Origin of the sequence: Gemmata obscuriglobus, assembly GCF_008065095.1 — a bacterium.
In the GTDB taxonomy this organism is placed as follows: Bacteria; Planctomycetota; Planctomycetia; order Gemmatales; family Gemmataceae; genus Gemmata; species Gemmata obscuriglobus.
In genome coordinates this window covers 1,606,903-1,664,573 of record NZ_CP042911.1, presented here as the reverse complement: position 1 = coordinate 1,664,573, position 57,671 = coordinate 1,606,903, and the positions used below count along the sequence as shown (strand labels likewise).

Sequence of the window (57,671 nt, the reverse complement as noted above, 5' to 3'; positions counted from 1 at the left end):
GTCGAGTACCGGTGCCATCGGCTCCGGTGCCCCCGGTGCGGGGTTACCACCGTTGCCCCGGTGACCGCGGACGCGGTCACCGGGTACGGTCCCCGTGCCCAAGCGGTGGCCGCCATGCTCACCGGGTCGTGCCGCCTGGGCAAGCGGGCGGTGAGCCGCCTGTTCGACGACCTGTTCGGGTTGCCCATCTGCCCGGTCCCGGTCAGCCCGCTCATCGCCACGGAGCGCGACGCGGTCCGGTTAGAGCCTGTTATGAACCTGGGTGAGCCCGCCGCTCGTTTTCCCGGCGTTTTTGCGTTTTCGCAGGGCTGGGACATCGAAGAAGGGGCGCGGCCGTCTGGCACGCACGTGCCGTCACGCTGAAATCAAAGCGTTTTCACACGCTCCAGGTTCATAACAGGCTCTAGGGTTCGCCACCTGGGCGCGGGCCGCGCGGTTGCTGTTCGGCGCGGACGTGGCGGCCGCGTGGCCGAGCCCGCCGCCGGCCCGCCGGCTGGCCTACGAAATGGCGATTGCCTATGGGTACTTGGCCCGGCTGTTCGAGTCGTGGCCGCCCGGCCCGGACGAGCCGTGGCTAGGCCTGGTTCGTGGCCCCGTTCGGTTACCGGACGGCACCGAGCGCCCCGGGACGCGGCGCCTGGTCGGGGCGGTGCTGGCCGTCGCGTGCGTGCTGGTCGCCCAGCGCTCGGGCGTTTGGGTCGCAGCCAAAAGAGAGATCGGCCCCGCCTACCGGGCCACTGTCGGGGGACGTGCGGCGGATGTGGTGGACGTGGTCTACAACCGGTGCCGCATTGCGTGGGGGTACGCGGTCCCGACCGGCCGAGCGGAGCAGCTCGAGCTCCAGCAGATCTGCACCGGTGCGCTGAGCTTCTTGACGTCGTTCGAGGCGACCTATCGCGAGTTCCTACACAGTGAACGGAACGCTCCGGATGCCGCACGGGCGCACTTCGCGGCGGAGCGGCTGACATCCCTGGCCGCCGCGCCCGGGGCCGTGTTCTCGGGCGTTCCGCCCGAGGCCGGCAACCCACCTCTCGGTCAAGGCGGGCGGGAGTTCGGTCAAGGCGAGCGGGAGTAAGGTACCGTGCGGTGTCGTGCACCCCGCTTGAGGGTTCGAAATCTAGCATTCCTCGGCGGCGCGTTTGCCACGCACCTCAAGGGTGGTGACCACCGGCACATTGGGGCCGAGCGCGAGGGCGTGCATCTCATCGGTTTGGCACACCTCCCGCACCTTGTGGTCGCCGAGTAACCGGACCAACTCGGCCAGGTTCCGCCCCTGCACGGTGACCCGGTGGCGGGTGAACTCGAGCACGCATCCCAGGTTCGGGTTGTCCGTATCCAGGCAGTACAGGTGGCTGTACGCGAGCGTCTTAGCACGCCCGTCCTTGCGGGCGAAAGTGACCGCGATCTGCGCCCGATGACCCACCCGTCCGCAAGCGAACGGCCGTGGCTCGTCGTCCTCGACCGGCGCAGCTCCCGGCGCCACCTCGGCCAGGATCCGCCGCACGTCCTTGACCCGCTCGCCGAACTTTGCCTCGCTCATTGCTCCGTCCTCCCTCAGCCGCCACGTCCGGTGCGCTCGTCGCGCGCATGAGCCAGCTCGGCCTCGAACTGTCGCGCGCGTGCCAGACTAGCAAGCCGCTGCAAGAATGTCACTCGTCGGTTGAGCTGTTTCGGCCCGCGGAAGGCTATCAGATCGGTTGCCGACACCCGGCACTCGGCCCGCTGCACCGCCTCCCGCAGGGCATTCTTGTCGTCCGTGTAGATCGTGGCCAACCTCCGCGCCCGACTGACCGAGACGTAGAACTGCTCTCGGGTCGAAGCCACAAACGTGTCGGCCGGCTGTGCGATCAGCACTCGGTCCACGGTCCGCCCCTGGGACGCGTGGCTGGTGCTCGCGTACCCGTGTGCCAGATGCCCGAACCCGGCCGGCAGGATCTTGCCCGTGTCGAGTTGCAGATCACCCGTGGCCGTGAAACCGGTCACCGTGAACGTGGTCCCGTTGGACAGCCGCGACCCGTCGGACGCCTTGCCCCCGGCGGTGAGCCGGATCACGTCTCCGACGGCCACCTTCAGCTCCGCCCGGCGATACGCCTGGAACCGTCCCGCGAGCGACACCGGTACGGCTTCGGGCTCTGTGACCGCGAGCCGTGAGCCGGCCACATGCCCTTTTGCGCCCCGGACGAACTGGAGCACTTCGCCGCCGCGGTACGCGTGCCGGTCGGCCCGCTCCGCTTCCGTCAGGTTGAGCGGCACCAACCGATTGAAGGCTCGCTCTTCGCCGAGTTGCCCCGCCGCCTTCCGTCGCTCGCGAATGGCCGCCGTCACTGCCTCTCCTTCTTTGTGCGTGGGCGCGACCACCAGGGCCGTCTGTCCGCCGCCGGTCGCGACCATATAGTCGGTTGCGATCGTCGCGTTGCGATCCTCCCCGGCCTCCCGCACCCACCCGAGCACATCCAGGGCGGCGAATCCGTCTTCCGTGCGCCCCGCGGCCAGGTGTTCGACCGCCTGTTTGTACGCCGCCTTCTGCCGACGGATGTCCTTGACCTCCGCGACCGGGAGCCCGGCGTGCGACTCGAGGAGCGACAGGGCCGGCCCCCGGGCCACGCTCCGGTGCTGCCGCGTGTCGCCCATCAGCACCACCCGCGCGTCCTGCTCCCGCGCCACCTCAAACACCTGCGCCAGATCGTGCACCCCCAGGAGCCCGGCCTCGTCGACCCAGATTACGCCCCCGCGCATCCGGGCCTGGGCCTTTTCATCGGTCAGGAACGCGGCCACCGTGTCGGATTCGGCAAAGTGCTCGCGCAGCACGTCCCGGGCGGCCAGCGCCGTCGGGGCCAGGACCGCTACCGGCAGTCCGGCGGCGCGGATCTCCTCGACCGCCTCCTGGATGAGTGTGGTCTTACCGGCGCCGGCCACCCCGCGCGCGAGCACCACCCGGTCGGACGAGCCGAGCACGTGCCGCACTGCCCCTTGCTGCTCCGCGCTCAGCCAATCCCGTCGCAGCCTGTGGTTGGCGGCGATCGGCACGCAGGTGCCGCGCCCGTCGCGGGCGAAGGAGAGCAGCTTCTGCTCCTCGGCCAGTACCGCCCGGCTGGTCGTTACCCGCTGCCCGTCGAGGGTCGTCGTCAGCGCCCCCTGGCGCTCGGCCTCCGCCCGTAGACCCTCGGGGCGCACCACCCCGATGCCGTACCGCAGCGCCTCGGCCAGGAGCCGCTTCTCCGGCACCACCGCGTCCCGCTCGAAGTGGTGCGCCATCGAATACCGCACGGCGTCTTCCACAGACACAGCGCGGCTCGGGGCCAGGCCCCCCTCGGCGGCTTTGCGGACCCCGTCCAGTTCCGCCTGCTCTTTGCCGTCGAGCCGCCCGCGCCAGTAGCTGCGCAACGATTCGATCCCGTCGTCGACCTTGTTGAGTCGTGAGGTCGCCCCGAGCGTGGCCCGTTGCGCCGGATCGGTCATCCCCAGCTTCTCGGCCAGCGCGTCGATCTCGGTCCGACGGCGCGAGAACTTCTTTTCGAGGGTCGGCGAGATCCCGGCGATCGACCAGTCCTTACCGCGCCGCTCGATCCCGTAGCCGAGGTCCCCGAGCCCCGCCGCCAGCCGCGCGTGGAACGCCTCCTGCCAGTACGGCGCGTCGCGCTTCAGGTCCCGGTGCTGGGTCGCCTTCCACCGGCCCTCGTCCCGATCCCAGGTGGCGTTGAACACGGTCACGTGGGCGTGCAACTGCGGGTCCGGTTTCAGATCCTCTTTGCTCGGGCGCGAGGTGCGGTGTACGAACATCGCCCAGGCCATGTTGCCGGTGGTCCGGTCCTCGGCCGCGCCACCTTTGCGCACCCGGGTTTGGGTCTCCGGTTCGATCTCGTTCATGGTGTCCTGCACGGCTCCCCGGAACACGTCCAGGATCCGCTCGTCACCGCCTAGCTCATACAAGAGGCTGACCGCCTTGGGGACGTCGAAACTCCAGTCGTAGAGCACCGTCCGCTCGGACTTGGTGCGCGCCGTCAGCTGCCGCCCGGACCGCGGGTCGTGGTTGTCGCACAGGGCGTGGAAATCCTCGCGCTGCACCTCACCCGATAAGCCGAGCAGGGCGGCCCCGCGCCCGCCCCAGGCGCCGGGCAACTCGGCCCCGTCGACGTAATAGTCGGACTGGGCGTAGTAGCCCTTGGCGGCGTTGGCGTGGGACTGCTGGACGATGCGGAGCATGCGGGATTGTACGGCGGTTGCGTGCTCCCGATGCACGAGCCGTGCCAAGTGTTTCCCGGCCCGGTTTCCCGGTGCGTTTTACGGTCGTCCGCGCGCGATGCATGCCGTGTCTCAATCACCATTCCGACCCGCGCCGGCATCCACTGACTCCGCGTCATGACCTGGTAGTAGCGAGTCGCGAACGGCCGCGAGCGCGATGGCCGGCGCTCGTTACCGTAATACATGCCACAGTTTGTCAAGTGGCCGGGACCAATACAGGGTTCACAGTCAGGACTTGCCCTTGCTGACGGGCACTGATAGCGTGCGGGACGATTCCCTTGGAAAACCACGTATGGCCAAAAAGAAACCTGCCCCCAAATCTCGCACGCCGGCGAAGCCGAAGACGGGGCTTCTGCCCGGCAGCGCGGGCGCACCGTATCACGGGCTGCTCTCTGAACTGTCCGCACTTCTCGCTCACGCTCGTGCCGCAACGGCCCGGGCGGTCAACGGGGTGATGACCGCGACCTATTACGAACTGGGCCGCCGCATCGTTGAGTTCGAGCAAGGCGGAAAGGAGCGGGCCGGGTACGGGGAGGAAATCATCACGCGGCTTTCGGCGGACCTGACCCAGCAATTCGGGCGTGGGTTCTCGCGGTCCAACCTGTTCCAAATCCGCGGCTTTTACCTCGGCTGGCACATAGTCCAGACGCCGTCTGGACTTTTCCAAATCCGTGCGACCCACGATACGGGCGGAGAATTCGGACACCGACCGGCGCCGACGGGAGCACTGGTCACGACCGAAACCTTTCCGCTGCCGTGGTCCCATTACGTCCGGCTGATGACCGTTGCCGGCACCGCGGCCCGGCAGTTCTACGAAGAAGAAGCGATCAAGGGCGGGTGGTCGGTGCGCCAACTCGACCGCCAGATCTCGACCCAGTTCTATGAGCGTCTGGCGGGATCGAAACACAAAAGCGAATTGCTCGCCAAGGCCCACGTCCCGCAGGCACCAGATGCGATCGACCCGTCGCTCCTGGTGCGCGATCCGTACCTGTTAGAGTTTTTGAATCTGGCGGACGAGTACGGGGAAAGCGAACTCGAAGAAGCGATCATCCGCAACCTCGAAGGGTTCCTCGTCGAGCTCGGCCGCGGGTTCACCTTCGTCGCGCGCCAGCGGAAGATCCGCATCGACGCGCAGTGGTACAAAATCGACCTGCTCCTGTTCCACCGGCGGCTCCGGTGCCTTGTCGTCATTGACTTAAAAATCGGTGCATTCAGCCACGCCGACGCGGGGCAGATGAACATGTACCTGAACTACGCGCGCGAGCACTTAACGGAGCCCGGTGAGAACGAGCCCGTCGGCCTGATCCTGTGCAGCGAGAAGAGTGACACGGTCGTGCGGTACGCGATGGGTGGCATCAACGCCCAGGTGTTCGCGTCCGAATACCTCACGGTCCTGCCGCCGGAAGACGAATTGCGGGCGACCATCGAACGCACCCGGCAAGCGCTATCCATACGGCCGAGGAAGAGCGACTGATCTCGCTTTCGTTACGCGCCCCCGGTCACCCAGCGCGCGATGGGTGAGTATACCCGCAAGCGCCGAGATCCGGTCCCAGGAGCCCGCAGGGCACATTTGCACGGGTGCTGGATCGGTCCGTTAATAGCGCACACGCGACATCGGGCCGGCGCGCTCTGTCCCTGGCAGCACACACGCATGAGCCGTTCTGGCGCACAACCTCATTCCTTCGGAGCCTTGTAGCACATTCGGCGACTCCCATCGTCTCGTCTCGGGTGCTGCGGATGACTCCCCCTCCACTTCGTAGCGGACTCGCACCACGGGGCCTTCAGACGGGCACCATGAACCGGCTCCGGCGGGCCCCTCAAGGGGAAAATCGGCTCCCCCTGAAGGTCGCCCCCAATTTTCCCCTTGAGCGGACGTGAGAGACTCCCGGCGGACCTGTTCCGAAGGGGTGCCGTCAGGCCCCGGATGGTCCGGGACCGCCACACGAACAAGGAGAAGGTTTATGTCCGACACCACCCACATCGATCACCCGAAGAAGGCCCCCACTTACATCGCACACACCGTCCGTGACGCCGGCGACGGCAAGAGCTACTGGAACCGCGTTGGGGTGGCCTGGACCAACAGGAGCGGCAAGGGCCTCGTGGTCCAGCTGGAAGCGGTCCCGCTCGACGGGCGGATCGTCCTCGTCCCCCCGACCAAGGAGTAACCCGCAACCGATCGGAGCGGGCCCGCCCGCTCCGGTCCCGGTCACCGTCTCAGGGGACTTCCGTCCCCTCTCCGCTCCAACCCCGCCTTCGGCCCGGCGGCTGCGCGCCGGCAATCGTCCCCGGCCGTCGGCCTCCTCGCGGGCGCTGCGCTCCAAGATTCCCGGCGCTGCGGGGGTGTTCCGCTCCCACCCCTGAATCTCGCCGATGGGCAGAAGGTATGGCGTTGTGCCATACACTTCAGAACCATGAAAGGAATCAGCCATGACCGCCACGCACGTCCCCCACCACCGGCTCATCCCCGAGGCCATCCGGCTCGGGCTCCGGGTGCGAGTGCTGCACCGCGCGCTCGACGCGGACCCGACGCTGGAAGGCCCGAACGGCGCGGGCAACGAGCTCGACCGGGTCGAGCTCCTCCGCCTGGGGATGCAGCTCTACGGTATCGTGGAAGTCCTTCAGCTTCTGGGGCAGACCCCGAACGCCTACATGAACGCCGAGGCCATGGACGTGCTCCGCGCGGTCGTCCAGGAGGCCGCCGCGCTCGAGCGGGAGCCCTGGGCCGCGGCCATTCTGGAGCGGGCGGCCGGCACGCCACCGTCTTTAGGCGATGTCAATGTTTGACATTGTGGGCGATTTGCGCTACGGTCGGCCCATGTCTTTAAACGTGTCCCTGCCCCCACACCTCGAGGCGTTCGTCCAGCAAACGGTGCGCGACGGCCGGTTCCAGTCGGCGAGCGAAGTGGTGCGTGCCGCCCTGCGCCTGCTCGAGGAGCGAGAGCAGGCGCGCGAGGCCTGCTTGGAGTGGCTGCGCGGCGAGATCCGCCGGGGGCTCGACAGCGGCCCCGCCGAGCCGTTCGAGGCGTCGTTCTGGTCGGACCTGCGAGACGACCTCCAGGCGCGCGGCGACGGTTCGGCGCGTGACTGATCGGGTCACCCGCACCCCGCAGGCGCGGACCGATCTGATCGAACTGGCCGAGTATTACTGGGCCGAGGCGGGGCTTGCGACAGCGCTGCGCTTCGTCGAGGGCACCGAGGCCGCGCTCCGGGCTCTCTGCGAACACCCGCGCATGGGTGCGGTGCTCGACCTGCCGGTCGGCACCGAGGCCGGCGTCCGCCGCTGGCACATCACCGGGTTTACGCGCCTGGTGATGCTCTACCGTCCGACCGTCGACGGCGTTCAACTCATCCGCGTCCTCGACACCGCTCGCGACATCGAAGATCTGTTTCACTCCGACCCGCACTGATGCACGCCCGGATCCTTCTCTTGCGCGCTGTGGGTAACGCGAGCGCGCGCGCACTCCGAGCATGCGCTGAAGCGAGGGAGCGTTATCCACAGCCGGCCCCGGGCCGGGACCGTTCTGCCAACTGGGTCGTTGAGGCGCGCGGCCGAAAGGCCGCGCGCCCCGGGTGCGGTCACAGTCAGTTGACCGACTGATACAGCGGCGGAGCGGGATGGCTCTGTTTGACAAGCATTTCCGGTCGCGCTAGAACAAGCGAGCCACTCACCGCCCGGAGGCTTCGTGTCACACCTCACTCCTCGCCCGTTCCTCTCATGACCGCCCGCGATGTGCGCGACGTGATCCTGGCCCGGCTGCCCGCCATCGGCTCGCCCGGCGAGCGCCCGTTTACCGATCCCGACATCGACCGCGAGCGCGCCTGGGAGCTGATCGCCCGCGAATACATCGAGACCCTCCAGCAGTTCGACCGTACCACCCTGGAGCGGGCCTTCGGGAGGGTGCGGGACACCAACACGACCGGGTTCTGGCCGAGCCCGGGCCGGTTACGCCAAGCGGCGCTCGCCCTCGCCCCGAGCATCCCCGACCCCGACGCCGGCCGGCGGCGCGAGGCGGATGCGCAGGCGGAAGCCTATGTATCGCGGTTCGTGCGAACCAGCAAGCTGTACCGGGAAGCGAAGCGGGACGGGTGGGCCGGGTCCCTGCTCGACTACGTCCAGTCCGCGGCCGCGCTCCAGGCCCAGGTGCTCGCCGGCACACGCGGGGTGAGCTGGGACCGGGTGCTGCTCGACCCGGACTCGAGCGCCGAACCGCGGGAGCAGATCGACGCCCTCATCCGCGGGTGGCGCGACGGCGGACTCGCCGAGGTGAAGGTGGCCGTCCCCAAGGCCCGCATCGCGGTGTGGCGGGCGGCCGCAACGGAGCGGCCGGCGCCGGCCGGCGACACGCCCTGGCAGGAGGTGGTCGCGCGCCTGACCGCGTCCGCCAAGCGCCCCGGCGGTCCGGGCTGAGACCGCGCCGCCACGCTCGCTTCCTTCGTTCGCTCCCCGCCCTGTGCCCCTGCGGGGTCTATTTGTGCCTGCTTGCAGTGCCGCGAAGGGGCATCCAGGATGCCCCTTCGCTTCCTTGTTTGGGCCTTCACACTTCTTCCCTATGCGTGCATAGGGACCGAATTTCACCGGGGAAACCAAGAATTTAGCTAGAGGGATGACTGAGTCGAGTTCGGACAACTGACCGGGCGAGATGTCGCTCGCCTGGTGACGACATCGCCCGTTCTTGTGGTGCCATCGACACCAATACTCCCAGCAATTTAGGGGAAGAGCGTCATAGCACGTTACGGCCGGAACACCTGAACAAGTAGTGAAGCCACTTCGGTGTGTCGGACCGCAGCGCGCAACGTCTGCTTCTTCGGGTTCGGCGGTGCTCCCTCTGGTTTGGTCCGATTCGTGTAGTCGGTTCCCAAAGTCTTCGGTGAAGGCCACCCCGCGCGTCACATTTGCAGTAGGATTTGGGAACGACCATTCACTATGTGGCGGAGTGCCGGGCCTGACCCACCCGTTGCCCGATCCGCTGTCCCCGACGAGACCAGAGCCCATGGCGACCACGGCGATTCCCGCGAATGCAGCAGTTCCCACGGGTTCGCCGTCCCTGCTGCGCGACCTCTGGTACCGTCGACTCGACACCCTCATCTCCGGGATCGCCAACAAGGACACCTACTACGTCCAGATCGCGAACGCCGCGGAGCACATCAGCGCCGAGTACCACGGACGGTTTTTGATCGAGCTTCTCCAGAACGCGAATGACCAAGCCGTTCGGCAGGGCCTGAAGGACACGGCCGTCACGATCCACTGGACCGAGCGCCTGCTGGCGATCGGCAACAGCGGCCAGCCGTTCGACGAAGCGAAGGTGGACGCCATCACCTCGATCTTCAAGAGCGACAAGCAGGCGGATAAGTGCCTCGGCAACAAGGGGATCGGTTTCAAGGCCGTCTTCCAGGTCGCCGACTCGGCCGAGATCTACAGTGCCGCGCCGGGCGGGAGCCTGTGGGACGGCTGCCCAACCGCCTTCCGGATCGTGCGCAAGCCGTTCGAGGACGAGACGTTCTTGGCGGACATGCGCGACATCGCGGACGAATTGCTCCTGGAGCAGCCGGGGCGCCTTCGCAAGATCGAACCGAACGGTTCCACAGCAGCGGCCACCGAGGTGGTCCTTCGTGAAGCGCGCCGGGCGGCGGGATTCACGTTCCCGCTTCCCTGTAGCGACGGCCATTTCCACCACCGCGTCAAGGCACTCAACCTCACCGAGGACGTCCTGCGCACGACCCAGACGCTCGTCGTGCTGCCCCTCGACGGAACGCGTCACGCGGATGTCGAGAGCGCCATCGACGAGATGCAGGATGGGAAACACGCCGCGGGTGGTGGTCCAACCGGCACGGCCTTTTTGTTCCTGCCGGGTATCGCCACGATTACGATCGTGGACCACGTCCGGGACTGTCGCGTGGAGCTGAAGAAGGAGGAGACTGCCCCACTGGAAGAACTCTCGCCGGGCGTTACGCTCCGTCGTCTGCGCACCACGCGCTTGCGTAGTGCCCTTTCGCTGGCGAGCGCTGAGCCACCGGGGCCGGGGCAGGACTGGTGGGTCGCCGAGCGGTTCCTGGGCGAGGGTGACGACAAAGACGCAGCCAACGAGCGGGACGCGATCCGAGAAGCGATTGAGGCGTTGCGGCTTCCGGAAGAGAACTGGCAGCGAATCGAGAAAATTCCCGTCGCGGTGGCGCTCCCCCAACCCGTGTTAGCGGAGAAGCAAGCCGCTGCGACGCTCGGCCCGTCGGGCCTCTTCTGCATCGGGCTCCCGACGCGAGTGAGCACCGGCCTCCCGCTGTGGGTGAGCTCGCACTTTCACGGGAAGATTGACCGCACGGCGATCGACTTCGACAGCCGGTACAACGATCTGCTCTTCGATGCCGCCGTGGAGTTGGCGGGCGAGCTGCTGGAACGGTTCAAGCGCGAGCCGGAGCGGACGACCCGGCGCCTCGTGACACTGGCGATGGAACGGACGCGCGGCGCCCTGGCGGACGCGTTCTACGCCCCCGACGGGTTCGCACGTGGCGAGGTCGTACTCGCCAACACGGATGCCTTCCTCAAGGCCAGCGACTTGCGCTTACCCAAGGCGGCAGACCTCGCACTCTTCCGGCAACTGACCACCGGAATCAAGAACGTGGAGTCGTTCGGCTTTCGGCTACCCGATCCGATCCTTCTCGAGCACGCGCGCAAGGTGCTCGACGTCCTGAACCCTCAGAGCGAGGTGCCGGACAGCTCCTACCTCAAGAAGAGCGTCGAGCACCGCTCATTGCTCGAGCACGCTGCGAGCGTGCATCGTCAAGACGGCCCGGCGTTCTGGGAACCGTTCTTCACCTTCGTCCTCGACCGCTTCGGCACACAGCAGGACGCGCTCGCGGAGCAAGTCATCCTTCCCACCGGCAAGACAGACCTGTCGAGCGCGAAGGCGCGTGTGTTCTTTCCTCCAGTGCGTCCGGCGCGCGCCGCCGGAGCGACCGAGAAGACGCAGGCGGTCGAAGACGCTGGCGACGAGCTTGCGACAATCGAAGACGGCGTGGCCGCCATGCTCAGATTCTTCGACGACTCCGCGGTCACGATACGGGTCGGGGCGACACGAGACTACACCCCACTCGCTCAGCGGCTGGCCCCGGACAGCGGCCGTGGACTCGTCCGCCAGCCGCGGCAGGACATCCTGATCAACGACGCCCTGATTCCCGCTCTACACGAAGCGCGGGGCGATCACGACCGGATGCTGGCTCTGCTGCGTCAAGCGCTCATCTGGCTGGCCACGATGTCGCAGAAGTTGCGACAGCGCGTCACGACGGACAGCCTCCTCGTTCCGGTCAGCGGTACCGGGGACGCTTGGGCGTGGACGGAGCCGACGAACGCCTACTTCGGCAAGGGGTGGTCGCACGACCCGAACATCGCCCTGCTCGCCCGCGCCTACGGCAGCCGTTCGAACACGTTGCTCATCCCGTGGGATCGCTTCGAGAAGCGCGTCGGCCAGCGTTTCAAGGATGCGGATCGAAGGTGGTGGCTCGACCGCATGAAGGACATCGGCGTTGCCGACTGCCCGCGCATCCGCAGGACCACGAAGCCCATGCTCATCGCAGAGGCGAAGAGCTACAACTACCTCACCCCGTACCTATGGTTGGACCGCCCGCTGTCGTGCCCCGATGCGCTGTGGAAGCAGTACCTCCGCACGGTCTGCCAGCGAATGTCACAGACGAAAACGGGCCAGACCTTCTACCTCAATGAGGTTGCGTGGATCGACGGGCTCGAGGACGACGCCGTTCGGCCGCTGGTCGTCGAGGCGATGCTCCGGAAGCCGGGTCTCTACGCGAGCAGCGCCGGCGCGAAGTTGTCGCGTCACAGCGGTGAGGACAGCTCGGACGTCCCAGCGCTCTGGGTACACGCGCTCTGCGCCGAGAAGTGGGACACCATCCCGACGGGTTCCGGCCTCCGCTCCCCGCAGCGCGCATGGTTTCTCCCGCTCGAGTCGCGGGACGCGAAGGCGGAGCGTTTCGCGTTTCTGACGTGCGTGAAGCCCGAGTTCGGCGACGCGCGAGGGCTGCTGCGGGCGCTCGGGATTGTCTCACTTGAAGAGGCCTCGATCGCGCGGCTGGCCATGGCACTGCATGAGGTCGCGGAGCACATCCCGAAGGCCGGCAGCGACGAGCGGCGGCACATCGAGGCGCTCGCCTCCGACCTGTACGAAGCGATCGACAGACGGCTCAAGGGCACCGAGCAGGCCGGTGCGGTGAAGGCGTTGCTCGGCGCACCGGTGCCGCTCCTCCGGGGTGACGAACTCACCTCCGCGAAGCTCAACGAGACGGATCGGGTGCTGATCGACGACGACTCGATCCGGCGCCGCCACGTCGCGGGTTTCCGGGAGGCGTGGGTTCTCCCGAGGCGCTTCCAGCACACGTATCGCGAACTCGTGAACGCCCTGCGCACGCTCTTGGGGTCAACGCGGGTGGCCCGTGTCAGCGAGCTTCCGATCGACGTGCCCTTCAACCCGCTCGCGCATGGCGTTCCCCTCGTCGACTACCTGCGAGATACCGTTCCGGAGCGGCTGGTGGCGGAGGATCTCGCGCTGCTGATTCTCAAGGGCGCGACCCAGGCGACCTTACCGACCGACGAGGCGTTCCGCGCCGCCTGGCGTCTGTTCTCGCGGACGAGCCTCATCCGCGGCAGGTTCGAGGGCACGATGTCCGAACGCGCCTGCTTCGATGCGCAGCGTGCCGGCGGCCCCGCCCTCCTCGTGGATTCCACGCTGGCACCGCACGAGGTCGTCAGCGAGACTTGGCAGTTGCTCGGAACGTCGTATCGCCCTCTCTGGACCGCCTACGCACAGGAACTCCGCGCGGGTGCCTGTGACCAATTCTTCCAGGACTATGGGACCACTGCGACCGAGCGCATGGAGGTGAAAGTCGCCATCGGCCTGGGCTTCGAGCGCCGTCTGCGGCACTTCCAACCGATCTGCCTCGCGCTCTGGGACCGCGATCACCCGGACGGAACGCTCGACGACTTCCGGCGGGAGTGGTCCCAGCATGCCCGCTCGCCCGAGACCGCCAGCGCGTGGCTCGCTTGGCCCGACTTGCACGTGCGCCTGGAAACGGCATCACGCGTGGACGAACCGCAAGGATCGCTGTCGCTCCTGAAGGGTCTGGGGCTCTCGGTCGCGGTCTGGCAGAGCGCTCGCACGAAGCTCGGCGAGCCGCGGTGGCGCTTCGCCCCCTCCGAGCGCCACTACACATCCGCCCGCGATGCCGTCGCGGGTCACTTGATGGCCTGGTTCGCCTACCTCGTCGTCCCGCGATCTTCCGGCCCGACAGTGCCCGCAGCACTCGCGGACGACGTGGCGGGCTGGGTGGGAGACGTTCGTCGGCTCGCGGTGCCTACGGAGGTCGCCGAGGAGACCCTCAACCCCGAAGCGATTGTCGGCCGCGTCGCCCGTGATGCCCTCGCGCTCGCCGCGCCCCGCCCCACCGTCGCGGGTGCCGCGCAGCTCGTCGATCCGCTGCGCAAGCTCTCCGAGTCGCCACCGTCGGAACTCTCCGCTCTCAAGCTGAAGGATGAACCGGACAAGTCAGCGGGCATCTACGAGCGGGACGACGAGATCGTTCGAGCGCAGCAGGCGGGAGACGCGGTGAACATCGTCCTCAAGGTGGCGGGCGAGCTCGCGCCGAAGTTCGAAGAAACGATCGACCCCGCGGCAATCACGGGGCACGCACTGGTGACGCTGCTGAGCCAGGGCTTCTGGGGGAACCGCGTGGCCGTCATCGCCGCCGTTCGGGACGCCCTCGAGGCCGCGGCCCCGCGCACGGCCGCACGAATGAAGGAGCGGTCTGCATTCCGGGAAGTCGAGGACTGGCGATCACTCTGGAAGAAATTTGAGGAGCTGGGAGACATCCCGGCACCGCCCGCCCCGGCACCGCCGAAACCCACCTTCAACGTCCTCAGCGCCGGCTGGACGCGCGAGGACTTCGAAACCTCCGCCGCCAAGGGGCCGGCCGGGACGGTCGCACAGAACCTGGAAGCGGCAGTCAACCCCGCTCTCAATCTCGCAGCCATCCGCTCGGTGTCCCGCGGCGCAGTGCAACGTCCCACGAAGCGGGGCCGACCCGGCGCGGGCAGTGGAGGAGGCGCCCGGACGCGCGTGTCAGAGGACTACCTCGCAGTCCTCGGGGCCGTCGGCGAATACTTCGTCTACCAGCAGTTGAAGGCGCTGTGTCCGGACTTTGACCTGACGAATTGGCTGTCGAAAGGCAGGGAGCGCTTCGGGTTCAGCGCTGGGAACGATACCTTAGGCTATGACTTCTCCTATGACGACGTCACCGGCGCTCTCGCAGGTTCTCGTATCATGCCACGCTGCCTCATCGAGGTGAAGTCGTCCGCGCATGACGGCGGCAGCGTGTTCGAGATGACGACGAACGAGTGGGAGGTGGCCCAGGGGTGCCACGGTGACCCGAAGTCCGGAACCTACGTCATCATCCGTGTCGCCAATCTGACCTCGAAGCCATGCGTGACCGACGTCCTCGTCGATCCCGTACAGTTGCACCTCGATGGCGTTCTCGATTACACGAGCCGGGATCTCCTCATCATCCTCGGTGCGCCGAAATGACCGCAGGCATAGTGAGGGCGGTGTGGCACTGCGTCCGCATCGTGCTCTCTCCGAGACCTCCCCCACACATCGAATGTTGCGTGCGTCGGTCACCTCGACCGTGGGCGCTAACGAAGGAAAGTGGGAGTTCATGAATTCTGGCGTTCTGGAAATCACGCTTGCCACCGTTCCGGCGTTCCCGAACGGTAGAATTAGCAAATTCCGGCGTTCGTGTGTTCTGCCTTTCTGGAACGGAGCACTTCTGGAACGCCCGAATGGCATCATTCGTACCTTCATGAAAATAGTACTTTCGCGAACGCGCGAAATGTGGAATGGTCGGCCTTATGAAGACGATCGTGATTGCCAACCAAAAAGGTGGATCGGGGAAGTCTACCCTCACCACCCACTTGGCCGTCGCCGCCGAGACCTGCGGCGACGGCCCCGTCGTGCTGTCTGACACGGACCCCCAGGCGAGCACCGCCGACTGGTTCAACGAGCGCCGCAAAGGCGGTCTCGAGACCCCGCGCTACGCTCCGCTGAACTTGGCCGCTCTGCGCACCACCGTCGACCAGTTGACCGCCGCTGGCGCATCCTACCTGTTCGTCGACACCGCCCCCTCCGTCGGCACCGTCAATGCAGAGCTGTTTGCCGTCGCCGATTTGATCCTGATCCCACTCAATCCCACCCCAGCCGATATGCGGGCACTGGTCAAAGGACTACCGATGATTAAGCGCTCGGGCCGCCCGTTCCAATTCGTCCTCGCCCGGGTTCGACCCAACTTGCGCAACAATGAAGGGGTGGCAATAGCGCTGGAGACCCTGGGCCTGGTGATTCCCGCCCGGATGCATGAACGAGTCGTCTACGCCGAGAGCTTCGCCCACGGCAAAACTGCGTTCGAGATCGAGCCCGAAGGGAAAGCGGTCACCGAACTGGCCGGCATCTGGCGCGCCGTGAAAGAGCGCACGCACGAAAGCGAAAAAGTCCGCACGGGAGGGCAGGCGGCATGAACAAGCGCCCGATGATTAACTACGATCAGCTCACCTCCCTCACGGCCGATGTGGCAGCCCCAATGCCCGAAGCCGTGCAGCGTGCCCCGGCGGTTCCAGTGCCCATTGAGCCTGCTCTCAAGCCCCCCGTGGCCAAGCCGAAGCCGTCAACCGAGAGCAAGCGGATGGCTGAGCGAGTGGCGACTGCGGACCTGACGTCGCTCTCGTTTAAGGTGCCCCCTTCTTTCCGTCGCCGCTTCCGTCAACGCGCCGCCACCGCCGACCTACGGCTCAACGAATTACTGTTTGAAGCCCTCGACGCTTGGGAAAAGGCACGCAAACTGGATAAGTAGAATTCGGGCGTTCCGGAATTCCTGCGTTCGTGAAAAGTGGAGCTCGCCTGCGGGACAGACGGGGAGTAATTGTCGCTTGCGTCCGCCGCGGGTCGCGCTATCATCCGGCCCATGTCCAAGCGCCACCACCCCAAGGGGGACCACCAGCCCGACCTGTTCGCCGGCACGTTCGCCGACATCCCGATCCGCGACCAGCGTGACACCATGGAGCGGCCGTTCTTCAGCCTGTCCAAGAAGCCCCGGCTGGCGCCCATCGAGTACCAGGTCGGGGACGTGTGGGTCGAGGTCACGGCCAACCCCAAGTTCGGGATGGCGTCGATCTGGGATGCGGACATCCTGATCTGGGCGTCTACCCAGGTGACCGAGGCCCTGGACCGAGGACACGCACCGTCCCGGGTCATCCACTTCCATCCGTACAACCTGCTCAAGAGCGTCCGCCGGTCGGTCGGCGGGGACCATTATCGGCGGCTCCGCGAGGCCCTGAACCGGCTGACACACACCGCGGTGAGTACAAACATCCGGGTGCAGGGGAAGAAGAAATCGGCCTCGTTCCACTGGCTCGAATCGTGGACCGAGGAGGTCAACGAGGCCACCGGGGAGACCGCGCACATGACCATGACCCTACCCGACTGGCTGTACACCGGGATCGTGGCCAAGGGCGGAGTGCTGACCATCCACGAGGATTACTTCCTGCTCACCGGGGGGATCGAGCGGTGGCTGTACCGGGTGGCCCGCAAGCACGCCGGCACGCAGCCGGCCGGGTGGACGTTCACCATGCGCCAGCTGTACGCCAAGTCCGGCTCGGCGGCCCGGTTCTCGGACTTCGCCCTGGACGTGCGCAAGGTGGTCGAGGCCGATAGCCTGCCCGAGTACGCACTGGCGGTACACCGCACCGCCGAAGATGAGGTAGTGACGTTCCTCCCGCGCTGCCACCTGCCGCCCGCGGACCCACGATTCCAACCCCCGCGGGCGCGCCACCGGCACGCCAAGGCAACAATCGCCGAGCCGGCCCTCACACTCGCGCAGGCAGTCACGGCCGAATAGGCGTACGCTTCCCGCTCGTACCCGCCCACGTCCCGGTCCGCGAGTGCTCCCGCACGTCCGGACCGGGCGGCCGTTGCCGAGTTATCCATAGAACCATCCCCGGGCACGGCCGATCGGGCGCAAGAGGCACGGCCGAACAGGCGCAAGTGGGCACGGCCGATCAGACGCAGCACCCACGGCCGATCAGGCGCACGGAGGCCCGATTTCTTGCGACCGTTCAAGGCGTTGTGGGTCGGCTAACTTACTTAACTATAAATCTAACGATTTATACTGTAACTTGTTGTAACGTGCCGGGCCTGTGGATAACGCGCGCGGCCAGAAACCTGCTCGGGGCCCTGGGCCCCAAAACCGTTGTGAATCAGTGCCCTGTCACCGGTGGCACGGAAAGCAGCACGATCGAAAGGCCCGGATGACGGAAAAGAAACGGGAATCCCGTGTCGGTGAGCGCGGAGGCACGGCCGATCAGGCGCACGCACCGTGGCGGGGCACGTCACGGGAACGAAATTCATGGGCGTTGGCTCGTTCGCTGTCTCGACCGTGGACCTCTAATCGAATCGAATGAGGTTCGCAGAACCTCCGAGGCCGACGCAGGCGGACAACGTCGTGCGTGAAAAAGGGCATTGAGGGAAGGAGGGCGAGCGGACACCATCGTACTGGCCCGGAAACCGGGTTGCGAGACGCGGTACGGGTCGAGGAGCAGCTGCCCCAGCCGGGAGGGGCGAATCGGCGTGAAAAGGGCATTTACGTACGATTCCACGGGTGCGATCGAATGGAGGGAGGCGATTCGACCCCGTTCCCGGTAAGAGCCCGGGAGTAGACCACCCGAAATCACTCACGTGGTGTCGGGTTGATCCCGATCGAGTTACGCCTCCAACTCGGTGACGAGCAACACCATCGTCGTGCCCAGCGTCCGCGCGAGGCCCTCTGGCATGGCAACCTCCGTCTTCAAACGGGAAACGGCCCCCGGCCTCTGCTTTGTAGCAGGACCGGCGGCCGTAATCGGTTCGCCAAGTTGGGTTGGCGGTCGCCAGCTTACCGCGATTCGTGAGACCAGCTTAACGCGCCCCGCGCCGTGGGCGTGCCGTTCAAAGCCGAGGCGGGCGAGTCAGCAACCTCGCGGAGAGCAGAAGAACCCCACTCCGCTGCCCCCTCTGACCTCAAGCGTAGCGCGAGAAAACCATCCCACGCACGCGCCTCTGGCCTCTCGGGCTCCGCATCGCGGGGATGGATGGAACCCAGCGATACTACATCCCGACGGCCGACGGCGCGCAAGGCAGGGAGGGCATGTCGAACGCGACCGACGGCGACGGGAAGGAAAGGCAGGGCAGGGAATGGCCGCAGGCCAAGCAAGGCTGCACAGCCGGCCGCCTCCAGTAATTCACGAGAGATGATGAGCCAGTGCGTTACTGTGCTGACTGCACTGCAGGTTGAGCCCACGGGCAGGCGATGCCGAGCCGGGCTAGTTTCGCTTCCAGCTCTCCGCGTTCACGACTCTGCTTCAATGGCGATCCGTTCTCGTCCAGCAAGCCGGCTTCGATCCCGAGGCGGACCGCTCCGGCCACATTATTGCCGGCAAGCGCCTGAATCACCTCGATTTCCAGCCGTGACAGGGCCACAGAGTTGAGTCGGTAATCGACGAACGCTTCCCACGCCACCGGGCACCAGCGGCTTACGATCTCGTTCCCGATCACCGTGGCGTAGGATCGAATTTCAAGCTGGGCGTGCGCGTCCATCCGCAGGCGAAGGAAGTTGAAGAGGTTGTGGAGGTCCACCTTCCAATAGGCCTCGGTGTAGGTGGACAGAGGGAGGTCTTTGCGGGCCTGCTCTCTGGCTACCCCAGCCGACAGCCGCTTCTCGTACACTGAGCGGCTGTGCTTCAGGAGCCGCTCCTCTTCTGCCGTTAGTTCTTCGCCGATTGCAGTGTCGAGTACTCCCGCGCTACCCTGACGGTTTGCGGAGGATTGGCTACGCCATCCATCGGGGGCAGTGACCTGTGCGGCATCGATCGCTTCGGAGTATCGCGTGGAGTACTCGTTGACGTTGGCCGTGCGGTGTCGAATCCATTGCCGCCAGCAGTCCATCGGAACACGGACGTGAAGCTTCAGCTCGCACATCTCGAACGGCGTGGTGTGCCAGTTTCGCAGGAGGTACCGGATCAGGCCGCGATCCTCAGAAACCTTCTTCGTTCCCTTTCCGTAGGAAACGCGGGCCGCCTGCACAATCGAGTCATCCGACCCCATGTAATCGACGACGCGGACGAACCCGTTGTCCAGCACCTTGAACTGCTGGCCGAGGATCGCGTCGAGGGCCGGAACGACGGGGCGTTCGATCTGTTCCATTGCTGTCTCCCGGGTTCTAGCCAGTGGCTTTTATACGGGCGAACAGTACCCTTTGCCAGGTCCGCTGTCAACGAACCCCAACCGCCCTGCGGGCCGACTTCCGCGAGCCTTTTGTTCTACTTCCACGGCCTAGTGAGCGGTGCCTTGCCTGCTTGTTGCCAGGAGGCAACTGAAGCATCGAACTTAGAATCATTTGGGCGACGACTTTTGCCAGAAGGGGCGGTACCGCGTCAGCGACCTGTTGTTGCTGGAACCCGATGCTTCCCGTGAACTGGTAGGCGTCGGGGAAAGACTGAATGCGCGCTGCCTCGCGCACCGAGAGCCCCCGGTGCTGAGAGGGGTGGATAAGCATGTTCTTGCGGAAGTTGCCGATCACCTTCGAAGGCTGGTTGGCTACCAGCCGGTAGTAAATACCGGTATGACACCGAGAAGCATCGCTGTAGTTCTTCAGAAGGCGGTTCGGGATCGACTCCCAGTTCTGGCCAGGCCGAATGACTTCGTACCGCTTCAGCACCAGTGGTGAATTTTTTGTGACCAGGTTGCCTTGAACAGACACGGAACCTCGCCGCATCCGCAACTGGTAGTCGGATAGTTTGGAGCGGCTAGGGTAGGGCAGAATGTCGATCGCAGCCCCAGCGCTCAATCGAGGCAGGTCGCCGATCGCCTCTTGAACAGTCACAGGTTTGGCCAAGCCCTCGCCGAAGATTGGCTGCGGGGTTATGATGGGCAACTGAAGGCGGTTCCCGACGATAAACAACCTTCGCCGCACTTGTGGTACCCCGAACGCGGATGCCTCAAGCTGGAGGCAACTCGCCGTATACCCCAACTGATCCGCCTGCTCTGCGATCCGATCGAGCAACGCGCCACCCGCCAAAGTTTTCAAGCCGGCAACGTTTTCGATGACGAACCACTGCGGCTGCAACGCTGCAAGGAAACGAAAATACTCCAAATAATAGTGATTGTTAGGGTTTTCCAGCGTTCGCGTTCGCTTGTTTGATTCTGAGAATCCTTGGCACGGTGGACCACCAATCAACACACAAAGCTCGCCGGACTTAATGCCCGCCGACGTCATGCAAGTGGCCGGGTCTAGCTCTCGAATATCCCTATCAAACAGTTTCACGTCGGTGCGATTTGCGCGGTATGTGCGAGCTGCATTTGCATCTCGCTCCACCGCAAACACGATTGTGGCTCCGCCTTGTTCGAAGCCAAGGCTAAGTCCGCCGGCTCCGGCAAACAGGTCAGCCGCTGTGAAATGCGACCGCACGCCCTCGATAGTCTGATCTTCCATGATTTGGCTCAGAGCTGGCCACGTACAGTCTCACCGATCCCAGAGGAGTAGTCAATGTTGTACTCCTGAGAGGGTGCGTAAGCTAACGCCACCTGGGGGAAGGCTTGGTGTAGCTGGAATAGCGCGACGGCAGACAGCTTTGGCCCCAGCGAGCTGAGAACTACGTTGCTGTCGTCAATGCAGCCCTCGAGCTTGGCTCGGATAGCAGCAAGTCCCCTGTCTGCCGAGTAGGCATCGACATCGAACCGCTCCACGCTCCCGTCCGGGCAAATCAAAGGTGCATGCACGTCCGTGTTTTTCGACTGGTTGCCATATTGGCTGCCCGTCTGAATGCCCAGAAATGCTGTCTTCGGCTCGTAGAAGCGGATAAGTTGCTCTGTGCGGCGGACATCATACCCCGTAAGGACGATCAACGTCGTTGGGCAGCCGAGGCGGGCTTCACCGGACAGTTTGTAAACCAGCCGCGGTCGATCAGGATCTCGGCTGAGCCAGTCCTTGTTGTAAGAGTTGGGCTTGTGGTATACGTAATTGACTTCGCACCCAACCTCCTTCAGAAATGAGAAGGTCAGCCAGATGATGTCCCGCGGCATCGTAGTGATATCTACGGTCGCCCGGCTCGCGGCGACCGTTTGGCTCGCAAGGTCGGCCTGCAGTGATCGCCAGGTGTCGGCTGGCGATCCGAACGAGACCTCTCGGGTCTTCACCTGTACATGCAGCCCCTCGCAAAGCTCCTCAAATCCATCTCGATTCTCTTGCGAATTCGCCGCGTTCTCCCGCGCGTAGTACATGATCGCCTTGCGGGGTGCGTCTTGGCTGAAGACCTCCCGCGCGCCTAGTAGGAAACGCTCCTCCCAGCTCGCCATCGTGACGAAAAGTTCGGTGTTACTCATCGAAAAGCCCCCGCTGTTCAGGCGCGGCGTCCGGCTTTTTAACCGGGATGTCCGTGCCGTTGCTCGCTGCCAGCAGGTCTTTGGCCTTGAGCGATGCGCGGGCGTGTTGTCCGTGCAGGTCCAAGCCGATGCTCGGCCATAGCATCCGGTTCGGAACGTAGTAGGCCTCACGCAAGCCGCCCGCCTTGGCTGGCCCGAACCGCATGTAAAGTAGCTGTGCCTTGCGGGCAATCATCAACAGGGGTGAGAGTTCGGACTCAATTGCCTCCGTCATTCCCGTGATGCTGAAGGAGTTGGCTTGCGGTTCCGACTCGTGGTTGAGTAGCCGAACGCGGAAATACATCGCCAGCTTTTCGAAGAGCGTTACGATCTGCCGCGCCTGCTTCGAAGAGCATCCGTCAATGGATCTGTCGAGACCTTCCTTCAGCCTTGCCCACATCGCTTCGCTTTGTCGCAGGATGATGTCGCATTGATCGTCCGGGGGAATCTCCGTCGGCGCCGCTCCGGCCGCCCCGTCGTGCCGCCGCGATTGCACGGCGTCGTACATCAGGTAGCACGGTTCCAGCAGGTTACGGATCACACCCGTGGAAAGGTACACGAGCGTGTCGAAGCCCGAATAGGTGGGACGATTCGCTTTGGGCGACCGGGTTCGGAAGTACTCGGCACGGCCGAACTTGTAGACGTAGTCCTGCACCCGCGACGGCAACCAGTCCGGGTGCTCCTTTGCCACCCGCACCTTCACCTGATCGTGGCACTTCCGCATATCGGCATCGAACTGTGGGCTTACGGGAAAGAACTCCGCCGCACCTTTCTCAATCCCGCAACGTTTGAGCCGGCGATCGATGATGCTCGCCGACATCTTCCCGAAGTCGGAGGACGCGGTCTGGAACGGCTGCTCCATGTCGATCGTTGTGAAGTCGTGCCCTTCGAGGACCGCGCCTCCCGACGTCGTCTTGAAGTCCGGCTTGCCGACCTTCGCGGTTGCCACCTTAAAGCTGAAAGCCGAATGGTCGCGGTAGGCGATCCACGAGTTCAGTGACCTCGCCTGATGCTCGTTCAGGTCGTGAGCATCGTCCATCATGAGCATGAGGTGCGAGTCTTTAAGCACCGGAATCTTGCGAATGCAGCCCAGCAAGGGCATCACGCCGGAGGCAAAAGACAGACAATTGTCATAGAACAAGTCAGACTTCGGCTGATTGATGTGGCGCTGGGTGGCAACGATGTCCTTCTGGGCCCATTCCCTGATCCCTTCGTACAGGTTTACAGTGTCACGGAGCTTGATACCGAGTATGTACTCGATATCCGACCGCAGATCCTTCTGCTTGACACCGTCGAGGGTATCGGGGACTTCGTTCAAAGTATCCGCGATGTTGTAAATTACCGTCAGCACCAGGAAGTGCTCGGAGATTGCGGCGGCCTGGATCTCATTGAGTAGTTGGTACTCCTTTCGGTGAACAAGGGGCGTGTTGCAGGGGATGTACACCCCGATCATCTCCAGCGACTTTGCGTCCCTGCCTCCGGCCGCCAAGCGGACGCGAAGCGAGTTGTAAAGCAAGGTCATCGTCTTGCCCGATCCGCGCTCTCCCACCAGGAAGATGTTCCGCTTGGACTGAATCACGCGAGAGAAGTTGAAATCCTCGACGTAGAACGCCGCGATCATGCTCGGCGACAGGTTGTTCGCAGCCTCGTACTGGAAAGGGTTTGACGTGCTCATGCGACACCCCCATTCCTTTGCTGGATCGAGCCTCGCAGTTGTTCGATTATGGTTGCCGGCTCGTACAGCGGGTTGATCTGCGGCACGCTACGGGCATTCACCCCCGGCACAACTTTGTCGTCAACGTAGAGCGCCGGGAGTCTCGTCCCACACTCGTCGTCTCCGATCCAGAAACGGTACGTGGCCGAGGAGGCTTTGAACGGGCTGAGAGCAGGGCAGTAAAACTTTGTATAACTTCGCTCCTGGTCTAGCTTTAGGAGTCGTTTGTATGAGAATTCTATAAGCTCTTTGATATCCGCAAGAGCCGACTCAATGTCTCCGGCGTTCGGATCCACCGCAAAGTGGTAGTCCAAGGCGAAGAGACCTCGCTCGCGGTCGATGCTGACGTGGACGCACGTCGCGTAGCGGTGGTAGATGCGGCTACTCTCATCGTAGCCGTGCGTCTCCAGCACCAATCGGGAGGTTCGTTGCGGCCCTTCGGCAAGCTCGTCCGCCATCCGTAAGATAGCCGCGATTTCCTGAAGCCGAACGATGCTCCCCTGAAAATAGTAACGATTATCAAGATCTTTGAGCGTGTCCTTGCTCCCGTCCGATGCCTCGCCAGTGTGGGCCTTCGCCGCCATCAGGACCATCACCCTCTCGCTCTTGTCCTCGTTTGCTCCCGCCCTTGCCCTCGTGTAAATCTGCTTGATCTTGTCCTGATGCTCCTTGCGGCCGTACATGTTCCCGACGTCGTGGAAGAGGGTGATCATCCCGAGGCAGTACATCTCCTCGGGCGAGAAGCCACCGTACTCTTTTCCGAGAAGTGTCCCGATGTTCTCCAAGACGTTCACGATGTGCCGCGGCCCGTGGTCGCTCAAGTGCCGTTCTTCGCGTTTGATCTCTTCGTAGACGTTCTCAACGAGGAACTTTTTTGACGACGCGAAGTTCCCCGCGAGCACGTCGCCGCGCGCGTTGATTTTTTTCAGGGCTGTCTTGAGCTGTTTTTCGAAGGGCGTATCCGGCCACATCTTCGCAACCTCATGGCTCTTGCCGGTCTCGTGCTGCCGCTTGGACACATTGCCCGCGTGACCGATTCGGAGCCGAGTACGCCCCTTCTGGCACCGTTGGGCTGCGGGTGCCGACCGCTGCTGCCGATCTCGCTCGGACGCTTATACCCGGAGCTTGACCGCAGAGCCAGACAGCCTGCCGAGAGGGGATTCCCGCCTGCTTCTCGGTCGGTGACCGAGGGTAATCTATCGCTTGAGAGCGTCTACGTCCGTAGGCCGAGGGCGGCACACCGATCCAAGGCGCCAGCGCCGTCAATCCCGCAAAACAAGGACGGTTTAGTACGGAATTTGGTACGGCGACCATCACTCGGACCGCGGTGCAAATAAAAAAAACCCCGGTTTCCCAGGGGTTTTCTAGTATGCCCGACAGGAGTTGAACCTGTAACCTTCGGCTCCGGAGGCCGACGCTCTATCCAGTTGAGCTACGGGCACATTGCTTTAGAAAATATAGCTCGTTCGCGGTCTGCGGCAAGGGCGCAACTGCGACCATCAGTCAGGACCACGGCTTTCCGTCAGGGCCGTTTAGCTCATTGGTCTTGGGAATTGGGCGAAAACGGTGTCCAGGAATCGCTTGCGTGATTCTTGCGTACTTTGCCCCGCCAAGTATCGTCAGGTCTGGACAGGGTACGCACAACCGTCCAGGTGAATGCCCTGCCACAAAAATGACGTAAGCCCTTGTTTTTCCAAGGGCTTACGCGTCTTTCGTTCAGGGTGACTGACGGGACTTGAACCCGCGACATCCAGATCCACAATCTGGCGCTCTAACCAACTGAGCTACAGCCACCATCAAGAGCCAACAACTTCGATCCACTCATTTACACCATTGATTTTAGCAGCGCACGCGATTGGGTCAACCGTCCTTTGCATTTCTCGCGAAAGCAAGAAGTGTGACCCGGCATGGAGGTTGCTTGAGATTACTTTATCGGGCCACACTCGGCGGCCCGCTTCGATACGAGGGCTGAACAATGGACGTACTCGACTTCCTCCTGCTGCTACTCGTCGCGGCGATCTGCGGGGCCGTTGCACAGGTGATTGCCGGCTTCTCGCGCGGCGGCCTCCTTGTCGCCATCGCCGTAGGGTTCATCGGAGCGCTCGTCGGTCTGTGGCTCCAGCGCGCCACCGGGATGCCCGAGATCTTCATCGTCGAGGTCGGCGGTAAGCCGTTCCCAATCGTTTGGTCGATCATCGGCGGCGTGCTGTTCGCCACAGTCATCGGTCTGCTCACCCGCCCTCCGCGCCGGACCGCATACTGACCTCCGTTACTCGTGCTCCGGGGGCACGGTGGCCGTGCCCCTTTTGAGTACCGGCTCTTCACCTCGAAACAGCACCCCGGCACGGTTCTCTAACTTCGAGAGCGGCGGTAAGTTGAACACCGCCACCTCGGACCGTTCGATCACCAGATCCGGGGTGCGGTGCGCCTGGTGCTTTGCCGGCAGCGCGTCCCGCTCGTCGGCCGTGAACGGGCGGCGCACCGCGCGGCGGCGCGAATACGTGCCCCGTTTGAAGCACGCCGGGTAGCTGTTCCAGTTCACACCCTCCCGAAAAAGCAGCTCCTGCAACTCGGCTCCGGTACGGCCGTGAACCGTCGCGTGGTCGTAGTAGGCGCGGGCCGCCATTGAAATCGAGTTCTTCTTCGCGTCCAGTTCGCGCCACACGAACACGTTGGCCGCCTCGTCGAACGTCGGCACGTTCCACACCCGGCAATCGAACGTCGGAACCCGGTCGGTGTAATCTGCCGGCAGGAACGCCGGCAACCGCCGGTGGAAGTGGACCGAGCACAGCGCGGCCAGGGCGGACGTCATCTTCTGAATGCGCCCGTCAAAAAACACCTGCGTGCCGGCCCCGAACGGCACCCACGCGAGCGTGAACTCGTCCGACTGCGTGTACCCGACCGTTGCGTTGGTCTCGCGCACCAAGGCCGCCAGGGTGTCGATCATCAGGTCCGAGAGGCGCTGGTCGAAGGGCCGGGCCAAGCCGCGCACGAACGCGTGGAACGCCCGCCCGTCGAGCCGCGCCAGCGCCGGCAGCCGCGGCATCAGCCGGCGGCCCGACTCCGCCCCCTCGTACAACTTCATGCGCTCGGCCAGTCCGTCCGCCATACCCGCCTCGTACCCGCGTTCCGCGTCCGGTATGAAAAAGGAGAGAGCAAACCCCTCACGGAGGTTCACCGAATGGCCACCCACGTCGAACACCTCGAAATGACCGGCCACATCGTCGACTCGCTGCTCCTGCCGAAGGTGCTCGACGCGATCCTCTCCCGGGGCGGGCGCTACAACATCGAGACCCTGCGGCTGGGGCAGCGCCAGGACGACGCCAGCTTCGTCCGCATCGAGGTGCGGGCCGACACCGCCGAGCAGCTCGAAGCGATCCTCGCCGAGGTCCACCCGCACGGCGCGGTCCCCGCGCAGACCGGCGACGGCCGCACCGCGCCGGCGGACATGGACGGCGCGTTCCCGGACGGGTTCTACTGCTCCACCAACTTCCGCACCCAGGTCCGGCTCAACGGCGAGTGGATCGACGTCGAGGACCAGGAGATGGATTGCGGCATCGTCGTCGATTCCGAAGGCGCAGCCGCGCGCTGCGTGCCGATGACCGGCGTGAAAAAGGGTGACCGGGTGCTCGTCGGGCGGACGGGGACGCGGGTGCTGCCCCCGGAAGCGGAGATGCGCAAGCACGAGCTGTTCGAGTTCATGGCGAGCCCGGTTTCGAGCGAGCGCCCGAAGGCGGTGAGCGTCCGCGAGATCGCCCACGCGATGCGCAAAACCCGCGCGGCCGGCGACAAGGTGCTGGCGGTGCTCGGGCCGGCGGTCGTTCACACCGGCGGCTCCGAACTGGTCGCGCAGCTCGTCCGCGACGGGCTCATCAACGTGCTGTTCGCCGGGAACGCGCTGGCCACCCACGACATGGAGCAGGCGCTCTACGGCACCAGCCTCGGGGTGTCGCTGACGCACGGGCTGCCGACCGACGAGGGCCACGAGCACCACCTGCGCACCATCAACTCGATCCGGCGGCTCGGCGGGATTCGCGAAGCCGTTAAAGCCGGAAAGCTGGCGAGCGGGATCATGTTCGAGTGCGTGACCCGGAACGTGCCGTTCGTGCTGGCCGGCAGCATCCGCGACGACGGCCCGCTCCCGGAGGTGGTCACCGACGCGCTGGCGGCCCAGGACGCGATGCGCAAGCTCATCCCGGGCGTCGGGTTCTGCTTAATGGTGGCGACGACGCTGCACTCAATCGCGGTCGGGAACTTGTTGCCCGCGTGGGTGAAGGTGGCGTGTGTGGACATCAGCCCCGCGACGGTCACCAAGCTGATGGACCGCGGCAGCACGCAGACGGTGGGCATCGTCAGCGACGCCGAACCGTTCTTGCGGTCGCTGGTGGCCGAACTCGGCAAGACGGGTGCCGCGTGAGCACGGCCTAGCAACAACGGAAGACCTCACCGAGACGGCCCCGGCGGCGTGGGGCGAGTTACGTCTGAGGAAATGAACCACAAGAACGGCGCCGAGCAGCGGCTGAGCGGTTAGTGCCCGCCGCCCTTAGCCTCGCCGCCGCTCTTCGCTTCCCCGCCGTGACCGGCGTCGGCCCCGTGACCGCCGCCGTGCCCTTCCTTGGCGTGCTCCATGTCCTCGCGCCGCTCCAGCACCGCTTTGCGCAGCGGGCGCAAGGCCAGCACGTCCACGACCCGCGGGCCGTCCGCGTTGTACAGCTTCTGAATCGGCTTGCCGGTGGAGGGGTCGACCGACGGGGCCAGGAACACGCGCCCGAGGTGCGCCCGGAACCCGCCGAAGTCGGTGCCGTAGGTGCCGACGCACGGCGCCCCCAGCGCCGAGCCCGGGCCGCGGGCGAGTAGGCTGTTGCCCTTCAGCGAGCCGCCCCCGACGTACCCGCCGTGGTCGAACCGGGTCACGCTCGGGACCGCGTGCGCCTTCACGCTCAGCGGGTAACCGGCGCGGGCCGCGGAGTGCTCCACGGGCGTGTGCGGCTTCGGGGTCCGCTCCGCGATCCGCTGGAGCAGCGGCCGGTCGTCGGCGCGAGCGGAAACGGTAGCGGCTAAAACGATCACGCCCGCGAGGGCGGAGAGCTGGCGCATGGGACACCGGGGGTACGCACGAGCCCGCGCGGCGCGGTCGAACGCGCCGGGCCGGGCACAGCCCCCCATTTATCGGCTCGCCCCGCCTTCCGGGTTGCGTGCGAATTTCCGATCCCGCCCGGCCCACCGGGCCGCGAACCGGTCAATCGGTGAACAGCCCGCCCTCCGGGTTCCGGTTGAACTTCTGGTACGGCAGCCGCACCCCGTTCACCAGGTACTGGTCGGCCCGCGCGCCCACCGGGGCGTTGAACCCGTTCTCCCCGGCCACCGTCACCACGTCGTCCTGGTCCACGCCGTCGCCGCTGACCCCGAACCCGCCCTTCAGGAGCCCCGCCGTGTACAGCGGCGAGCTGCCCGGGAAGAAGATGATGCCGTTCTGGTTCAGCAGGTTGAACGGGCTGTGGAAGTTGGTGCCCGGGTTGAACGCGTCGTGCCCGAGCACGCTCTGGTAGGCCGACGCGGGCAGCGCCTGCCCCACCAGCCGGCCGGTGAACCGGTTGGTGTTCACCGGGTCGTCGTTGAGCTGGGAGAACGGACCCGGGGGCGCGGTGTCGATGGCCTCGGGGAACCGCGGCTCGGCCAGGTACCGGAACGTGCGGGCCGTCATCGCCACGCCCGGCGGGAGCCCCTGCACCTGGTCGATCGGCTGCAACTGGAGCGGGTTCGAGTAGTACGACACGTTGCGCGCCTTGGCCACCGCCACGTCGATCGAGAACACCGTGGCGTCCGGCTGCCGGTACAAACCCACGATGTTGCCCTGGCGGTCCGACACCGCGTACACGAATTTCGCCGGCGAGCTGATCGGCAGCCGGATCGCGGCCCGGGTCTGGCTCGCCTGCTGGAGCCCGTTGGCCACGATCGCGACCACCTCGTCGGCGCGGATGCCGTCCCCGTCGTGCGGCAGGACGAGCCACCCGTCCGGCACCGCCTGGCCGCCGCGGAGCGTGGCCCCGTTCGCGGCCACCTGCTGGTTCTGCCCGTCGTTCGGGTCCCCGCGGCCGACCACTGCGGCCGTGAGCTGGAGCTGCTGGGCGCCCTGGAACGCGCCCCCCGGGCCGAACACGTCGAGCTGGATGCCCACGAGGTCGATGCGCCCGGTGGGCAGCCCGAAGCGGCTCGACAGCGTCACCCCGCCCAGCGCGCCGACCGGGAGCGTCGCGGTGCCGTCCACGCTCGCGGTGGTGCCGCCGACCGCCGCGAACGCGATCCACTCGGCCTCCAGCGTCCGGTCCGGCTTGCGCGAGTCGAACGTGCTGCTGAGCGACGAGTTCTCCTCGGTGGCGTACCCGGTCTTGCCCGGGAAGAACACGCCGATCCCGCCCACCACGTGCCCGTCCTTGTAGATCGGCACGCCGCCCGGCAGGGTCGCGATCCCGCGCGACTGCGCGCCGGGCTTCAGCCCCGACTGGAACCCGTAGGAGTCGGGAACGAACAGCTCCTGGCCGGCGAGCACGGAGTTGCGGTCGGCGTTGAACCGGAGTTCCCGCAGGAGGTCGTCGGCGGTGCCCTTGATCCCGTCGGCGCCGACCGCGAACGTGCCGTCGCGGTTGGTGTGCTCGATCCCGAACAGGTCCACCTGCGGGGTGTTCGCGACGCCCGGCGGGAAGTGCCCCTTGCTCCCGACCGCCGCCACGAACCCGGGGCCGCGGACCGTCGAGTTCGGGTCGGTGACGTTGGGGTTCGAGTTCACCTCCCGCTCGGTGATCGTGGACTGGCTGATGAACCCGACCGTGCGCGAGGTGAGCGGGGCCTGGTCGTTGGCGAAGTACGCCGCGGTCAGCGCCTTGGAGTACGCCCCGTCGATCGCGAACACGAGGTTGTCCGCGCTGGCGGTGATGTTCGGGTCCACCCCGCTCTCGACGCGCACGCCGAGGATCCGCCCGTTCCGGTCGGTCACCACGATGATCGCGTCCGAGCTGGCGGACGCCGCCGCCGCCCGCTGGAGCAGCGCGTTCACCTCGTCGGTGGTCAGCTGGCTGACCGGCGCGGCCGGGGCCGCGGCGCCGCGCGGGAGCGCCGCCAGCAGGAAGGTGCCGCCCCCCGGGAGCACCGTGTCGGTCGATTTCACGTTGAACAGCGCGTTGACCGCGCCGGTGCCGCTGAACGTGTTGGTCCCGTCGCCGCCGAACAGCGCGTTCCGGGTGCCGCCGGCGTTCAGCGTCGTGTTGCCGTTGCCGGCGCTCAACTTGTTCGTGCCGTCGCCGGCGCTGAGTACGGCCGGCTGGGTCACGTCCGGGTCGACCACCACCGCGTCGTTACCGGCCCCGGTGTTGACCGTGATCGAGGTCACGTCGGTCGAGACGAAGGCGCCGATCTCGGTGGTGCCGTCGAGCACGTGGAGGGCGCCGCCGGCGCCGAAGATGCGGACGCGGTCGTCGCCGTCCGTCCCGGTCACGGTGAGCACCCCGCCGGCCAGCGCCGCGGTGGCCAGCAGCGCCCGGTCCTCAAGGGCCTCGCACCAGAGAGTGGTTCGCCGCAGCGCGGCGCGGTCGGTTGCGGTGTGCATGACGCGGCCCGGTGGTCGTATTTCGCCCGCAGTCTGTATCGGCAGCCCGCACAACCGGTCTTGACGGATTACTTTCGCTGGTGCTCGCCCCATGCAGAATCAGAAGAATCCTCATGACCGGCCCGCGGCCGGTCGATTCAAGGGATGAAGCACCGCGCTGTACCGTTGTGCGTGCGTGAGCGCGACGTTGGGGGTTACGGACATGCGCCCGATCTGGAAGCTGAGCCGCTGCGTTGCGGGTGCGCTCCTGTGCGCCACGGGCCAGGCGCGGGCGGACGCACCGACCGGCGCCCCGGCACCGCCGGCCGCCGACGCCGCCCCGGCGCTCCCGCGCCTGCCGGCACCGCCCGGCGGGCCGTCCCTTCCGCCGCCACCGGGCGCGCTTGCGGCTCAACCGACGGCCGCCGCGGCGCCCCAGCCGCCGAAGGCCGCCCCGAAGGACACCACCCGCCAGCCCATCGACCGGCTGCTGGAGCCGGCCGCGCCGGCGCAGCCGGGCGGGCCGCAGGACGCCGCGGTGCAGGCGTCCGCCTACGCGTACTTCCCCACGCTCGGGTTCGCCGGCCAGAGCGGGGTGCTGCCGCGGTCCGGCAGCAACAACGAGTACGACACCGTCGAGGACCGGTGGCGCACCGGGTTCCCGGAGTGGGACCGGTACGGGCTCAACCACCCGCGCGTCTTCGACTACCCGTACCAGCTCGGGCGCTGGTACGACCCGTACCGCCAGAACGTGCTCAAGGGCGACTACCCGGTGTTCGGGCAGCACACGTTCTTCGTGTTCACCGGCACGAACAGCAGCCTGTTCGAGGGCCGCATGATCCCGACGGCCACCACGCCGTTCGAGAGCACCGCGCGGCCGCTCCAGGAGGAGTTCTTCCAGCGCCCGGGGCAGTTCCTGTTCTCGAACCTGACCACCGCGTCGTTCGAGCTGTTCCACGGCGACGCGGCGTTCAAGCCGAAGGACTGGGCCGTCAAGCTGACCCCGGCGTTCAACTACAACGCGCTGTCGGTGTCCGAGCTGGGCGTCGTCAGCCCCGACGTGCGCAAGGGGACGGTGCGGCTGCGGTCGTGGGCCACGCTCCAGGAGTGGTTCGGCGAGTACAAGCTCGCGGACCTGAGCGAGCAGTACGACTTCCTCTCGGTGCGGGCCGGGGCGCAGCCGTTCACCAGCGACTTCCGCGGGTTCGTCTACAGCGACGTGAACCGCGGCGTGCGGCTGTTCGGGAACCTGGACGGGAACCGCACGCAGTTCAACCTGGCGTACTTCCGGCAGTTGGAGAAGGACACCAACAGCGGGCTGAACACGTTCAGCGACCGCAACCAGGACGTGGTGATCGCGAACCTGTACCGGCAGGACTTCATCTTCCCGGGGTACACGGCGAGCCTGAGCTACCACTTCAACAACGACGGGCCGTCGCTCAAGTTCGACAAGAACGGGTTCCTGGCGCGCCCGGACCCGGCCGGCACGTTCACCCCGCACCGGGTCGAGGCGCACTACCTGGGCTGGGCCGGCGACGGCCACATCGACCGGTACAACATCTCGCACGCCTTCTACTGGGTGCTGGGGCGCGACAGCCGCAACCCGATCGCGGGGCAACCGACGAGCATCAGCGCCCAACTGGCCGCGGTGGAACTGTCCTACGACCGCGACTGGGCGCGGTTCCGCGTGAGCGGCCTGTACCAGTCGGGCGACGGCGACGCCCGCAACGGGCACGCCACGGGCTTCGACTCGATCCTGGACCAGCAGAACTTCGGGGGCGAGTTCAGCTTCTGGCGGCGGAACCGGGTGCCGCTGTTCGGGGTGGGGCTGACGAACGACCAGAGCAACCTGGCGAACCTGCGGTCCAGCCGCATCCAGGGGCAGAGCAACTTCGTGAACCCGGGGCTCTGGCTCATCAACGCCGGCGTGGACTTCGACCTGACCCCGCGGCTGCGGTCGATCAACAACGCCAACGCGCTGTTCTTCGACAAGACCAACCCGCTGGAGGTGTTCACGTTCCAGGGGAACATCGACCGGTTCATCGGCGTGGACCTGAGCACCGGGTTCGAGTACCGGCCGCGGCTGAACAACAACGGGATCATCCTGGCCGGGATCAGCACGCTGATCCCGGGCGGCGGGTTCCGGCAGCTCTACAACGACAAGGGCGGCAAGGTGCAGTCGCTGCTCAACGGGTTCGCGGAAATCATCTTCACGTTCTGATTCCGCGCGACGGCGGACTGTGCCCGCAAAAGAACCCGGGCCGCGAGGAAAACCTCGCGGCCCGGTGCGTTCCCAAGGCGTTCACTTCTCAACCTGTGGCGCGGAGCGCTCACGGCACCGCCGGCCAGGGTCTGGCCAAAGTTGTGGCTGAACCACGACTCGCGGGGTTGCTCCAGACTGCCGCAACTTTGGCCAGACCCTGGCCGAAAGCGGTGCTGGAACAGCGCTCCCCGCGCGGGGTGTGAAGGCAGAAGCCCGGCTGACGCAACATCAGCCTGTCGCAGAGCGACGAGCTGAACACCAATGGAACTGGAATCAGGATAGCCACGCGGGCCGCGACCTGCAATGCGCGAGCGTGTCAGTCGCACGAGTACAGTCGATGGCGGGCCGTTCCCTGGGACCGCGGACGTCCCGTCCGCAGCTCCGGGAATTCGATTGCTCGGCGTAACGACCGACCGGGTGCCGGGTGCGGACGGCGCCGGTCCGCTGGCGGCCGCGAGGGCCGCGCGGTCGGTGTCACACGCTGCCGGCCCGCGGGTTGAGTTCGTCGAACGGGAGCCCGAACGGCCCGTCCTTTTCCTTGAGCAGCTTGTACGCCTTCATCTTCTTGTACAGCGTGACCCGGCTCACCCCGAGCATCTGGGCCGCCCGGGTGCGGCTCTGGTTCGCCTTCTCGAGGGCGCGCAGAATGTTGGCCCGCTCGGTCGCCTCGCGGGTCTGCTTCAGCGTGCCGTCGAACCCGCTCGGCACCGCCGCCACGCCGCCGGGCGCCTCCACCCGGTTGAGCACCTGCGGCGACAGGTGGTGCAGCTTCAGCTCGTTGCCGGCGCTGGTCAGCACCGCCTGCTGGATCACGTTCTCGAGCTGGCGGATGTTCCCGGGCCACGGGAACGCCTCCAGCACCCGCAGCGCCTCCGGGCACACCCCGAACAGGCGCTTGCTGTACTTCGTGCCGAACCGCGCCACCATCCCGCGCACCAGCGGGGCGATGTCCTCCGGCCGGTTGCGGAGCGGCGGCAGGTGGAAGCTGATGACGTGCAGCCGGTAGTACAGGTCGCGGCGGAACGAGTGCCGCTCGACCGCGTCGGCGAGGTTCCAGTTGGTCGCCGCGACGATCCGGGCCCTGCACACCTGCGTCTCGTTGCTGCCCACCGGCTCGAACTCGCCGGTCTCGATCACCCGCAGCAGGTTCGCCTGGTGCTCCATCCCGAGGGTGTCGATCTCGTCGAGCAGGATCGTCCCCTCGCCGGCCGCGGCGAACTTGCCCACCTTCGCGGCGTCGGCGCTGGTGAACGCGCCCCGCGCGTGGCCGAAGAACTCCGCCGCGATGAGGTTGCTCGAGAGCGCGCCGCACGCGACCACCATGAACCGGTTGGCGCGCCGCGCGGAGCAGTCGTGAACCAGTTTCGCCAGGAACGTCTTGCCGGTCCCGGTTTCGCCCTCGATGAGCACGGTCACGTCGTGCGCCGCGGCGATGCACAACTGCTCGACCATTGTGGTCAGCGAGGGCGTGTGGTTGATGAGCCGCCGGCGGATGGTCTCGGGGGTGCCCTCGGCGGCGGGGTCGGCGAACGGGGTGCCCGGAGCGAACGCGCGGTGCGCCCACGCGGTCAGCTCGCGCGAGTGGTGCGGCCACGCGAACCGGTCGCTGAGGTACGCGTTCAGGCAGTCCAGCTTCCCGCTCGCGCGGGCCGCGTCGCTCTCGAGCAACGAGAGCACGGCCGGCAGGTGCTGGACCTTGGTCTCGCGCACCACCGTTTCGATCGCGGCCGCGTCGGACGGCTCGGACGCGAGCAGCAGCAGGTCGCCGTCGGTTTCGGGCGTGAGCAGGTTCGGCACGTCCTCGCACCGGACGACCGGAACGGTCAGTTGAATGGCGCGCTGCAGGTGCCCCTGTACCATCGCGGCGAACCGCGGGTCGTTGGCGACGAGGACGAGCCGGCGGGAAGAACCCATAGTGTTGCGTGACTCCGCGAGCGATCACTGTTGACGGCCGCGCCGAGCGTCTGCCGGCGCGACCGGGGCAACCGTCGCTTTGCCCGCCGGTCCCACCCACCGATGCGGAAAAGTTTCGGGTTGTGTATCCACGATCAAGCAAAGTTTACAAACAGAGGCGAAGCAACCGGTCGCACGGAAGTTGCGGGAAATACCGGACAAACGGTGTCGGACGTTGCTGCGAGACCAGAATAACGGTGACAAAACTGGCCGTTTTCACGTGGCAGTGAACGCGCCTCAAAAGCGAGGCCCCGCGTGCGGTTCGAGGGGGCGCGCGTGGCCTGTGTTAAAATGTTAACGCGCGGCCCAGAACATTGAGGCCGGTAACCGCTCAGGTTGGGTCGAGCGGCGAGAACGGTTGGTCACTTTTAGCGAGTCAGTGCGACATGAATTCCGAAACGTCGGTGGGCATAGACCCGCACATACACGAGCGTCTTCGCCCCAAACTGGCGCCGACGCCAGCGTCGCGCAGGGGCGGGCGGCGCGGCGACGGCCCGGGGCCGATCGGATCGCGGAAGGCGTCAGCTTCGAGGCGGAGTGATTCTTCCGACCAGTGATAGCAGCATTAGCAAAAGACCGCGCCACGTTGTGGGCGAAATGGGGCGCGTTCAACTCACGAGGCACGAACGGCGGTGCGGAATGTAGGAACGGAGATCCGGCTCGCAGGTGCTCTCACCCGGCGCTTACGCCAGCACGTCGACCGACTGCCCGAGGTGCGTGTCGATGCCCGCCGCGGCGGCACCAAGGAGGATGGCCCGGAGCGGGCTCACGGGCGGCGCGGCGGCCGCCTGGGCGAGCGCCGGTGACGCGGCGCCCGGGAGTGACTGGAGCAGTGCCAGGATGGACGAATAGTGAGCGCCGATAGCCACGGGAAGCTCCTCCAGACGCGCAAAACGCTACCGGTAACAACTCTAGAACGCAAATCGCGTCCCGTGCGTTTTAAGTTCTCGGCCACCAACCAACGGGTGCAGCCGGTTGCGAGGCGTGTCGCGGGGGGATGGGTGCGGGGAGAGGAGAGCCGCACAACAGCGGAAGCGGGTCACGGGATGCCGCGCACGATCCGCGGCCCGAAGGCCCGCGTCAGCTCGACGGGGAGCTTCTGCCACAGGCGGATCGCGAGCCGGTACCGCGGGTTGTCGGGCCGCATCTCGCCGACCTCGCCCCGCTGCACCGCGTACTGCCACGCCGCGGGGTGCGGCACCGCGCCCCACTGCTTCTTGAACTTGAACGTGCTGCCGTCGGCGGTGGACCGCCCGAAGTCGAACACCCGCTGCCCGCGCTCGACCGACCGCAGCAGCAGCGCGTGGTACATCAGCATGTTCACGTTGCTCGGGTTGTAGTCCCGCAGCGACGAGGCGGTCGGCACCTCCGTGACCCCCCACCCGTGCAGCAGGAGCGCCGCCGCGACGGGGGTTGCGCCGGAGCGGACCAGACAGATCTCGGCGTCGCCGGGGAAGGTCGCGAGGATCGCCCGGAACAGCTCGATCCCGTACACCGGCGAGCCGAGGTCGCGCATGTTCTCGGCTAGCACGTCGTAGAACCCGTCGAGGCACTCCGCGCCGCCCCACGTGACCGCGAAGCCGCCCTTCTCGCCCTTGCGGATCTGGTTCCGCACCTTGGTGTCGAACCCCTTCCACAGCCGCTCCGGCGTGGAAGGGAGGGCGAGCCGCATGTGGACCTTGCTGGTGATCGACGCCGTGAGGGCCGGGTGCGCGACCGGGGCCTCGTGCCGCAGCTCGAGGTGCCGCACGTTGAGTTCGTCGGCCAGCCCCGCGGCCCGCGCGATCAGCTCTGCCCGCACGTCGGCCGTCGGGGCGATGACGCCGTTGGTGTTCAGGTACGGGAGGCTGACCAGGAACCGCCCGAACAGCACCGAGTCCACGCACGCCAGGGGCAAGAACCCCACCGTGCGGCCGCTGGCGGTGGCCTCGAGCGCGTACACCTCGTGGCCGAGCGACGACCGCAGGACGTCGAGCCAGAGCGGGTGCTTGCTGAGCGGCACCTCGGGCGCCGAGTGCCGCACGAACGCCGCCAGGTCCGCGACCCGACCGGCGATCGCGGCCCGCGGGTGCGCGGTGACGGTGAACGTCGGCGGGGGCGAGGACGACATGAGGCGAATCATACGGATTCCGGATGGATGCGAACCGAAGAAGCAATGGCCGCAAAAAAGCACAAAAAGCACAAAAGGAAATCAAAAATCATTCCATCCTTACGCAATCTACTCCTTGGCTTTTGCTTCTTTTTTGTGCTTTTTGTGCTTTTTTGCGGCCATTGCTTCTCCTTATTCACCGGGCCAGGAGTTCGTCGTACAGGCGGGCGAGGCGCTGCATCCGGGTGGCGAAGCTGTACCGCGTTTCGACGGTGCGCCGGCCGGCCGCCCGGAACATCTCCCGCAGGCCGTCGTTCTTCAGTAACCCCGCCAGGGCCCGGGTGAGCCCGTCGAGGTCGCCGGCGTTCACCAGGAACCCGTTGCGGCCGTCCTGCACGAGCCGCGGCACGCCGTTTACCCGCGTGGAAACCACGGGCACCTCGAGCGCCATGGCCTCGAGCAGCACGTTCGGCAGCCCTTCGCGCAGGCTGCTCAGGGCGAACACGTCCATCGCCTCGAAGAAGCCGCGGACGTCGGCCTGCCAGCCGGCGAGCCGCACCCGCTGGCCCAAGTCTAGCTCGCGAATGAGGGCCTCGAGCGGCCCGCGCTCGCCGCCCTCGCCCACGATCACCAGCCGCGCGTCCAGGCCCCGCGCGACGAGCTGATGAACACTACGGATCAGGACGTCGAACCCTTTCTCGCCCGACAGCCGGCCGACCGCGCCGATCAGGAGCCCGTCCGGCGGGAGCCCGAGCGCCGCCTTCGCCGTCGCGCGGGTCTGGCGCCGCGCGTACTCGGCCGTGTCGATGCCGTTCTCCAGCAGCACGCAGCTCTTGGCCGGCACGCCGACGCGGAGGCACTCTTCCAGCAAGTCGTCCGAAACGCAGATGACACGCTCGTACCGGGGAATGCAGAGCTGGTCGATGCGGTAGTACAGCGGGGTGCGGCTGGTGTGCTGCACCCACCCGTGGACGGTGGTGACCAGGCGCATCGGCCACAGCCGCTTGAGCAAGAGCCCGAGGGCGTTCGTCTTGTAGTCGTGGCCGTGCCAGACGGTGACCCGTTCCCGCTTGCACACCGCGAGCATCTGCGAGATGACGCGCCAGTCCCACGCGCCGCGGTCCGGGATCGACACGAGCGGCGCGCGGTACCGCTCGGCCTTTTGCTTCAGCACCTCGAACCCGGGGTCGCCGGGCGGGTGCATGTACGCGCACACCATCTTGTAGCCGAGCGGCTCCAGGAACCGCGGCGAGTTCAGGATGGTCTTCTCCGGACCGCCCCCGGCGCCGGTCACGACGCGGGCGTCCAGCACCACCGGCGGGGCCGGCGGCTCGGGCGGTCGGTCGGCATCGAGGGCTTCGGACAAGGTCGTAAACGGTTGTGACAAAGAGTCGGCAATGTCCACGGCGGGTAGTGGAGTTAGTGTAGGTCGGAGACCGGCTCCGCGGTGAGGGGCGCGGAGGCAATCAGGGTTGTGCGAAAATCGCGTCGGCCAGCGGTAGCAAACAGCGTTCCCAGTGGTGATGCTGCTCGACGTATTTTCGGGCCGCGGCCCCCAGCTCCTGTCGCCGCGCCGCATCGGTGAAGAGTTCGGACACGCCGCGCACCCAGTCCTCGCGGCTCGCGGCGCTCAGGAGGTGGACGCCGGGCTCGGTGCCGAGCGCCGCCAGCGCGGGCGGGGCGGCGACGACCGCTTTCGCCATCGCCATCGCTTCCAGCACCTTGTTTTGCACCCCGCGGGCGAGCCGCAGCGGCACCACCACCACGCTCGAAGAGGCCACAAACGGCCGCACATCCGGCACCTGGCCGACGAGCTTCACCCCCGGCAGGTGCGCCAACGCGCGAACCGCCGGGGACGGCTTCCGGCCGATGATGCGGAACTCGGCGTGCGGGAACCGGGCGTGGACCTCCGGCCAGACGTCCCGCGCGAACCACACCGCGGCGTCTTCGTTGGGCAGGTAGTCGAGCGCCCCGACGAACGCGCACGCCTGCTGCTGCTCGCACCCCGCCGGCGCGAAATAATCCAGATCGACGCCGTTGGTCGCGACGGTGGCGGCGCCAGCGTGCGTGAACGAGTCGTAAACCTGTGCTTCCGCGCGGCTAACAACGCTTGCCGCCCGGACCCGGCCGGCGAGCGCCTTCTCGACCTTGCGGACGCGGGCGGATTCGAGCCGGTACAGCCACCGCTTGGGCGGCCGGCTCGCGGCCGCGAAGTCGAGCCACTTCTCGCTGTCCACGTCGATCAGGTCGACGACCGCGGGCACGTGCCGCAGCGCCGGGAGCCGCAGGTACGGGACCAGGGCGGACGACGACGCGACGGCCGCCGCGAAGACGGTTTCCGCGGCCCAGGCCGAAAGCGTGCGCGCGAGCTGGTGGGAGCGGAACAGCCCCTCGGACAGGCTCGCGCCGGTCGCCAGGCTCAGCCCGGCGCGGAGCCACCGCGTGCGGGCGCCCACAGGCACGACCGCGACCCGCTCGCACAGCCCGTTCAGGGCGGCGAGCGTTTCGGGCGGGACCGCCTCGTCCGCGAGGCACCCGAGCCAGACGCGGCCGCGGGCGGCCATCTGCCGGAGCAGGTGGTACGTGCGGATGCGGTCGCCCTTGTCCGGCGGGTACGGGACGCGGTGCGTCAGATAGAGGACACGCGGGAGAGAGGGTGAGCCGACCAAACGAGCACCGACGGGGGAAGTGTCTTCGCGTGCTGGAAGGAACGCGGCGCGGCGAGGGCCGGTCACGCCGGTTGGAGCACGGCGACCGGGGGGGCGCCGGCGGGCGGCTTCACGACGTTCGCCAGGAACCCGGCCGCGACCGTCCGGCGGCTCGGCAGCAGGAACAGGCGCCGGAGCGTGGTCGGTCCCGCCTTGCACGCGCGGAGCAGGGTCGCGCCGATCAGCCGCAGGTCCAGGAACAGGCTCTGGTTCTCGACGTAGTACAGGTCGTACACGATCTTGTAGCGGACGCTGGTCACGTCGCTGTCGGCGTCGAGCTGGCACTGCGCGAGGCCGGTCACGCCGGGCTTCACGCGGAGCCGGTGCCGGTACCCGGGGACGAGGTGGTTCAGCCCCTTCGCCTGGATCACTTCCGGGCGCTCCGGGCGCGGGCCGACCAGGCTCATGTCGCCCATGAGGACGTTGAGCAGTTGGGGCAGTTCGTCGATGTGCGACGTCCGCAGGAACTTCCCGATCGGGGTGACGCGGCTGTCGCCCTTCTGCGACCACTGGATGCCGGAGGTCGCTTCCACGTTGGCCCGCATCGAGCGGATCTTGATGATCTTGTACTTGCGCCCGTTCAGCCCGACGCGGGTCTGGGTGTAGAACACCGGGCCGGGGGAGGTCAGCTTCACGGCGAGCGCGGCGAGGCCGATCAGGACGAGCGCGAACGGCAGCAGCGCGAGCGCGGCGCCGTAGTCGAACGCGGTCTTGACGGCCGCGTACCAGCCGAGGTCGGCCCGGATGTCGAGGACCGTGTCGGCCGGGAGCCGGTCGATCTCGGGCCACGTCTCGCGGTTGGCGGGCGCTGGCGAATTCGGCGGCGTCAGAAGCGTCGTCGGCGCTGCGCTCATAATAGATCTGTTCTCCGGCGTCTGGGCAAATCGTATCAGCTGGTCTGGGGGGCAACAGCGCCCCCGGGTGTCGCGGCGTCCGGTCAGTTCAGAGCGGGCGGGACGCCGAGCGCCTTTTTCACTTCCGGCAGAAACTCGGTCAAAAATTCGTGTACCGGATCGGTCGCGCCGTCGCGCGGGGCGACCGGCTCGCCGCGGACAACGTACAGCTTGTACATCGCCGTTTTCAAGCCGAGTCGCGGGTTGTCGGCGGCCTCCCAGTCGCCGTCGGTGCCCCACATCCAGCAGACCCGCAGCGGGTCGCCCGGGGGGGACTGGCGCTCGAACCGGGCCGACCAATAGGAGGCACCCGTGGCCCCGACCGCGACCGTCCGTTTTTCCGGGGCGCCGGCCACCGCGTACCCGTTCCCGGCGTAGCAGTACTCCGGCGTGTGCGCCCCGATCGGGCCGCTCGGGCCGCACAAGAGTAGTACGGTCACGTCGGCCCCGGTCTTTCCGTTCCGGTAATTCCGCTGCACGTACCCGTCGGCCTCGGCCACCCGGACCACCTTCTCGTCGAGCGGAATGTCCTGGCTGGTCCACGCGCCGAACGCGCGCGGGACGCCGGTGAGTTTGGCGGCGGCGGCCTTGCGCTCCGCAGGCGCGCCCCACCGGCCCGACCGGGAACCTTCGAGGTATGCCGCCGCCCCCAGCCCAACCACCGCCAATCCGATTACCGCCCCGCGCGCCCACAAGGGCCACTCGCGCCGGGGGCGCCGCTGGGTTTGAGGGTAGAACGGGCTGGCAGGCGGAATGCTCATGTGTTCGGGTGCTTTGTTTGGTAGTGTCGTGCGGCGGGGCGGCACGGTGATCAGGCACGGACGGCGGGGAGCACGGCCCGACTCAACAAGCTCAAACCCTTACCCTTTCCTCGTCGGCTCTCGCGGCCACCCGCAAGGGGCACCGAACCCGATCGCGCGGCAGCGGTTGCGCTGCAACTCTGCGTCATTAGTTCCCGGTCTCGGGCTCCAAGTTCCCGATTCCGAACCCGCGAGAAGAGCCGGACGGAACCGGCTCGCGACCGCGTGGCACCTGAAGCGAGTGACGCGCACGATTTCTACCGGGCCGTTCAAAACGCCCCGGCTGGTGCCTGCTTCTTGTGGCACAGACGTTCCCGTCTGTGCGACCTTGCGCGCCACACAGAAACTCTCACCTGTGCCACAACGACAAAGCCCAAAACGTTGCACCAGCAATTGGACCGTGAATCAAGCGGGCAACTGCTTCACGTAGTTGTACCCGTAGGAGTACACGTCCTGCTTGATCCCGTTCACGACCGCGCCGACCAGCGGGATGTTGAGCTGGGTCAGCTTCTCGGAGGCGGTCATCACCTTCGGCAACTGGCTGATGTCCTGCATGATCGAGAACACCACGCCGTCGACGTGCTGCGCGATCAGCAGCGCGTCGGCGACCGGCAGCACGGGGCAACTGTCCACGATGACGAAGTCGAACTGCCCGCGGAGCCGGTTGAACAACGTTTCCAGCGGGTGACCTTGCGCCAGCGCGGCGATGGTCGCGTTGGAGCACTGGCCGGCCGGGATCACCCACAGGTTCGGCACCGCGGTGGCCTGGACGGCGTCGCTCACGTCCACCTCCTCGCGCAGCACCTCCGAGACGCCGGGGGTGAGCGGGACCTCGAACAGCTTCATGACGCACGGGTTGCGCAGGTCGCAGTCCACGATGAGGGTGCGCATCCCGGCGGTCGCCATGCTGGTGGCGAGCTGGCTGCTGATCGAGGTCTTCCCCTCGCCCTGGGTGGCGCTGGTCACCATCACCACCTGCATCGACTGGCTCTTGGCCGTGTGCAGCAGCATGGTGCGGGTCGAGTTGATGCTCTCGTTGAGCACGAACCGCCAGTTGGCCCCGCCGGCCTCGACCGCGGCCTGGAGGCTGGCCCGGTTCGGGAACACCGGCACGGTGCCGATCACCCGCATCCCGAGTTCGGTCACCACCTGGTCCACCCCGTCCACGCGGCGGGTGCGCCACTCCAGGAATGAGATCAGCAGCACCACCGTGAGGAACGCCCCGAGGCCGCCCACGGACGACATCGCCAGCTTCTTGTTCTGGTTGTTGTTCGGGATCTTCTCGGCCTCGCCGCGGGCGCTGGCCCGGGTCCGGCCCTCGCCCGTGCTCAACTGGAGCAGTTGCTCGTCGAGCCGGGAGAGCAGCGCCCGCTGCGGCTCCAGGTTCTTGCGCAGCGCGTCGATGCTGGCGCCGCCGCCGGCGGTGCTCTCGATCGTCTTCTTGGCCGTGTCGCGCTCGGTCCGGAGGCCGTTGCGCACCTTCTCCTTGATGGCGATCTGGTCCGCCAGGTCGCTGACCTTCTTCTGCCGCTCGGCCAGGTCGCTGAACCGGAGGGCGGTTTCGGCCTCCGTCGTCACCTGGTTCTGCACGTCGTCCAGGGCCTTCTTGTACTTGTCGGCCGCGGCCTTCAGCTCCTGGATGTACGCGTTCTCGGGGTTGGAGTTCTTCAGCTCCTTGGTGTACAGGTCGTTGGCCGCCTGCCACAGCTCGTTGGCCGCGACCACCCGCTTGTCCCGCGCGACCGCCAGCTTCAGCAGTTGCGTGTCCGCCGCGAACTTCTTGGGGTCGCGCTTCCGCTCCTCCAACTGGTCCTGGTACACGCTGAGCTGGCTCTGCAGGTCGCCGAGCTCGTGGTTGGCCGCAGTGAACATGCGGTCGAGTTCGCCGAACTTGATGTGCAGGAGCTGGGTCGAGCCGTTGGCGTCGCCCGTCCCGTTGACGCCCAGGTTCCGGGCCGTGAACTCGATCACCCGCTCGCCCTGCGCGATCTCGTTTTGCACCTCGCTGCGGCGGTTCCGGAGGTGCTCCCGCTCCTCGGTGCGGGACCGGTTGTCGAACGCGTTGGTGTCGTCGAGGTACCGCTTGATCAGGCGGTCGAGCAGCACCTTCATGTCGTCGAGGTGGTTGCCCGTCAGGGTGACTTCCAACATCTCCGGGGCCGCGACCGACACCCGGACCGCGTCCTCGAGCATCGCGACCGGGTCGTCGGCCGTTTTCACCAGCGCCAGGCTGGACACGGCCGGGTCCGCGAGCACCCGGTTGAACAGGTCGCGGTCCTTCGTCAGCAGGTAGATCTGCCGGCGCCGGTACCACTCGAAGTCTTCCTGCCCCTTGTTCGTGATGTACGCGTGCTGCGGCTGGAGCTGCACCAGCGCGCGCACCTGGTGCTTGCCGGCGGGCATGGCCAGCCACGCGCCGACGGCGACCGCCGCGGCCACGAGGGCGCCGACGAAGGTGCTCAGCACCCACCGGCGGCGGAACGCGTTCCACAGCCCGCTCGGGGTGGGCGCGGACGACACCGTCGGGCCGGGCAGGCTCGGCTGGTTGGTGTAGCTGAACGGCGACGGTGCGACCGGGGCCGGAACCCCGCCGGGGGTCGGGAACGGCGCGGGCGGCGGGCTCGCGGGCGGGTCACCGGCGATCGGACGGGCCATCGTGAGAGTCTCCGGCGTTGAGGCGCGGGCGGGCTCGCGTTCCTGCGAACCCTTCTATTTTGAGGCTCGGGCCGAAGCCGGAGCCGGGACCAGCGCGGGCGTCGGCCGAAAACCGACCGAACAACCACCCCGCCCAGCAAACTTAGCACGCGACGCGCCCGGTATTACGGCGCGGCCCGTGCGGATCTTGCTGTCGGGTGCAAATCGACCACTTTTGCCGCGTTTCCGGCTCCGCCCGTGCGGCCGGCACGTGGCCGGACGCGCCCGGAAGGCGCCGGCACCGGCGCGCGTGACAACCGGTATGCGCGGCAATATCGCTCCATCCCGACACAGTGTAACCATTCCGGCCCGGGATAGGAAAGGGCACCTGTCAAGCGGCTGGGGAAGATTTCGTGCCCCGAGAATTCCGGAGAGATCGGTTGGAGGGGAAGGTTTTTGTTGGACCGGTTGGGCGGGAGAGCCGATTAGTCAGGTAAGCACGGGTGGGACGGCGGGCCGGGCAGGCCCGCGAATTCGCACGAGCTGAACAACCCCGCGGATCGGGACAAGGAGTATAAACGATGCTGCGCCGACGCTTCTGGAAAGTGTGGCTGGCCCTGGTCGCGCTCGCCGGCTCGCTCGGCGGCGCCGGGTGCCAGTCGGCCAAGAACCTGCGGGCCGAGCGCGAGTGCTGCAAGCCGCCGGACTTCAACTGCTGCACGATCCCCAACGTGCAGGTGCCCAAAGAGCTCAACAAGGTGAGCATGCCGCCGTACGTGGTCGAGACCCCGGACGTGCTCCAGATCGACGCCATCCGGGTGATCCCGCTGCCGCCGTACCGGCTGGAAGCGCTCGACATCCTGTACCTGAGCGCCGAGAACGACTTCCAGGGCGCCCCGCTGGCCGGGCTGTACCCGGTGGACCCGGACGGGACCGTCAACCTCGGGGCCCGCTACGGCGGCACCGTCCGCGTGGTGGACCTGACCACCGAGGAGGCCCAGAAGGTGATCCAGGACAAGGTCCGCACCCAGCGGAACACCGCGAACGTGACCGTCTCGCTGGCCCAGTCCCGCGGGGTGCAGCAGATCGGCGGCCAGCACATCGTGCGGCCCGACGGCACCGTGAGCCTGGGCGGGTACGGCAGCGTGTACGTCGCCGGGCTGAGCCTCGCGCAGGTGAAGCAGGCCATCGAGGCGCACCTGTCGAAGTACCTGTACAAGCCGGAAGTGGCGGTAGACGTGTTCTCGTACAACAGCAAGTACTACTACGTCATCACGGACTTCGCGGGCAACGGCGAGCAGGTGGTGCGGTTCCCGCACACCGGCAACGAGACCGTGCTCGACGCGGTGTCGCTGAACGGCGGGCTGTCGGCGGTGTCGAGCAAGAAGCTGTGGGTCGCCCGCCCGGCCCCGGTCGAGTGCGGCAACGACCAGATCCTGCCGGTGGACTGGTGCGGCATCACCCGCAAGGGGCAGGTGAAGACGAACTACCAACTGCTGCCGGGCGACCGGGTGTACATCCTGTCGCAGCCGCTCACCAAGTTCGACACGTACATGGCGCGCACCCTGTCGCCGGTCCAGCGGGCCCTTGGTGTGACGCTGCTCGGGGCGAGCGTACAGAACCAGTTCCGGAACAACGGGAACAACGGGAACGTCGGGATCGTGGCCCCGATCATCCCCTGACGCGGGTTAAGGGTTGTAACGCCAGACCGTCGTAACGCCGGGGGCCGCCCTCGGCGTTACGACGGTCTGGCTTCAGTCGTTCCAGGTTTCGCGTGAAGCTCACAGCACACGACATGGCCTGGGGCTTTTGCCGAGCGGCTTCCCAACTTGGAACGGCCGGGCGTTCGACCACGGCGCGGCTCGCAACGGTTTTGACGGCACGCGGCGGCCGCGGGGCCACAAGAGGCGGCCGGGAACCTGCTTCGGCGGGTTCCCGGCCGCCGATGTCGTTTACGGTAGCGGAAGGGGCGCCGTGCTACGATAGCGGGACCGCCCGCTCGCGCACGGTCCAGAAGGAGTCGCAACCATGTCGTTCCGCTCGTCCGTTCTCGTGGCCGCCGTCGCCGTTCTCGGGGCGAGCGAACTGGCCCCCGTGGCGGCACAGCCGCAGGCCCCCGTTCGGCCGCGGTACAGCTCGTTCGGCAACATCTTCAGCCCGCGCCCGGCCCTCGGGGTGCAAGGCGCCGGGGCCGGGAACGCGCCGTTCATCAACCCGATCGGGCCGCAGGTGGCCGGGGGGCAGTTCGGACAAGGGTTCGTCATGCCGGGGCAACCGCTCACCGGCTTCGGCTACCCCGGACAGGTGAACTTCGGCCAAACCCTGCCGGGCGCGTTCGCGGTGAACCCGCAACTGCCCGCCACCGGCGTTGTGGGCACGTTCAACAACCTCGGCCACTGGTACCCCAGTGGGACCGGCGGGAGCGGCGGGGGGTTGGGGCACTGGTACCCGAACGGCCTCGCCAACGGGCGCGGCGCGCTCACCGGCGGCGGTGGCGGCGGGTACGGTGGGGCTGCGATGGTCGGTGGTGGCGGCGGGCTCGCCCGTCCGGGCGGGTCGCCTCTGGGCACCGCACTCGGCGTCGGCGCCGCGGTCAACTCGTTCCGCAGGTAAGAAACCGCGCCCGGACGGCGCGTTCCGCTTCTCAACCGTGAAAGGAGTCTCGGTATGAGTCTTTCTTCCCGTTTCGTTCGACTCGCAGCCGGTGCCGTAGCCGCGCTCGCGTGGGCCGGTGCGCCGGCGACCGCCGCCGACGTACCCCCGCCGCCGGTCGTCTCGGCCGCCCCGGTGGCGGTCGGTGACCCCGGTTGCGCCACGTGCGAGCACGGGGCCGCGACCGGCTCCTGCTCCACCTGCAAGCACCACGTGCTGCTCAAGAAGAATAAGACGCCGTACCAGGTGAACCTGTGCCCCGGCGCGTGCTTCGGGTACTTCCAGACGCAGTGGCGCAAGTGGGACGACGCGTGCCCGTACCCGTACCTCGGGCACGGCGTCGGTGACGCCCCGCGCCCCGCGTCCCCGGTGATTAACGTCCCGCGCCCGGGCTCGGGCGAGTTGAACCAGCCCCGCCCGCTGCCGGGCACCGACTCGAAGCCGGAGGGGAAGAGCGGGTTGCCCCCGATCCCGCCGGTCCCGGGCGGCAAGTTGATGCCGTGAGGTTGAAGTTTCGGGTTGTTGGTTCCAAGTTTCAGGCTGTGGGGCGGCGGACGCATCTGACGCCCCCATAGCATGAAACTCGGACCCAAGGACTTTCGATGTCGGCAACGTGTCTGATCACCGGCGGGGCCGGATTCATCGGCTCGCACCTCGCGGACACACTGACCGCCGCCGGCCGCACGGTTCGGGTGCTGGACAACCTCACAACGGGGCTGCCGGCGAACCTCGCGCACATCTCACCGGCCCCCGAACTCGTTCAAGGCTGTGTCACCGATCCCGATGCGGTGGCGCGAGCGGTCGCGGGGTGCGACGTGGTGTTCCACCTCGCGGCGCTCGCGTCGGTCGCCAAGAGCGTGGAAGACCCGCTCGCCTCGCACGCCGCGTGCGCGACCGGGGCGCTGACGGTGTTCGACGCCGCCCGCAAGGCCGGCGTGCGGCGGATCGTCTACGCCGGCAGCGCCAGCGCGTACGGGAACGCGTCCGACGAGGCCGGCCAGGACGAGGCCACGCCGCTGATGGCGCTGTCGCCCTACGCGGCGGCGAAGCTGGCGGGCGAGTTTTACGCGGAGGCGTTCGCCCGCACCTACGGCATCGAAACGGTGCGGCTGCGGTTCTTCAACGTGTTCGGCCCGCGGCAGCGGGCCGACAGCCCGTACTCGGGGGTGATCGCCATTTTCGCCGGGCTACTCGCGGCGGGGCGGGTCCCCACGATCCACGGCGACGGGCTCCAGTCGCGCGACTTCGTGTACGTCTCGGACGTGGCGCGGGCGCTCGTCCTCGCGGCCGACACCCCCGGCGTGTCGGGGCGGGTGTACAACGTCGGCACCGGGCGCAGCGTGAATCTGTTGGAGCTGATCGCAGAACTGAACGCGATATTGGGGACGAGCGCGGTGCCGGTCCACAGCCCGGCCCGTCCGGGCGACGTGAAGCACTCGCGGGCGCGGATCGACCGCATCCGCACCGACCTCGGCTACGCGCCCGCGGTGCCCTTCGCCGAAGGGCTGCGGCGCACGGTCGAGTGGGCGCGGCAGTAGGCTCGGCCCCCGCGCCGGCCGACACCGAATCCGTACTCGGTGAGGCCGGCGCGACATCACCCGTCTACCACCGACCCCACCGAGGCACGCTACAGGTACGGCGCGAGTACCGGCCCCCTCGCATCTGGTCGTTTCCCGCTCGCGCCGCGCGACTCATGTTCGGAGTGTGGTCCGCTCACTCCGTGCAGAGTTATTATCACGGATTGGGCGCGGTGGTAAGCTACGCGGAGTTGAAGATGTTGGGCCGGACCCGTTTGGCCTGGGCCACGAGTTCCGCGAGGTCGTGTGTGCGCATCAAGTTGAGAACCGCCAGCAGTTTGTCCAGTGCGGAGAGTAAAGCCGGGGCGGTGTGCTCGCCCCGGTGCTTCATCTGGCGCCGCTCAGCCGCACCAGCACCCCGCGCACCGCCCCCGCCTCGACCGACGGGTCCTGTTGCAGTCACCACACCGACAGGCACGCGGTGCTCGCCACCACCAACCGCCGGGCCACCGCCTCGCCCGTCTGTTGCTGCCACTGCCCGGCGTTCATCCCGGCCGTCTTGAGCAACTTGTGGTCGCTCTCGATGCACCACGCGTACCAACATGCGACCGTTGCCGCCGCGAACCGCAGCGGGGCGTTGTTGAGCAGGAACCACTCGGCCAGCACCCGTCCGTCCGGACCGAGCACCCAACTGACGATCAACCGCAATCTCAACGGGGCACCCGGTGTGCGCACCCGCTTGCCGCCGCCCACCCGATTCCGCCCGGGTCGGTCCAACACGACCGGCACTTCCGCCACCCACAGCGTACCCGCGCCCCCGGCGACCCGAACCGTCACCCCCGCGGAGCGGGCCTCGGTCACCATGGCCCACTTTGCCCCGGTTCGATGAGCGCCGGCAGTGTGACGAACTCGTGGTTCCGGAACCGGGACATGCCAAGTGCCGACGCAAAGGGCGTGGCCGTCCCCAAAAGCGTCGGGAGCACGTGGGCGGCCACGTTCACGGTGTGCGCGTGCTCACACACCAGTTGCCAGAACCGCTCTCGGTGCAACTTGTGCATACGGTCGAAATGGTACCCATAGGCCCTACTCTACCACCGCGCCCAATCCGTGGTAATACCTCTGCACGAGTGAGCGGGCCACGCCGAGAGCCAGTACACGGCTACGTGGCCCGAACTTGAAACGACCGAAATCCGGTTAATCGGTGCCCACGCCGTATTCTGTAGCCGCTCTCGTCCACGTGCCCGGTGGTTGTGTCGCATTTCTTGACGAGCCGCGACCGCCCGGGAGCGGGGCACGAACGCGCGATGGAAAGACCAAAAACAGAATGAACAGGATGAACAGGATGGAAAAATCGGCCTGTCTTCATCCTGTCGATCCTGTCAAAAGCGGCCTTCCGAACCGCGCGCCCCGCACGGGCCGCAAAACGCCACCCACGCTCGCACACGTGACCACCACCACGGCGGGTTCATGTATGCGGGGCCGGCTACGGAAGGAGACGCCTTTCCGTGTGCCAGCCGCCTGCGGCAGCGGGCGGGTGCAACGTCGGCGTGTTCGGGCCTGCGATCGATCTCATCTCGGCTGTCGCCAACGGGAAGCGACCGGACTCGGTGTCACGCCTCTCAATGCCACCCCTCAAATCCGGTGCCGGCTCCGCGCCCGACGCACCAAGTTACCAACCGCCGGGCGCGTCCGTCTATCATTCATACTGGTCGAGCCGCACGGCCGAGTTGCTCGCGCGGGTGCCTTCGACGGCTGCTCAATTGACAGAGCGTCGGCCGTAGGGTGTAATACCCGACACGGGGCCGGCGCACGGTCCGGTCGGCGCCGGAGCCGAATGACACACGCTTTAGAACCCGATTCGGCGGCGAGCAACTGGCGCTTGATGGTTTGATGTGTTTGTGATTTTAAATCGCCGCGACAGTTGACCTGTGACGCTCGCCGTTGGGGTGGCCGGAACCTTGGATTTCCGGTAACGGCGTGCTACAGTTCGAGCGGACCGGGACGGTCGCCCTTCTTCGCCATTAATTGGTCACACATAGTGAACAGAATATTCAGTCCCGCCCCGCGGCCGCTGTCGCGCCGCATGTTCCTCCGCGGCGCCGGGGTCGCGCTGGCCCTCCCGCTGCTCGACGCGATGGCCCCGGTCCGGGCCGCCGGTAAGGCCGACGTGCCGCGGCGCATGGTCGCGATCGAGACGAACATGGGGATCCTGCCGCAGTACTTCTTCCCGGAGAAGCCCGGGGCGGGGTACGCGCTCTCGCCGTACCTGGAGCGCCTCGGCAAGTTCCGCACGCAGTTCACGGTGTTCTCGGGCGTCAGTCACCCCGAGGTGACCGGCGCGCACGCCGCGGAGAAGTGCTTCCTGACGGGCACCCCGCACCCGGAGCGCGGCGGGTTCCGGAACGGGGTGTCGCTGGACCAGGTGGCGGCCGAGCAGATCGGCAACCGGACCCGCTACCCCTCGCTCGTGCTCGGCGTCGGCAACGAGGGGCAGACGCTCAGCTTCACCCGGAGCGGGGCCCCGATCCCCGTCGAGCGCAGCCCGCGGAAGCTGTTCGAGCGGCTGTTCGTTCAGGGCAAGGCGGCCGACGTGGCGGCGAGGGTGGCGGAGCTCCGCCAGGGGCGCAGCACGCTGGACTTCGTCGGCGGCCAGGCGAAGCGGCTCGACCGGTCCCTCGCCCCCGCCGACCGCGCCCGGCTGGACCAGTACTACACGAGCGTCCGCGAGCTCGAGCAGCGGCTCGCCGGCTCCGAGGCGTGGGAGCACAAGCCCAAGCCCAAGGTGGCCGCGGCCCCGCCGACGGACGAGAAGGACGGGCGCGAGTTCGCCAAACAGACGAAGCTGATGTTCGACGTGATCCGGCTCGCGCTGGAGACCGACTCGTCGCGGCTGGTGTCACTGTTCATCGACACGACGCCGATCCACAACATCACGCACCACGGGAACCGGCCCGAGGTGCTCGCCGAGCTGCGGGCGAAGGAGCAGGGCCAGTTCGACGTGCTCGCGGGGTTCTTCCAGGCGCTCACGGACGCGAAGGAACAGGGCGCCACGCTGCTGGACCGGACGATGGTCCTGTACGGCACGTGCATGGGCAGCGCGAACTCGCACTCGAACTCCAACCTGCCGGTGCTGCTGGCGGGCGGCGGGTTCAAGCACGGTCAACACCTGGCGTTCGACACGACCAACAACTACCCGCTGACGAACCTGTTCGTGTCGATGCTCCAGCGGCTCGGGATCGAGGCGCGCGAGTTCTCCACGGGCAAGGGCACCATGCGCGGGCTGGAGCCGGCGTAGCGCCCGGCCCTCCGCCCCGTCCCACCACTCACCTCGCCCCAGGCGGCACACCGTATGACTCACCCTTTCGCGCGGGCGGCGCTCGTGTGTCTCGCGGCCGCCGCCCTGCCGGCCGCGGCCGGCGCCGCGCCGCCGACCAAGTTCCTTGAGGCGCACTGCACCCGGTGCCACGACGCCGACACCAAGGGCGGCGGCCTGGACCTCGCCGCGCTCGCGTTCGCCCCGTCGGACCCCGAGAACCGCGCCCGGTGGGTCCTCGTGTACGACCGCGTCGCGCGGGGCGAGATGCCGCCGAAGGGCCGCCCGCGCCCCCCCGCGGCCGACCTCGCCGCGGCGACGGGCGCGCTCCGGGACGATCTCATCGCCGCCGAGAAGGCGGCCGCAACGGGCGGCCGCACGCGGCTCCGGCGGCTCACCCGCGGGGAGTACGAGAACACCGTCCGCGACCTGTTCGACCTCCCGGGCATCCCGCTCCAAATCGACCTGCCGCCGGACGGCACCGCGCACGGGTTCGACAAGCACGCGGACGCCCTGGACCTGTCCCACGTGAACCTGGCCAAGTACCTGGACGCCGCCGACCGCGTGCTCGACGCCGCCATCGCGACGCGGCCGACCGCCCCGAAGCCCGTCAAGCAGCGGGTGCCGCTGGCCGACTACATCGTCGGGCACGTGCTGCTGCACGGGGACGGGGTGCTGCTGCGGGACAAGAAGCCGGCCCCCGAGTTCCCGCCGGCCGGCCGGCACGCGCACCTGGACCAGGGGGCGCACGAGCGGCTGGGGGTGTTCCGGTCCGGGGCCAGCGTGGGCCTGTTCCGCCACGAGGACGAGTCGTTCGCCCCGTGCTTCGGCGAGTTCGCGGCCGTCTACCCCGGGCGGTACAAGCTGACCGCGTCGCTGTGGAGCTTCCAGTGGGACCGGGGCGCGGTGCTGCCCGCGCGCGGCACCGAGGCGGCCCGCCTGTCGGTGGTGCAGACGGCCGAGGACGGCCGCACGCGGCTGTCCGGCACGGTGCTCGGGTACTACGACGCGCCGTCCCTCACCGAACAGAAGCACCAGGTGGTGGCGTGGCTGAACCCGCGGGACAAGATCGGGTTCGACGCCGCGTCGATCGTGGGCGGGGGCACCCGCGGCCCCCAGCGGGCGATGGGGTACACCGGCCCCGGGATCGCGTGCGACTACCTGGACGTCGAAGGGCCGCTGCACGAGAGCTGGCCCCCGGTCGCGCACCAGCGGCTGTTCGGCACCCTGCCGATACGCGAGGCGGACCCTCAGAAGCACCCGGGGGTGCGGTTCCCGGTCCGCGCGCCCGAGCGGCAGCGCGTGAGCGGCAGCCTGAACAAGCCGGACCCGGTCCCCGGCCTCTGGACGGTTCAGACCGCCAAGCCGCTCGCCGACGCGGACCGGCTGCTCGCCGACTTCCTGCCGCGGGCGTTCCGCCGGCCCGTGCCGGCCGAGGTGCGGAAGCAGTACGTCCAGCGCGTCGCCGCGCGGCTCAAGGAGGGCGACTGCTTTGAGCTGGCGATGCGGTGGGCGTACCGCGCGGCGCTCTGCGCGCCGGACTTCCTCTACCACGTCGAGCCGGCCGGCGCCCTCGACGACCACGCCCTCGCGTGCCGGCTGTCGTACTTCCTCTGGAACTCGATGCCCGACGAGAAGCTGACGAAGCTCGCCGCCGCGGGCCAGCTCCGCACGCCCGGGGCGCTCCGCGCCGAAGCCGACCGCCTGCTCGCGGACCCCAAGTCGCGGCGGTTCGTCGAGGACTTCCTCGGGCAGTGGTTGAAGCTCCGGCAGTTCTGGTCGAACGAACCGGACCGCAAGCTGTACCCGGAGTTCACCCCGTACCTCGCGGACTCGATGCTCGCGGAGCCGCGGGCGTACTTCCGCGAGCTGCTCGACAGGGACCTCACCGCCGACCACCTCGTGCGGTCCGACTTCGTGATGGTCAACGGGCGGCTCGCGGCGCATTACGGCGTGCCCGGGGTGAGCGGGACACAGGTGCGGCGCGTGGCGCTGCCGCCCGGCGTGCCGCGCGGCGGGTTCCTGGCTCAGGCGGCCGTCCTCAAGGTCACCGCGAACGGCACGACCACCTCGCCGGTGCCGCGCGGCGCGTTCGTGCTGGACCGCATCCTCGGCCGGCCCCCGGCCCCGCCCCCGCCCAACACCCCGGCGGTGGAGCCGGACGTGCGCGGGGCCACCACCATCCGGGAGCAGCTCGACAAGCACCGCAACAGCGCCGCGTGCGCGTCGTGTCACGCGAAGATCGACCCGCCGGGGTTCGCCCTCGAGGAGTTCGACGTGATCGGCGGCCACCGCGCGCGGTACCGCTCGCTGGGCACGGGCGATCCGGCCCCGCGCGGCACCATCGACCCGTTCGTCAACATCAGCTTCAAACTCGGTCCGAAGGTGAACGCGAGCGGCGTGCAGCCCGACGGGCGGACGTTTACGAACTTCGCGGAGTTCCAGGCGCAACTCGCGGGCGACCGCGACCCGCTGCTGGCCAACCTCGCCGCCCAGCTCGCGGTGTACGCGACCGGCCGCGGGGTGTCGTTCGCCGATCGGGACGAGATCGCGGCCGTGGTGGCCGCGACGAATAAGGGCGGCGGGGGCACCCGCACGCTGCTGTACGAACTGGTCGAGAGCAAGTTGTTCCACACCCGCTGAGGACGAGCGTTGCGCGCCACACACGTGTCCGGTGCCCTGCTTTTGGTTGTCGGCTTCGGCACCGGCGGGGCCGCCCAGAACAAGGGCCAGCCCGCGCCGAAGCCCGAGCGCGCCACGTTCCGCGTGCTCGGGCTGTTCAGCCCCGACCGCGAGACCGACCTGCGCGAGGCGTTCAAGGCGGTCGCGGACGTGACCCTGGTCGGGGTCAACTTCGCCGACGCCGAGGTCACCGTTGAGTTCGTGCCCGCGAAGGCGTTCCCCGGGGCGAAGCCCGAGCAGGTCGCCGAGCGGCTGGACCAGAAGTTGCGGGAGGCGAGCCGCAACACCTTCGGGGCGAAGCCCCGCCGGACGGTGCCGCGCGACAAGCTCAAGGAGGTCGTGATCCCGGCCCCCGTACTCGACTGCAAAGCGTGCTGCCTCGCGGCTTACGAGGCCGTGGCGAAGATCGACGGGGTGGAGCAGGCGACCGCGACGTTCAAAGACGGGGGGAAGGTGACGGCGCTCATCGACCCGACGCGGACCGACCGCGCGAAGCTCGAAGACGCGCTCCGGGGCGCCGGCGTCCCGGTCCCCAAGATGTGACCGGCTTCCGTCGCCCGTTCTCCACAGGCGGCGTCCTGGCGCGTTCTTCGGTTACAGGGCGCCGGAGCGGCGGTGGTGAACGGGCTCTCAATAAGGGCGCTCTCGTTCCGGCCAGCTTCGCCGCGACACACACTCGTCGTTTTCACTCGCGCGTCTCACCCGGCCGATGGTCCCGACAATGTGAGCGCGTCCCAAACGGGTGCGGCGGGCGGGCGCGGGAGAGAGCCCTCCCGCGCCCGCCCGCCGCACAAGCTCCCGCACCTGACAGCACGAGCCCGCGCCGCCGGGCCTCATTCCTTGGCCGCCGCTCGTTGCTCCTCTTCCGTGAGCAGTTCCGTGGCGCGCTCCAGGTCCTCTTCCTTCACCCACAGTTCGGTTGAACCGGAGAGCGCCGAGCCGAGGCTTGCGGACAGTTCGGTGCCGACCACGCGGCTCTCGATTCCCACCTCCCTCAGCTTCCCCTGGTACACCTCGACCAGCACCAGCGGGCCGGCGAACACCCGCACCACGTTCCCGTCGTCGCGTTTCATCTGGTTGCTCCTCGCATGACCGCGCCGGAACGCTCCAGCCGGTGTGCGTTCACCCATTGAGCAACAAGTGTGCCGGCCTGCCGCTGAGGACCGGGCCGGGGCGCGCGCCGCAGCCGCACATGCCGGGCACACGTGCGTGTGCCGGTTCCGCACACCGCGCTGCCAGAGTGCGTGAAAACGGGCCGATTATCACGCACAACCGGCCGATCTGGACGCCGTTCGTTGCGGCACACCGATTGCGATTGGCCCCGGCACCGCAACTATCAGAGGGGACGCAATGCAAGCGCTCATCATGCTGGGCTTCGGGGCCGTGTTGGTGACCATCCTGGTTTGGTTCAGCAACCTGTTGTTTCGCCACGCGCCGCGCCCCGAAGGGTCCGGCGCGGCGAATAGCCGTTGACGGTGGGTAGCCGAGCGGGAACCATGAGCAGTGGGGCCGGAATGTTACTCGATCCCACACAAACGGGCGCCCTGTACCCCGCGGGGCCGTCCGCCAGGAGCGCCGCACGCGCGCGTATCTCCTTGATCCAACTGGCCGAGATACTGGACGTCGCCGAGGACGCGGTCATCACCACCGACGCGCGCCGCGACATCGTGCTGTTCAACCGCGGCGCCACCGTGCTGTTCGGGTACACCGCCGAGGAGATGCTGGGCCGGTCCATCGACCTGCTGCTGCCCGAGCGGTTCCGCGCCCGGCACCCGGAGCAGATGGAGGAGTTCGCCCGGTCCCCGGCGCCGGCCCGGCTCATGGGGGCGCGGCGCGAGGTGTTCGGGCGGCGCAAGGACGGGTCCGAGTTCCCGGCGGAGGTGTCGATCTCGAAGTTCGGCGCCGGGGCCGAACTGCTGTTCACCGCGATCGTGCGGGACGCCACCGAGCGCAAGCGGTACGAGGCCGCGCAGCGGGAGCTGGAGCACCTCCGCGCGCAGGCCGAACTCGCCGACGCGCAGGCCCGCGCGGAGGCGCAGCTCCGCGAGACCGCCCGGCAGCGGGAGCAGGCGCTCGCGGAGCTCCAGGCCAAGACCGAGGAGCTGCGGGCCACCACCCAGCAGCTGTGGCAGGCCGCCAAGCTCGCGGGCGTGGGCGAGCTGGCCGCCAGCATCGCCCACGAGCTGAACAACCCGCTCGGCACGGTGAGCCTACGCATCGAGGGGCTGCTCGCGAAGACCCCGGCCGACGACCCGCGGCGGCGGCCGCTCGAGGTGGTCGAGGGCGAGGTCGAGCGCATGGCCGGCCTGGTCGCCAACCTGCTCCAGTTCAGCCGGGCCGGGCGGGACCAGGTGTCCACCGTGGACGTGTGCGAGGAGGTGAGCCGGACCGTCGACCTGGTGGCCCACCACCTGCGCAAGCACGGGGTGCTCGTGGAGCCCCAGTTCGCCCCCGGGGTGCCGCACATCCACGCCGACCGGCAGCACCTGCGGCAGGTGTTCCTGAACCTGTTCACCAACGCCGCGGACGCGATGCCCCGGGGCGGCCGGCTGGTGCCCCGGGTGCGGGCCGGGGCGCTGCCCGACGGGCGCCCGGCGGTGGTGATCGAGATCGCCGACACGGGCGTCGGCATCCCGGCCGAGCTCCGGGACCGCGTGTTCGAGCCGTTCTTCACCACCAAGGAGGAGGGGAAGGGGACCGGGCTGGGGCTCGCCATCTGCCGCCGCATCGTCCAGCAGCACCACGGCACGCTCGAGGTGGAGAGCGCCCTGGGGGCGGGCACCACCATCCGCATCACGCTCCCCACCCGCCCCGACACGAACGTGGACCGCCTGCGAGACGCACCCCCATGACCGGCGACCAACGGAACCCGCGCGGCAAGCTCCTGATCGTCGACGACGAGGTGGAGCTGATGCGCGCGCTGTGCGAGTCGCTCACCGACGCCGGGTTCGAGGCCCGCGGGCTGTCGGACCCGGCGCTCGCGGCCGACGCGCTGCGCGAGGGCGAGCCCGACGTGCTGCTCTCGGACCTGATGATGCCCGGCACCGACGGCATCCAGTTGCTCCGCCGGTGCCTGGAGGCGGACCCGCACCTGGTCGGCATCATCATGACCGGCCAGGGCACCATCC

Annotated in this window: 45 protein-coding genes, 2 tRNA genes and 1 pseudogene (2 of these 48 only partly in view); 25 read left to right on the top strand and 23 right to left on the bottom strand. The window is 67.5% G+C overall.

Features of this window, described 5'->3' with window-relative positions:
* Both GobsT_RS06905 and GobsT_RS06900 read left to right on the top strand, forming a co-directional pair.
* Window positions 1-252 (top strand): annotated as a pseudogene (locus GobsT_RS06905) (DUF6444 domain-containing protein); its annotated part reaches 389 nt to the left of the window's first position; the annotation flags it as partial.
* A gap of 184 nt (window positions 253-436) precedes the next feature.
* A complete protein-coding gene (locus GobsT_RS06900; RefSeq protein ID WP_010034169.1) occupies window positions 437-1,075 on the top strand; it encodes a hypothetical protein in 639 nt (212 codons plus the stop codon).
* A 42-nt stretch (window positions 1,076-1,117) separates the two neighbouring features.
* Here the strand turns inward: GobsT_RS06900 and GobsT_RS06895 are convergent, their stop codons facing one another.
* Window positions 1,118-1,540, bottom strand: a complete 423-nt coding sequence (locus GobsT_RS06895; protein ID WP_010034172.1) for a hypothetical protein — start codon at window positions 1,538-1,540, stop codon at window positions 1,118-1,120.
* A gap of 14 nt (window positions 1,541-1,554) precedes the next feature.
* Window positions 1,555-4,203 (bottom strand): MobF family relaxase, encoded by a 2,649-nt coding sequence (gene mobF, locus GobsT_RS06890; protein ID WP_010034174.1) that lies wholly within the window; start codon window positions 4,201-4,203, stop codon window positions 1,555-1,557.
* Window positions 4,204-4,534: 331 nt separating this feature from the next.
* On the opposite strand from mobF, the gene GobsT_RS06885 reads away from it, so the two are divergent.
* From GobsT_RS06885 to GobsT_RS06840, 10 genes are all read left to right on the top strand, one after another.
* Window positions 4,535-5,716, top strand: a complete 1,182-nt coding sequence (locus tag GobsT_RS06885; RefSeq protein ID WP_010034176.1) for a PDDEXK nuclease domain-containing protein — start codon at window positions 4,535-4,537, stop codon at window positions 5,714-5,716.
* Between the two features lie 487 nt (window positions 5,717-6,203).
* Window positions 6,204-6,407 (top strand): hypothetical protein, encoded by a 204-nt coding sequence (locus tag GobsT_RS06880; RefSeq protein ID WP_010034177.1) that lies wholly within the window; start codon window positions 6,204-6,206, stop codon window positions 6,405-6,407.
* 262 nt (window positions 6,408-6,669) lie between these two features.
* Window positions 6,670-7,026 carry a hypothetical protein gene (locus tag GobsT_RS06875; protein WP_010034178.1) on the top strand — a complete coding sequence of 119 codons (357 nt, stop codon included), beginning with the start codon at window positions 6,670-6,672 and terminating at the stop codon, window positions 7,024-7,026.
* 31 nt (window positions 7,027-7,057) lie between these two features.
* On the top strand, window positions 7,058-7,330 hold the full coding sequence (locus GobsT_RS06870; RefSeq protein WP_029600642.1) for a type II toxin-antitoxin system ParD family antitoxin: 273 nt from the start codon (window positions 7,058-7,060) through the stop codon (window positions 7,328-7,330).
* Window positions 7,323-7,649, top strand: coding sequence for a type II toxin-antitoxin system RelE/ParE family toxin (locus tag GobsT_RS06865; RefSeq protein WP_109571235.1), 327 nt, complete (start codon window positions 7,323-7,325; stop codon window positions 7,647-7,649). The genes GobsT_RS06870 and GobsT_RS06865 overlap by 8 nt, the downstream gene beginning before the upstream one ends.
* A 308-nt stretch (window positions 7,650-7,957) precedes the next feature.
* Window positions 7,958-8,650: a hypothetical protein gene (locus tag GobsT_RS06860; protein WP_010034185.1), complete on the top strand. Its 693-nt coding sequence runs from the start codon at window positions 7,958-7,960 to the stop codon at window positions 8,648-8,650.
* A gap of 583 nt (window positions 8,651-9,233) precedes the next feature.
* Entirely contained in the window at window positions 9,234-14,825 is a 5,592-nt protein-coding gene (locus tag GobsT_RS06855) for a sacsin N-terminal ATP-binding-like domain-containing protein (protein ID WP_010034189.1), read from the top strand.
* A gap of 323 nt (window positions 14,826-15,148) precedes the next feature.
* Window positions 15,149-15,811, top strand: a complete 663-nt coding sequence (locus tag GobsT_RS06850) for a ParA family protein (protein WP_010034191.1) — start codon at window positions 15,149-15,151, stop codon at window positions 15,809-15,811.
* Window positions 15,808-16,143 (top strand): hypothetical protein, encoded by a 336-nt coding sequence (locus GobsT_RS06845; RefSeq protein WP_010034193.1) that lies wholly within the window; start codon window positions 15,808-15,810, stop codon window positions 16,141-16,143. Before GobsT_RS06850 ends, GobsT_RS06845 begins: the two co-directional genes overlap by 4 nt.
* 111 nt (window positions 16,144-16,254) lie before the next feature.
* Complete coding sequence (locus tag GobsT_RS06840) at window positions 16,255-17,187, top strand: replication initiator protein A (RefSeq protein WP_010034195.1); 933 nt, start codon at window positions 16,255-16,257, stop codon at window positions 17,185-17,187.
* 1,403 nt (window positions 17,188-18,590) lie between these two features.
* Here the strand turns inward: GobsT_RS06840 and thyX are convergent.
* The 7 genes from thyX to GobsT_RS06805 all read right to left on the bottom strand — a co-directional run bounded on the left by thyX (window position 18,591) and on the right by GobsT_RS06805 (window position 25,251).
* A complete protein-coding gene (gene thyX / locus GobsT_RS06835; protein ID WP_010034203.1) occupies window positions 18,591-19,526 on the bottom strand; it encodes an FAD-dependent thymidylate synthase in 936 nt (311 codons plus the stop codon).
* A 67-nt stretch (window positions 19,527-19,593) separates the two neighbouring features.
* Window positions 19,594-20,814 (bottom strand): DNA cytosine methyltransferase, encoded by a 1,221-nt coding sequence (locus GobsT_RS06830; RefSeq protein ID WP_071529228.1) that lies wholly within the window; start codon window positions 20,812-20,814, stop codon window positions 19,594-19,596.
* A gap of 8 nt (window positions 20,815-20,822) precedes the next feature.
* On the bottom strand, window positions 20,823-21,704 hold the full coding sequence (locus GobsT_RS06825) for a hypothetical protein (protein ID WP_010034208.1): 882 nt from the start codon (window positions 21,702-21,704) through the stop codon (window positions 20,823-20,825).
* A complete protein-coding gene (locus GobsT_RS06820; protein WP_010034210.1) occupies window positions 21,697-23,418 on the bottom strand; it encodes an ORC-CDC6 family AAA ATPase in 1,722 nt (573 codons plus the stop codon). The genes GobsT_RS06825 and GobsT_RS06820 overlap by 8 nt, the downstream gene beginning before the upstream one ends.
* Entirely contained in the window at window positions 23,415-24,476 is a 1,062-nt protein-coding gene (locus tag GobsT_RS06815) for an HD domain-containing protein (protein WP_010034213.1), read from the bottom strand. Before GobsT_RS06815 ends, GobsT_RS06820 begins: the two co-directional genes overlap by 4 nt.
* 349 nt (window positions 24,477-24,825) lie before the next feature.
* A tRNA-Arg gene (locus GobsT_RS06810) sits at window positions 24,826-24,899 on the bottom strand.
* A gap of 278 nt (window positions 24,900-25,177) precedes the next feature.
* Window positions 25,178-25,251, bottom strand: a tRNA-His gene (locus tag GobsT_RS06805).
* A gap of 181 nt (window positions 25,252-25,432) precedes the next feature.
* Here GobsT_RS06805 and GobsT_RS06800 point away from each other — a divergent pair.
* Window positions 25,433-25,720: a hypothetical protein gene (locus GobsT_RS06800; RefSeq protein WP_010034215.1), complete on the top strand. Its 288-nt coding sequence runs from the start codon at window positions 25,433-25,435 to the stop codon at window positions 25,718-25,720.
* Between the two features lie 6 nt (window positions 25,721-25,726).
* Here GobsT_RS06800 and GobsT_RS06795 read toward each other — a convergent pair whose 3' ends face one another.
* Window positions 25,727-26,566 carry a tRNA(His) guanylyltransferase Thg1 family protein gene (locus GobsT_RS06795; protein WP_010034216.1) on the bottom strand — a complete coding sequence of 280 codons (840 nt, stop codon included), beginning with the start codon at window positions 26,564-26,566 and terminating at the stop codon, window positions 25,727-25,729.
* Between the two features lie 72 nt (window positions 26,567-26,638).
* Between GobsT_RS06795 and GobsT_RS06790 the strand changes: the two genes are divergently transcribed.
* Window positions 26,639-27,874, top strand: a complete 1,236-nt coding sequence (locus tag GobsT_RS06790) for an ornithine cyclodeaminase, nickel-pincer nucleotide-dependent (RefSeq protein WP_010034218.1) — start codon at window positions 26,639-26,641, stop codon at window positions 27,872-27,874.
* Window positions 27,875-27,984: 110 nt separating this feature from the next.
* On the opposite strand, the gene GobsT_RS06785 is transcribed toward GobsT_RS06790, so the two are convergent.
* Both GobsT_RS06785 and GobsT_RS06780 read right to left on the bottom strand, forming a co-directional pair.
* Window positions 27,985-28,554, bottom strand: coding sequence for a hypothetical protein (locus GobsT_RS06785; RefSeq protein ID WP_109571237.1), 570 nt, complete (start codon window positions 28,552-28,554; stop codon window positions 27,985-27,987).
* Between the two features lie 142 nt (window positions 28,555-28,696).
* The gene (locus tag GobsT_RS06780) at window positions 28,697-31,060 is read right to left on the bottom strand and encodes a heme-binding protein (RefSeq protein WP_010034222.1); all 2,364 of its coding nucleotides are present in this window, start codon (window positions 31,058-31,060) and stop codon (window positions 28,697-28,699) included.
* A 202-nt stretch (window positions 31,061-31,262) separates the two neighbouring features.
* Here GobsT_RS06780 and GobsT_RS06775 point away from each other — a divergent pair, with 202 nt between their 5' ends.
* A complete protein-coding gene (locus GobsT_RS06775; RefSeq protein ID WP_010034225.1) occupies window positions 31,263-33,260 on the top strand; it encodes a hypothetical protein in 1,998 nt (665 codons plus the stop codon).
* Between the two features lie 516 nt (window positions 33,261-33,776).
* On the opposite strand, the gene GobsT_RS06770 is transcribed toward GobsT_RS06775, so the two are convergent.
* The 8 genes from GobsT_RS06770 to GobsT_RS06735 all read right to left on the bottom strand — a co-directional run bounded on the left by GobsT_RS06770 (window position 33,777) and on the right by GobsT_RS06735 (window position 44,400).
* The gene (locus GobsT_RS06770) at window positions 33,777-35,216 is read right to left on the bottom strand and encodes a sigma-54 interaction domain-containing protein (RefSeq protein ID WP_010051305.1); all 1,440 of its coding nucleotides are present in this window, start codon (window positions 35,214-35,216) and stop codon (window positions 33,777-33,779) included.
* Window positions 35,217-35,938: 722 nt separating this feature from the next.
* Window positions 35,939-36,124 carry a hypothetical protein gene (locus tag GobsT_RS06765; RefSeq protein WP_010051308.1) on the bottom strand — a complete coding sequence of 62 codons (186 nt, stop codon included), beginning with the start codon at window positions 36,122-36,124 and terminating at the stop codon, window positions 35,939-35,941.
* Window positions 36,125-36,294: 170 nt separating this feature from the next.
* Complete coding sequence (locus GobsT_RS06760) at window positions 36,295-37,377, bottom strand: FemAB family XrtA/PEP-CTERM system-associated protein (protein ID WP_010051312.1); 1,083 nt, start codon at window positions 37,375-37,377, stop codon at window positions 36,295-36,297.
* Between the two features lie 163 nt (window positions 37,378-37,540).
* Window positions 37,541-38,710 carry a glycosyltransferase gene (locus tag GobsT_RS06755; protein WP_232068337.1) on the bottom strand — a complete coding sequence of 390 codons (1,170 nt, stop codon included), beginning with the start codon at window positions 38,708-38,710 and terminating at the stop codon, window positions 37,541-37,543.
* A 100-nt stretch (window positions 38,711-38,810) separates the two neighbouring features.
* Window positions 38,811-40,013 (bottom strand): TIGR03087 family PEP-CTERM/XrtA system glycosyltransferase, encoded by a 1,203-nt coding sequence (locus tag GobsT_RS06750; RefSeq protein WP_010048844.1) that lies wholly within the window; start codon window positions 40,011-40,013, stop codon window positions 38,811-38,813.
* A gap of 62 nt (window positions 40,014-40,075) precedes the next feature.
* The gene (locus GobsT_RS06745; RefSeq protein WP_010048845.1) at window positions 40,076-40,906 is read right to left on the bottom strand and encodes a sugar transferase; all 831 of its coding nucleotides are present in this window, start codon (window positions 40,904-40,906) and stop codon (window positions 40,076-40,078) included.
* Window positions 40,907-40,989: 83 nt separating this feature from the next.
* Complete coding sequence (locus tag GobsT_RS06740) at window positions 40,990-41,706, bottom strand: exosortase-associated EpsI family protein (protein ID WP_081471944.1); 717 nt, start codon at window positions 41,704-41,706, stop codon at window positions 40,990-40,992.
* A 444-nt stretch (window positions 41,707-42,150) separates the two neighbouring features.
* Entirely contained in the window at window positions 42,151-44,400 is a 2,250-nt protein-coding gene (locus tag GobsT_RS06735; protein WP_010048847.1) for a tyrosine-protein kinase family protein, read from the bottom strand.
* 560 nt (window positions 44,401-44,960) lie between these two features.
* On the opposite strand from GobsT_RS06735, the gene GobsT_RS06730 reads away from it, so the two are divergent.
* The 4 genes from GobsT_RS06730 (at window position 44,961) to GobsT_RS06715 (ending at window position 48,569) form a co-directional block, all read left to right on the top strand.
* Window positions 44,961-46,061 carry a polysaccharide biosynthesis/export family protein gene (locus GobsT_RS06730; protein WP_010048848.1) on the top strand — a complete coding sequence of 367 codons (1,101 nt, stop codon included), beginning with the start codon at window positions 44,961-44,963 and terminating at the stop codon, window positions 46,059-46,061.
* A 346-nt stretch (window positions 46,062-46,407) separates the two neighbouring features.
* The gene (locus tag GobsT_RS37570) at window positions 46,408-46,992 is read left to right on the top strand and encodes a hypothetical protein (protein ID WP_010042809.1); all 585 of its coding nucleotides are present in this window, start codon (window positions 46,408-46,410) and stop codon (window positions 46,990-46,992) included.
* A gap of 54 nt (window positions 46,993-47,046) precedes the next feature.
* Complete coding sequence (locus GobsT_RS06720; protein WP_010042811.1) at window positions 47,047-47,535, top strand: hypothetical protein; 489 nt, start codon at window positions 47,047-47,049, stop codon at window positions 47,533-47,535.
* Window positions 47,536-47,633: 98 nt separating this feature from the next.
* The gene (locus GobsT_RS06715; RefSeq protein ID WP_010042813.1) at window positions 47,634-48,569 is read left to right on the top strand and encodes an NAD-dependent epimerase/dehydratase family protein; all 936 of its coding nucleotides are present in this window, start codon (window positions 47,634-47,636) and stop codon (window positions 48,567-48,569) included.
* Between the two features lie 220 nt (window positions 48,570-48,789).
* On the opposite strand, the gene GobsT_RS37565 is transcribed toward GobsT_RS06715, so the two are convergent.
* Both GobsT_RS37565 and GobsT_RS06710 read right to left on the bottom strand, forming a co-directional pair.
* Window positions 48,790-48,939, bottom strand: a complete 150-nt coding sequence (locus GobsT_RS37565; protein ID WP_010042814.1) for a hypothetical protein — start codon at window positions 48,937-48,939, stop codon at window positions 48,790-48,792.
* 68 nt (window positions 48,940-49,007) lie between these two features.
* The gene (locus tag GobsT_RS06710; RefSeq protein WP_010042817.1) at window positions 49,008-49,412 is read right to left on the bottom strand and encodes a hypothetical protein; all 405 of its coding nucleotides are present in this window, start codon (window positions 49,410-49,412) and stop codon (window positions 49,008-49,010) included.
* Window positions 49,413-50,631: 1,219 nt separating this feature from the next.
* On the opposite strand from GobsT_RS06710, the gene GobsT_RS06705 reads away from it, so the two are divergent.
* The 3 genes from GobsT_RS06705 to GobsT_RS06695 are packed head-to-tail and all read left to right on the top strand — an operon-like array spanning window position 50,632 to window position 55,086.
* Window positions 50,632-51,843 (top strand): DUF1552 domain-containing protein, encoded by a 1,212-nt coding sequence (locus tag GobsT_RS06705; protein ID WP_010042823.1) that lies wholly within the window; start codon window positions 50,632-50,634, stop codon window positions 51,841-51,843.
* Between the two features lie 54 nt (window positions 51,844-51,897).
* Window positions 51,898-54,504, top strand: a complete 2,607-nt coding sequence (locus GobsT_RS06700; protein ID WP_010042825.1) for a DUF1592 domain-containing protein — start codon at window positions 51,898-51,900, stop codon at window positions 54,502-54,504.
* A gap of 9 nt (window positions 54,505-54,513) precedes the next feature.
* A complete protein-coding gene (locus tag GobsT_RS06695; protein ID WP_029601018.1) occupies window positions 54,514-55,086 on the top strand; it encodes a hypothetical protein in 573 nt (190 codons plus the stop codon).
* A 290-nt stretch (window positions 55,087-55,376) separates the two neighbouring features.
* On the opposite strand, the gene GobsT_RS06690 is transcribed toward GobsT_RS06695, so the two are convergent.
* Window positions 55,377-55,616, bottom strand: coding sequence for a putative signal transducing protein (locus GobsT_RS06690; RefSeq protein ID WP_010042828.1), 240 nt, complete (start codon window positions 55,614-55,616; stop codon window positions 55,377-55,379).
* Between the two features lie 277 nt (window positions 55,617-55,893).
* Here GobsT_RS06690 and GobsT_RS40435 point away from each other — a divergent pair, with 277 nt between their 5' ends.
* The 3 genes in view from GobsT_RS40435 to GobsT_RS06680 are tightly spaced (at most 23 nt apart) and all read left to right on the top strand, a layout consistent with a single transcriptional unit that may run on beyond the window.
* Entirely contained in the window at window positions 55,894-56,016 is a 123-nt protein-coding gene (locus GobsT_RS40435; RefSeq protein WP_010042830.1) for a hypothetical protein, read from the top strand.
* Between the two features lie 23 nt (window positions 56,017-56,039).
* Window positions 56,040-57,395: an ATP-binding protein gene (locus GobsT_RS06685; protein WP_081471736.1), complete on the top strand. Its 1,356-nt coding sequence runs from the start codon at window positions 56,040-56,042 to the stop codon at window positions 57,393-57,395.
* A protein-coding gene (locus GobsT_RS06680) for a sigma-54-dependent transcriptional regulator (RefSeq protein ID WP_010042835.1) crosses the window boundary here: on the top strand, window positions 57,392-57,671 show its beginning. Its footprint extends 1,112 nt past the window's final position; only the first 280 of its 1,392 coding nucleotides appear in the window; it begins with the start codon at window positions 57,392-57,394; its stop codon lies beyond the right edge, outside the window. The genes GobsT_RS06685 and GobsT_RS06680 overlap by 4 nt, the downstream gene beginning before the upstream one ends.

Bases quoted from the DNA above. Each gene is read 5' to 3' on its own strand.
- GobsT_RS06800 (WP_010034215.1), top strand. From the start codon at position 25,433: ATGGACGTACTCGACTTCCTCCTGCTGCTACTCGTCGCGGCGATCTGC.
- GobsT_RS06710 (WP_010042817.1), bottom strand. From the start codon at position 49,412: ATGGTGACCGAGGCCCGCTCCGCGGGGGTGACGGTTCGGGTCGCCGGG.
- GobsT_RS06705 (WP_010042823.1), top strand. From the start codon at position 50,632: ATGTTCCTCCGCGGCGCCGGGGTCGCGCTGGCCCTCCCGCTGCTCGAC.
- GobsT_RS06840 (WP_010034195.1), top strand. From the start codon at position 16,255: ATGTCCAAGCGCCACCACCCCAAGGGGGACCACCAGCCCGACCTGTTC.
- GobsT_RS06745 (WP_010048845.1), bottom strand. From the start codon at position 40,906: ATGAGCGCAGCGCCGACGACGCTTCTGACGCCGCCGAATTCGCCAGCG.
- GobsT_RS06770 (WP_010051305.1), bottom strand. From the start codon at position 35,216: ATGGGTTCTTCCCGCCGGCTCGTCCTCGTCGCCAACGACCCGCGGTTC.
- GobsT_RS06895 (WP_010034172.1), bottom strand. From the start codon at position 1,540: ATGAGCGAGGCAAAGTTCGGCGAGCGGGTCAAGGACGTGCGGCGGATC.
- mobF (WP_010034174.1), bottom strand. From the start codon at position 4,203: ATGCTCCGCATCGTCCAGCAGTCCCACGCCAACGCCGCCAAGGGCTAC.
- GobsT_RS37570 (WP_010042809.1), top strand. From the start codon at position 46,408: ATGTCGTTCCGCTCGTCCGTTCTCGTGGCCGCCGTCGCCGTTCTCGGG.
- GobsT_RS06860 (WP_010034185.1), top strand. From the start codon at position 7,958: ATGACCGCCCGCGATGTGCGCGACGTGATCCTGGCCCGGCTGCCCGCC.
- GobsT_RS06780 (WP_010034222.1), bottom strand. From the start codon at position 31,060: ATGCACACCGCAACCGACCGCGCCGCGCTGCGGCGAACCACTCTCTGG.
- GobsT_RS06875 (WP_010034178.1), top strand. From the start codon at position 6,670: ATGACCGCCACGCACGTCCCCCACCACCGGCTCATCCCCGAGGCCATC.
- GobsT_RS06685 (WP_081471736.1), top strand. From the start codon at position 56,040: ATGAGCAGTGGGGCCGGAATGTTACTCGATCCCACACAAACGGGCGCC.
- GobsT_RS06820 (WP_010034210.1), bottom strand. From the start codon at position 23,418: ATGAGCACGTCAAACCCTTTCCAGTACGAGGCTGCGAACAACCTGTCG.
- GobsT_RS06690 (WP_010042828.1), bottom strand. From the start codon at position 55,616: ATGAAACGCGACGACGGGAACGTGGTGCGGGTGTTCGCCGGCCCGCTG.
- GobsT_RS37565 (WP_010042814.1), bottom strand. From the start codon at position 48,939: ATGAAGCACCGGGGCGAGCACACCGCCCCGGCTTTACTCTCCGCACTG.
- GobsT_RS06850 (WP_010034191.1), top strand. From the start codon at position 15,149: ATGAAGACGATCGTGATTGCCAACCAAAAAGGTGGATCGGGGAAGTCT.
- GobsT_RS06700 (WP_010042825.1), top strand. From the start codon at position 51,898: ATGACTCACCCTTTCGCGCGGGCGGCGCTCGTGTGTCTCGCGGCCGCC.
- GobsT_RS40435 (WP_010042830.1), top strand. From the start codon at position 55,894: ATGCAAGCGCTCATCATGCTGGGCTTCGGGGCCGTGTTGGTGACCATC.
- GobsT_RS06760 (WP_010051312.1), bottom strand. From the start codon at position 37,377: ATGATTCGCCTCATGTCGTCCTCGCCCCCGCCGACGTTCACCGTCACC.
- GobsT_RS06785 (WP_109571237.1), bottom strand. From the start codon at position 28,554: ATGCGCCAGCTCTCCGCCCTCGCGGGCGTGATCGTTTTAGCCGCTACC.
- GobsT_RS06720 (WP_010042811.1), top strand. From the start codon at position 47,047: ATGAGTCTTTCTTCCCGTTTCGTTCGACTCGCAGCCGGTGCCGTAGCC.
- GobsT_RS06870 (WP_029600642.1), top strand. From the start codon at position 7,058: ATGTCTTTAAACGTGTCCCTGCCCCCACACCTCGAGGCGTTCGTCCAG.
- GobsT_RS06830 (WP_071529228.1), bottom strand. From the start codon at position 20,814: ATGGAAGATCAGACTATCGAGGGCGTGCGGTCGCATTTCACAGCGGCT.
- GobsT_RS06740 (WP_081471944.1), bottom strand. From the start codon at position 41,706: ATGAGCATTCCGCCTGCCAGCCCGTTCTACCCTCAAACCCAGCGGCGC.
- thyX (WP_010034203.1), bottom strand. From the start codon at position 19,526: ATGGAACAGATCGAACGCCCCGTCGTTCCGGCCCTCGACGCGATCCTC.
- GobsT_RS06790 (WP_010034218.1), top strand. From the start codon at position 26,639: ATGGCCACCCACGTCGAACACCTCGAAATGACCGGCCACATCGTCGAC.
- GobsT_RS06880 (WP_010034177.1), top strand. From the start codon at position 6,204: ATGTCCGACACCACCCACATCGATCACCCGAAGAAGGCCCCCACTTAC.
- GobsT_RS06735 (WP_010048847.1), bottom strand. From the start codon at position 44,400: ATGGCCCGTCCGATCGCCGGTGACCCGCCCGCGAGCCCGCCGCCCGCG.
- GobsT_RS06775 (WP_010034225.1), top strand. From the start codon at position 31,263: ATGCGCCCGATCTGGAAGCTGAGCCGCTGCGTTGCGGGTGCGCTCCTG.
- GobsT_RS06730 (WP_010048848.1), top strand. From the start codon at position 44,961: ATGCTGCGCCGACGCTTCTGGAAAGTGTGGCTGGCCCTGGTCGCGCTC.
- GobsT_RS06715 (WP_010042813.1), top strand. From the start codon at position 47,634: ATGTCGGCAACGTGTCTGATCACCGGCGGGGCCGGATTCATCGGCTCG.
- GobsT_RS06795 (WP_010034216.1), bottom strand. From the start codon at position 26,566: ATGGCGGACGGACTGGCCGAGCGCATGAAGTTGTACGAGGGGGCGGAG.
- GobsT_RS06845 (WP_010034193.1), top strand. From the start codon at position 15,808: ATGAACAAGCGCCCGATGATTAACTACGATCAGCTCACCTCCCTCACG.
- GobsT_RS06825 (WP_010034208.1), bottom strand. From the start codon at position 21,704: ATGAGTAACACCGAACTTTTCGTCACGATGGCGAGCTGGGAGGAGCGT.
- GobsT_RS06855 (WP_010034189.1), top strand. From the start codon at position 9,234: ATGGCGACCACGGCGATTCCCGCGAATGCAGCAGTTCCCACGGGTTCG.
- GobsT_RS06885 (WP_010034176.1), top strand. From the start codon at position 4,535: ATGGCCAAAAAGAAACCTGCCCCCAAATCTCGCACGCCGGCGAAGCCG.